The 56651-nt window shown below is 66.9% G+C and carries 50 protein-coding genes and 1 pseudogene (1 of these 51 only partly in view); 27 read left to right on the forward strand and 24 right to left on the reverse strand.

All coding sequences use genetic code 11. From position 1 onward, the window contains the following. Positions 1-80 precede the first annotated feature (80 nt). From L0C60_RS00565 to L0C60_RS00600, 8 genes are all read left to right on the forward strand, one after another. Positions 81-266 carry a polyphosphate kinase gene (locus L0C60_RS00565; protein ID WP_234507808.1) on the forward strand — a complete coding sequence of 62 codons (186 nt, stop codon included), beginning with the start codon at positions 81-83 and terminating at the stop codon, positions 264-266. Between the two features lie 8 nt (positions 267-274). Then, a complete protein-coding gene (locus L0C60_RS00570) occupies positions 275-772 on the forward strand; it encodes a SixA phosphatase family protein (RefSeq protein WP_234507810.1) in 498 nt (165 codons plus the stop codon). Between the two features lie 357 nt (positions 773-1129). After that, entirely contained in the window at positions 1130-1534 is a 405-nt protein-coding gene (locus L0C60_RS00575) for a hypothetical protein (protein ID WP_234507812.1), read from the forward strand. Then, complete coding sequence (locus tag L0C60_RS00580) at positions 1504-1926, forward strand: hypothetical protein (protein ID WP_243092382.1); 423 nt, start codon at positions 1504-1506, stop codon at positions 1924-1926. Before L0C60_RS00575 ends, L0C60_RS00580 begins: the two co-directional genes overlap by 31 nt. A 39-nt stretch (positions 1927-1965) precedes the next feature. Then, the gene (locus L0C60_RS00585; RefSeq protein WP_234507815.1) at positions 1966-2520 is read left to right on the forward strand and encodes a hypothetical protein; all 555 of its coding nucleotides are present in this window, start codon (positions 1966-1968) and stop codon (positions 2518-2520) included. 160 nt (positions 2521-2680) lie between these two features. Next, the gene (locus L0C60_RS00590; RefSeq protein ID WP_234507817.1) at positions 2681-3166 is read left to right on the forward strand and encodes a YbjN domain-containing protein; all 486 of its coding nucleotides are present in this window, start codon (positions 2681-2683) and stop codon (positions 3164-3166) included. A 110-nt stretch (positions 3167-3276) separates the two neighbouring features. Then, positions 3277-4809, forward strand: a complete 1533-nt coding sequence (locus tag L0C60_RS00595) for a hypothetical protein (protein WP_243092383.1) — start codon at positions 3277-3279, stop codon at positions 4807-4809. Between the two features lie 5 nt (positions 4810-4814). Then, positions 4815-5660: a hypothetical protein gene (locus tag L0C60_RS00600; protein WP_234507821.1), complete on the forward strand. Its 846-nt coding sequence runs from the start codon at positions 4815-4817 to the stop codon at positions 5658-5660. Between the two features lie 44 nt (positions 5661-5704). Here L0C60_RS00600 and L0C60_RS00605 read toward each other — a convergent pair whose 3' ends face one another. Further along, positions 5705-6052, reverse strand: a complete 348-nt coding sequence (locus tag L0C60_RS00605; protein ID WP_234507823.1) for an ArsR/SmtB family transcription factor — start codon at positions 6050-6052, stop codon at positions 5705-5707. 186 nt (positions 6053-6238) lie between these two features. On the opposite strand from L0C60_RS00605, the gene L0C60_RS00610 reads away from it, so the two are divergent. The 3 genes from L0C60_RS00610 to L0C60_RS00620 all read left to right on the forward strand — a co-directional run bounded on the left by L0C60_RS00610 (position 6239) and on the right by L0C60_RS00620 (position 10350). Next, positions 6239-6721, forward strand: a complete 483-nt coding sequence (locus L0C60_RS00610) for an arsenate reductase (azurin) small subunit (RefSeq protein WP_234507824.1) — start codon at positions 6239-6241, stop codon at positions 6719-6721. A gap of 10 nt (positions 6722-6731) precedes the next feature. Further along, positions 6732-9317 carry an arsenate reductase (azurin) large subunit gene (locus tag L0C60_RS00615; protein ID WP_234507826.1) on the forward strand — a complete coding sequence of 862 codons (2586 nt, stop codon included), beginning with the start codon at positions 6732-6734 and terminating at the stop codon, positions 9315-9317. Between the two features lie 88 nt (positions 9318-9405). Continuing rightward, positions 9406-10350: a YbgA family protein gene (locus L0C60_RS00620; RefSeq protein ID WP_234507828.1), complete on the forward strand. Its 945-nt coding sequence runs from the start codon at positions 9406-9408 to the stop codon at positions 10348-10350. On the opposite strand, the gene L0C60_RS00625 is transcribed toward L0C60_RS00620, so the two are convergent. From L0C60_RS00625 to L0C60_RS00705, 15 genes are all read right to left on the reverse strand, one after another. Beyond that, on the reverse strand, positions 10347-11864 hold the full coding sequence (locus L0C60_RS00625) for a hypothetical protein (RefSeq protein WP_234507830.1): 1518 nt from the start codon (positions 11862-11864) through the stop codon (positions 10347-10349). The two genes, L0C60_RS00620 and L0C60_RS00625, sit on opposite strands and share 4 nt — an antisense overlap. Before the next feature lie 1475 nt (positions 11865-13339). Next, entirely contained in the window at positions 13340-18733 is a 5394-nt protein-coding gene (locus L0C60_RS00630; protein WP_234507832.1) for a hypothetical protein, read from the reverse strand. After that, positions 18730-21408, reverse strand: a complete 2679-nt coding sequence (locus tag L0C60_RS12750; protein WP_267962790.1) for a hypothetical protein — start codon at positions 21406-21408, stop codon at positions 18730-18732. The genes L0C60_RS00630 and L0C60_RS12750 overlap by 4 nt, the downstream gene beginning before the upstream one ends. 123 nt (positions 21409-21531) lie before the next feature. Beyond that, positions 21532-24153: a hypothetical protein gene (locus L0C60_RS00650; RefSeq protein ID WP_423247972.1), complete on the reverse strand. Its 2622-nt coding sequence runs from the start codon at positions 24151-24153 to the stop codon at positions 21532-21534. Between the two features lie 13 nt (positions 24154-24166). Then, entirely contained in the window at positions 24167-24655 is a 489-nt protein-coding gene (locus L0C60_RS00655; RefSeq protein WP_234507834.1) for a hypothetical protein, read from the reverse strand. A gap of 88 nt (positions 24656-24743) precedes the next feature. Further along, entirely contained in the window at positions 24744-25742 is a 999-nt protein-coding gene (gene fni / locus L0C60_RS00660; RefSeq protein WP_234507836.1) for a type 2 isopentenyl-diphosphate Delta-isomerase, read from the reverse strand. Beyond that, positions 25739-27307: a phytoene desaturase family protein gene (gene crtI, locus L0C60_RS00665; protein ID WP_234507838.1), complete on the reverse strand. Its 1569-nt coding sequence runs from the start codon at positions 27305-27307 to the stop codon at positions 25739-25741. Before crtI ends, fni begins: the two co-directional genes overlap by 4 nt. Before the next feature lie 43 nt (positions 27308-27350). Further along, a complete protein-coding gene (locus tag L0C60_RS00670; protein WP_234507840.1) occupies positions 27351-27581 on the reverse strand; it encodes a type II toxin-antitoxin system PemK/MazF family toxin in 231 nt (76 codons plus the stop codon). A gap of 87 nt (positions 27582-27668) precedes the next feature. Continuing rightward, a complete protein-coding gene (locus L0C60_RS00675; RefSeq protein WP_234507842.1) occupies positions 27669-27899 on the reverse strand; it encodes an AbrB/MazE/SpoVT family DNA-binding domain-containing protein in 231 nt (76 codons plus the stop codon). Positions 27900-27989: 90 nt separating this feature from the next. Next, positions 27990-29021 (reverse strand): glycosyltransferase family 2 protein, encoded by a 1032-nt coding sequence (locus L0C60_RS00680; protein WP_234507844.1) that lies wholly within the window; start codon positions 29019-29021, stop codon positions 27990-27992. Then, positions 29018-29677, reverse strand: a complete 660-nt coding sequence (locus L0C60_RS00685) for a lysophospholipid acyltransferase family protein (RefSeq protein ID WP_234507846.1) — start codon at positions 29675-29677, stop codon at positions 29018-29020. Before L0C60_RS00685 ends, L0C60_RS00680 begins: the two co-directional genes overlap by 4 nt. Further along, complete coding sequence (locus L0C60_RS00690) at positions 29677-30375, reverse strand: lycopene cyclase domain-containing protein (protein WP_234507848.1); 699 nt, start codon at positions 30373-30375, stop codon at positions 29677-29679. Before L0C60_RS00690 ends, L0C60_RS00685 begins: the two co-directional genes overlap by 1 nt. Next, the gene (locus L0C60_RS00695) at positions 30372-31535 is read right to left on the reverse strand and encodes a cytochrome P450 (protein WP_234507850.1); all 1164 of its coding nucleotides are present in this window, start codon (positions 31533-31535) and stop codon (positions 30372-30374) included. Before L0C60_RS00695 ends, L0C60_RS00690 begins: the two co-directional genes overlap by 4 nt. Positions 31536-31578: 43 nt before the next feature. Next, positions 31579-32835, reverse strand: a complete 1257-nt coding sequence (gene phr, locus L0C60_RS00700; protein WP_234507851.1) for a deoxyribodipyrimidine photo-lyase — start codon at positions 32833-32835, stop codon at positions 31579-31581. Beyond that, positions 32835-33665, reverse strand: coding sequence for a phytoene/squalene synthase family protein (locus tag L0C60_RS00705; protein ID WP_234507854.1), 831 nt, complete (start codon positions 33663-33665; stop codon positions 32835-32837). Before L0C60_RS00705 ends, phr begins: the two co-directional genes overlap by 1 nt. Positions 33666-34871: 1206 nt before the next feature. On the opposite strand from L0C60_RS00705, the gene carH reads away from it, so the two are divergent. From carH to L0C60_RS00720, 3 genes are read left to right on the forward strand one after another with little or no spacing between them, the layout of a single operon-like run. Continuing rightward, positions 34872-35711 carry an HTH-type transcriptional repressor CarH gene (gene carH / locus L0C60_RS00710; RefSeq protein WP_234507855.1) on the forward strand — a complete coding sequence of 280 codons (840 nt, stop codon included), beginning with the start codon at positions 34872-34874 and terminating at the stop codon, positions 35709-35711. Next, positions 35708-36295, forward strand: a complete 588-nt coding sequence (gene ldrP, locus L0C60_RS00715) for a transcriptional regulator LdrP (RefSeq protein WP_234507857.1) — start codon at positions 35708-35710, stop codon at positions 36293-36295. Before carH ends, ldrP begins: the two co-directional genes overlap by 4 nt. Before the next feature lies 1 nt (position 36296). Then, positions 36297-37181, forward strand: a complete 885-nt coding sequence (locus tag L0C60_RS00720; RefSeq protein ID WP_234507861.1) for a complex I NDUFA9 subunit family protein — start codon at positions 36297-36299, stop codon at positions 37179-37181. A gap of 15 nt (positions 37182-37196) precedes the next feature. On the opposite strand, the gene L0C60_RS00725 is transcribed toward L0C60_RS00720, so the two are convergent. From L0C60_RS00725 to L0C60_RS00760, 8 genes are all read right to left on the reverse strand, one after another. Next, a complete protein-coding gene (locus tag L0C60_RS00725; protein WP_243092384.1) occupies positions 37197-37889 on the reverse strand; it encodes an MIP/aquaporin family protein in 693 nt (230 codons plus the stop codon). A 56-nt stretch (positions 37890-37945) separates the two neighbouring features. Beyond that, positions 37946-38875, reverse strand: a complete 930-nt coding sequence (locus L0C60_RS00730; RefSeq protein WP_234507865.1) for an ABC transporter ATP-binding protein — start codon at positions 38873-38875, stop codon at positions 37946-37948. Continuing rightward, entirely contained in the window at positions 38869-40326 is a 1458-nt protein-coding gene (locus L0C60_RS00735; RefSeq protein WP_234507868.1) for an ABC transporter permease family protein, read from the reverse strand. The genes L0C60_RS00730 and L0C60_RS00735 overlap by 7 nt, the downstream gene beginning before the upstream one ends. Further along, entirely contained in the window at positions 40323-41285 is a 963-nt protein-coding gene (locus L0C60_RS00740) for an extracellular solute-binding protein (RefSeq protein ID WP_234507870.1), read from the reverse strand. The genes L0C60_RS00735 and L0C60_RS00740 overlap by 4 nt, the downstream gene beginning before the upstream one ends. A gap of 2 nt (positions 41286-41287) precedes the next feature. After that, on the reverse strand, positions 41288-42232 hold the full coding sequence (locus tag L0C60_RS00745; protein ID WP_234507872.1) for an ABC transporter substrate-binding protein: 945 nt from the start codon (positions 42230-42232) through the stop codon (positions 41288-41290). A gap of 76 nt (positions 42233-42308) precedes the next feature. Continuing rightward, the gene (locus tag L0C60_RS00750) at positions 42309-43589 is read right to left on the reverse strand and encodes an ABC transporter substrate-binding protein (protein ID WP_243092385.1); all 1281 of its coding nucleotides are present in this window, start codon (positions 43587-43589) and stop codon (positions 42309-42311) included. 12 nt (positions 43590-43601) lie between these two features. Then, the gene (locus L0C60_RS00755) at positions 43602-44444 is read right to left on the reverse strand and encodes a carbohydrate ABC transporter permease (protein WP_341474654.1); all 843 of its coding nucleotides are present in this window, start codon (positions 44442-44444) and stop codon (positions 43602-43604) included. Between the two features lie 4 nt (positions 44445-44448). Then, positions 44449-45255, reverse strand: a complete 807-nt coding sequence (locus tag L0C60_RS00760) for a carbohydrate ABC transporter permease (RefSeq protein WP_234507878.1) — start codon at positions 45253-45255, stop codon at positions 44449-44451. Positions 45256-45425: 170 nt separating this feature from the next. On the opposite strand from L0C60_RS00760, the gene L0C60_RS00765 reads away from it, so the two are divergent. The 13 genes and pseudogenes from L0C60_RS00765 to L0C60_RS00825 form a co-directional block, all read left to right on the forward strand. Further along, positions 45426-46931 (forward strand): alkaline phosphatase, encoded by a 1506-nt coding sequence (locus L0C60_RS00765; RefSeq protein ID WP_234507879.1) that lies wholly within the window; start codon positions 45426-45428, stop codon positions 46929-46931. Between the two features lie 106 nt (positions 46932-47037). Further along, positions 47038-48216, forward strand: coding sequence for a hypothetical protein (locus L0C60_RS00770; protein ID WP_234507881.1), 1179 nt, complete (start codon positions 47038-47040; stop codon positions 48214-48216). Further along, positions 48213-48644: a hypothetical protein gene (locus tag L0C60_RS00775; protein WP_234507883.1), complete on the forward strand. Its 432-nt coding sequence runs from the start codon at positions 48213-48215 to the stop codon at positions 48642-48644. The genes L0C60_RS00770 and L0C60_RS00775 overlap by 4 nt, the downstream gene beginning before the upstream one ends. Next, positions 48622-49476 carry a metal ABC transporter substrate-binding protein gene (locus L0C60_RS00780; RefSeq protein ID WP_243092386.1) on the forward strand — a complete coding sequence of 285 codons (855 nt, stop codon included), beginning with the start codon at positions 48622-48624 and terminating at the stop codon, positions 49474-49476. The genes L0C60_RS00775 and L0C60_RS00780 overlap by 23 nt, the downstream gene beginning before the upstream one ends. A gap of 40 nt (positions 49477-49516) precedes the next feature. Next, complete coding sequence (locus L0C60_RS00785; RefSeq protein WP_243092387.1) at positions 49517-50668, forward strand: YncE family protein; 1152 nt, start codon at positions 49517-49519, stop codon at positions 50666-50668. A gap of 201 nt (positions 50669-50869) precedes the next feature. Continuing rightward, the gene (locus L0C60_RS00790) at positions 50870-51058 is read left to right on the forward strand and encodes a ferritin-like domain-containing protein (protein ID WP_234507976.1); all 189 of its coding nucleotides are present in this window, start codon (positions 50870-50872) and stop codon (positions 51056-51058) included. A 268-nt stretch (positions 51059-51326) separates the two neighbouring features. Then, the gene (locus tag L0C60_RS00795) at positions 51327-51647 is read left to right on the forward strand and encodes an antibiotic biosynthesis monooxygenase family protein (protein WP_234507889.1); all 321 of its coding nucleotides are present in this window, start codon (positions 51327-51329) and stop codon (positions 51645-51647) included. Then, entirely contained in the window at positions 51640-52257 is a 618-nt protein-coding gene (locus L0C60_RS00800; RefSeq protein WP_234507891.1) for a DUF3386 family protein, read from the forward strand. The genes L0C60_RS00795 and L0C60_RS00800 overlap by 8 nt, the downstream gene beginning before the upstream one ends. Beyond that, positions 52254-53162: a heme/hemin ABC transporter substrate-binding protein gene (locus L0C60_RS00805; protein WP_234507893.1), complete on the forward strand. Its 909-nt coding sequence runs from the start codon at positions 52254-52256 to the stop codon at positions 53160-53162. The genes L0C60_RS00800 and L0C60_RS00805 overlap by 4 nt, the downstream gene beginning before the upstream one ends. Positions 53163-53265: 103 nt before the next feature. Further along, positions 53266-54297, forward strand: coding sequence for a FecCD family ABC transporter permease (locus tag L0C60_RS00810; protein ID WP_234507895.1), 1032 nt, complete (start codon positions 53266-53268; stop codon positions 54295-54297). 55 nt (positions 54298-54352) lie between these two features. Continuing rightward, positions 54353-55072 (forward strand): annotated as a pseudogene (locus L0C60_RS00815) (ABC transporter ATP-binding protein); the annotation flags it as partial. Between the two features lie 403 nt (positions 55073-55475). Then, a complete protein-coding gene (locus tag L0C60_RS00820; protein WP_234507902.1) occupies positions 55476-56291 on the forward strand; it encodes an ABC transporter substrate-binding protein in 816 nt (271 codons plus the stop codon). Positions 56292-56375: 84 nt separating this feature from the next. Then, positions 56376-56651 carry the 5' end (the start) of an imelysin family protein gene (locus L0C60_RS00825; RefSeq protein WP_234507903.1) on the forward strand. The gene runs 693 nt beyond the window's last position, so 276 of the gene's 969 nt are visible here — the first part of the coding sequence; the start codon lies at positions 56376-56378; its stop codon lies beyond the right edge, outside the window.

Below are 56651 nucleotides of genomic sequence, written 5' to 3' on the forward strand. Positions count from 1 at the left end.
TTGTAAACCGGCCCAGATTCTGAGGGTATCGTCTCTCCATCGGCTTTCCTCGGAAAGCCCTAACCAGAGCGCAAAAGCGCTTGGTTAGGGTAGTTTACAACCGATTTGAGCTCCTTTTCCCCGTATTGGACAAGGAGGCGAAACGCAAGGTGCTCAAGGTCCTGAAGCGGCAGATAAGGGACGACCGCAACGGCTTCCTCCTCCTTCCTGAGGGGGAGCGCATCCTTTGGGGAGGCCGCCACGATGCCCAGCGCCCGCTCGGGTAGATTGGGGCATGGAGCTTTTCCTGGTCCGCCACGCCCTGGCCTTGCCGCCTGAAGGGGAAGGGGAAAAGGCGGACGACGAGCGGCCCCTAGCCCCCAAAGGCGTGCGGCGCTTTCGCAAGGTGGTCCGGGGCTTGAAGGCGCTTGGGGTTTCCCTGAACCTGATCCTCACGAGCCCCAAGCGGCGGGCCTTGGAAACCGCAAGCCTCCTCGCCGAAGGCCTTGGCGGAGAGGTCCGCCTCACGCCGCACCTCCTGGGCCCTCCTGGCCGGGCGCTTCTGGACGAGTTGCCCCAGGAGGGGAGGGTGGCTTTGGTGGGGCACGAGCCCTTCCTCTCGGCCCTGTTGGCCCTGCTCCTCTTCGGGGACCTCATGGGGGCTTCCGTGGAGGAGATGGTTTACGAGCGCTTGGCCTTTAAGAAGGGTGGGGTGGCTTGGCTAAAGGGGGAGGCCAGGCCCGGCGGGCTAGTCCTCCGGGCGTTTTTGCCGCCCAAGGTCTTCCGGGTGTAGGGGGGCGGGGCGGTCAAATCCCGCTACTGGGTGGCCTCGAGCCTGCCCTCGGCCGTTCCAACCCCCTTTCTAGGAAGTAAGGGTTAGGAAGGTCTATCTAGAGAGCAGCCCCCTTCCCGTGGAGCCCTCGAGGCGAAAGAGGCACAGGGCCCAGGGCGTTTAAGGGATATGTAAGCCGCCCTGGGCAGGATAGCGCTTGAGGACCCCTAGGGGTCAGGGAAAGGGGAGGGGCCACTTGGCTTGGGGGGATTGTCCGTTCTAGACCTTTGCCGCGCCTTCCCTCTTCCCCCTCTCTAGGGGTCCGGAACGGGAAGTGCTTTTTGACGTGCGTGCTAGACCCAAACGGAGGAGGCCCTGATGGAAACCCTGCGGTACCATCCCTGGCAGGTGCGGGCGGCCCTCCTCCGGCTCCTCCTCGGGGGCGGGGCCGCCCTTTGGGTGCTTTGGCTCGTTTGGCTCTTGGTACGGGAAGGGGAGGCTTGGGCCTGGGCCCTTGGGGTGGGGGTTCTCGTCTTCGCGCCCCTTTACGTCTACCGGACAGGGGTGGCTCCCCTGCTTCGGGCGGGCCTCGAGGTGGTCCTGGAGCCCGAGGGGATCCGGTACTGGGGGCGGTACTACGGTACTACCCCAAGGGGGCCTTCCGGGGCCTTGTGGGCCCTTTTGGCCCCACCAAGCCCTGGGGCCCCCTCCATCCCTTCCGGCTGGACTTCGGGGAGAAGCTTCCTCTTCCCTTGGACCTCCCGGGTTGGGACCGGCTCCTAAAGCACCTGGGCCAGGACTGGACCGAGCACCCGGGGCTTGCCCTTTACCTGAGCGAGGCCCGGGGGATGGGCTGGCTCAACGGCCTCCTCCACCCCCCGGAGGAGGTCCTGCCGGTGTGGGAGCAAGCCCGGGCGCAGTACCGGCGGGAAATGGGGTGGCTCTGGGGGGTAACTGCCATCTTCCTCCTGGGGGTGGCGCTGGTGGCGTGGGACGCCAACTCTCCCTTGGGCTACCTGGGTCTCTTCTGCCTCGCCCTTTCCCTTTTGGCTTGGCTTTTCCTTTGGCACAGGCTCTTCGGCCTGGGCGGCCATCGGGGATGGGCGGTCCGGTCCAACCCTCTGGCGGAGGCCCGGAGGGGGGAGGGGGGCGTTTGGCGTTTAAGGATTGTGTAAGGGCAGGCAGCTAGGGTGAGGGGTGAAAGGAGGTATCCGATGTGGAGGAAAGCGGTTTGGCTTTTGGCTATGGCCCTTGGGGCCTGCAGCTTCCCCTTCAACTACACCCTCAACCTGTTGGAACAGGGATTGCCGGGAGACTTTTTGGAGGGCACGTTTCAGGTGCGGGCTGGGGGCATTGACCCGAACCCCAAAACCATCGGGCCCCATCCCGTTTCGTATACCCCGGATAGCCGGGTTAGCCTTTCGGGGGCGAGCCTCGAGTACCGGGTCTGCTTCACCTCGGAGACACCTGGGGCAACCTTCAGCGGCTCGCTGACCTACGCCGCTTACCTCGGAGGAAACGAGGCAGGCTTCTTCAGACAGGAGAACTTGGTCGCCCAGGGTACCAAGGACGTGGCGGGGCTCACCAGCGGAGGGGTGTGCGTGGAGGGCCAGGCCAACCTGAGTCCCGAGCAGGTTCAGGCGGTGGCGAGCAGGCGCTTCTACGTGGGTGCCCAGATTAGCGGGGACGCCGCCAGCAGCCAAGAGGCTACCATCCGCTACCGGGCCGAGGTCTTCCGCTTGCACCTCTCCGGTACTGTACGCCCCTAGGTGGGCAGATGAGGCCCTTTGACGATGTAAAGGCTTTGCTGAAACCGGCCTTGGCGCAGTCGCTTCAGCTCCTTGAGTGGGTCTGGCCTACCCAAACCTTGCGTCCTATACGAAGCGGCAAAACCCCTGTACGCGCTATCCCACTATTGGAGGTGCGCTGATGCGGTGGGCCCTGGCCGGAATGGCCCTCCTGGCCCCTGTCCTGGGCCAGGAGGTGCGCACGGAAATCACCCCCCAGGGCATGGAGGGGCTTCTCGGGTCTTTGGGCTGGAAGTACCAGCAGGTCTTCAACTGGGGAGTTTCCGTGGAGTACGAGGTGGAGGTGGAGGGGCAGAAGTTCCGCCTTTTCCTGGCGGACTGCCAGGGGAGGGAGCCCCGTTGCCAAAGCCTTCTCCTCAAGGTCCGGCCCGATTTGGCCGAGGGTCCTTCCTTGAACCACATCGCCAAGGTCCTGGCGTGGAACCGGGAGTACCGCTTCAGCCGGGCCTACCTGGACGAGGGGTTTTACCCCGTGCTGGAGGCGGACCTGCTGCTGGAAGGAGGTGTGACGGACAGGGCCATCGTGGCGTTCCTGCTCATGTTCCTGGAAAGCTGGCAGGAGTTTTACGCCTACATGGGTGGCGGTCTGAGTGGGGAGGAGAGATGAGGTGGCCCGCTTGCCCCTATACCCGCCTAGCGGCGCCCTTCCTTTGGTGGAAGGGCTTGCAGGGTTTGAGGTTCCTTGGGCTGCTTCTGTTTGTAGGCCTGTGGGGAGGCTTGGCGCGGGGTCAGGGAGGCGAAACCTTCCGGGATGCTCTGCATGGGTTTTCCCTTTTCCTGCCTACGGGCTACAGCGTGAGCGTGCGGGACTATGGCCTAGTGGTGGGGGACCTCGAGGCCTTCCTCCTCGTCCGGGGAATGCCCCTAAAGGCCCCCCGGGAGGCGGTGGCCCCCCTTTTGCAGGAGGCGCAGGCCATGGCGAAGGGCAAGCCCCGCCTTTTCTTCAAGGGCGTGCCAGGGGGGCTTCTCCTTTTGGCGCAGGGCCTGGCCTACCCCTACCGCCTGGCCCCCAACCTACCCCTTGAGGCCTTCCGGGACCCTTTTTTCGGCGGCCTCACCTACGAGGCGGCCCACCTCCTCTTGCCCGGCGACCGGCAGGTCCTAGCGGTTAGCGTTTACCTTCCCGCGGGCGCAAGCCCTGGGGTGCGAAGCCGCGCTTACCAGGTTCTACGCTCCTTGGAGTTTCTCCCTCCGGATGCCCGCATGGCCTACGGGGTGCAGAAGGTTTACGACCCCCTTTTGGGCATGGAGGCCTTCTCGGTGAAGGTCCCCAAGGGCTATACCTTTCAGGGAGCGCTGGTGCCCACGGGCGAGGGGCCTTCCCTCCGCCAGCTGGCCTACACCCTCCAGGGTCCTGGGGTTCTGCATCGGAAGGACGTGCTCTTCCTGGTGGCGTCCGGCGTGCAGACGGGCATGGGGGGCAACGCTTCCACCATTTTGGGCTGGAATGGGCAGAAGGGTCTCCTTTCTGGCTTCCTCTGCCCCACGAGGCCCGAGGAGGTGGCGCAACTCTTGGTGCAGCTCTGGGGGCAGGAACGAGGCCAGGCTTGGCAGGTGGTGAAGCTAGAGCCTTCCCCCTCACCCAGTGGCCGCATCGCCCGCCGCCTCGAGGAGCTTAGGGCGGCGGAGGAGGCGCAGATGGACAGCTATCTCATGCAGATGCCGCGCGGGGGCCAGTGGGTCCGAGCCAGGTGGGACCACATCCTGGAGGCGCGGTCAGGGGGGCTTTCCCGCGAGGCCTACTTCCGGGGCGATGTCCTGGCGAGCCAGCAGGCGGACTGGGGGGCGGCGAGCGGGTTGTGCCAGGTGCGGCTGGAGGTCATCCTGCGGGAGGGAACCCCTTCCGCCCTGGCCCAGAACCTTCCCGCGTTCCATGGCTTTCTCCTGGGGATCCGGGCCCATCCGGAGTGGCCCTGGCTCGAGGCCCTGAGGGCCCGCCAGGCGAGCGATGAGGAAACCCGGAGGGTTTTGGCCATGGTGCGCCAGGGGGAAGAGTTCAACGCCTGGATGCGGCGTAGCTGGACCAACCTCCTTTCGGACCAAACCTACGTGCGGGATCCGAGCACCGGGGAGGTGTTCAAGGTCTACAAGGAGTCCTTCCGCACGGGGACCTTCTGGCGGGAACCGGTCTTCGGCGGCCTGGTGGGGGCGGTGGACCGGGGAAGCCGGCTGGAGGAGCTTCTCCGCCAGGAGGGTTGGCGGCAGCTAGAGGAAAGCCTTTCCGGCCTTCCCGGCACCTGGAGGCGCTAAGGGGGATGGTGCTCGCCTACCACCCCTGGCAAATCCGGGCGGCCCTTCTTCGCCTCTTGGGCGGCATCCTGGGCTTGGCCCTCCTCCTTTGGGCGGGGCTTGCGGGCGGGGGCTTCCTCGCCCTCCTCGCCCTCCTGGGGGCGGGAGTGGGCGCCTTTTACCTCCTCCGCACCGGGTGGGAGCCCCTAAGGCGGAGGCGCCTCCGGGTGGAGCTTCTGCCGGATGGGGTGCGGGTGGGCGGGGCCTTCTACCCCAAGGGGGAGTTTTTGGGCCTCGAGGACCCCTTGGGCTCCTGGACCTGGCTGGAGGAGCGGCCCCAGGCTCTCCAGCGCTTTAGGCTCCACCTGGCCCCTCCCTGGCAGAAGGGGCCCCTCTTCCGCCTGCGCTTCCGCACCGGGGCCCTCCCCTTGCCCCTGGACCTTCCCGGGTGGGACCGGCTCCTTAGACACCTGGGCCTTTCCTGGCGGGAACACCCGGGGCTATCCCGCTACCTCGCCACGGCCAGCGGCCCCGCCTGGCTCAACGGCCTCCTCTACCCTCCGGAGGAGGCCCTCGAGGGGTGGCAAGAGGCCCGGAGGCGCTACCAAAGGGCCTGGGCCTGGATCTGGGCGGGCGTGGGGCTGATGGCGGTGGGGTTTGGCGTGGGCCTCTGGGCCCTAGCCCCGGTTTGGGCTAGGGTGGAGGGGTCCGGGGAGGTGGCCCTCCCGATACCGGCCCTTGGGGTTGGGGCCCTTCTGGTCCTTTTGGGCCTTTTCGTGGGCGGCTGGGCCTTTTTTGCCGCCTTCAACGTGGGCCGGGGCCGGCCAGGCTGGGCGGTAGCCTACAACCCCCTCTGGGGGAAGCACCCCTAGGCGTTTTTGCGCAGGGCAGGCTGGGTGGAAGGGGAGGGAGTCCCCTACACCGCCCGCTCCAGCGTCCGTTCCGCCTGGCGCGCCAGGGCCAGGAGTTCCTGGGCGAGGCCCTCGAGGGCCCCCGGCCGCAGGCGGAAATAGGTCCAGCGGCCCACCCGTATCCCCTCCACCAGGCCCGCTTCCCGCAGGATCTTCAGGTGGTGGCTCACCGTGGGCCCAGAAAGGCCCGTCCTCTCCTTCAGGTGGCAGAAGCAAACGCCAAAGGCAGTGCCGCACCGGGGGTCGCGGGCGGTGTGCTCGTCCGGAAGCTCGGCGAGCAGCCGTACCATGGCCACCCGCGCCGGGTGGGCTAGGGCCAATAGGCGGCTTTCCAAGAGATCCTTCTTGCGCATACTGTTCATAGTTTAGCAAGGTCCTGTGCCTCCCATAAGCATGGGGGCAACCAAAGTGCCGGTAGCCCCCAGACGGGCATAAGGCATACCCCTGGTGGGTATTTCGGAATGGGGCCGTCCTATTGACAAATGTCCCATCCGTTTGATATCGTTCAATCGCAAAAAGCAAGGGAGGAGGTAAGCCATATGACGCAAACATTAACCCGTAGGCGGTTTGTGCAGCTCTCGGCGGCAGCCACCGCCCTTTTCGCCGCCGGGGGCAAGGCCCAGCTCTGGTACGCCCCAAGCCTCACCTACCCGGCGGTGAAGGTGGCCAACGTCGCCCAGGTGCGGACGGGGGAGCCCATCACCTTCAACTACCCGGACGCCTCGGCCCCCGCCATCCTGGTGAAGCTGGGCCGGCCGGCCTTGGGCGGGGTAGGGAAGGACCGGGACATCGTGGCCTTCTCCGCCCTTTGCACCCACATGGGCTGCCCCGTGCAGTACGAGAAGGGGCGCTTTATCTGCCGGTGCCACTACTCCATGTTTGACCCCGCCAAGGCGGGCCAGACCTACCAGGGCCTGGCCAGCTCCTGGCTCCCGCAGATCCCCTTGCGCATTGACGGCAAGGGGGACATCTACGCCGTGGCGGTGCAAGGCCTCATCTGGGGCCGGGTGAAGAATGTCTAGGAGGTGAAGGATGGCGCTTATCCCTCGCAAGGACCAGCTCCCCATTCCCCCGAAAAACGCCAAGGTCTACAACCAGGTCTGCCAGTACTGCAATGTGGGGTGCGGCTACAAGGTGTACGTCTGGCCCGTGGGCGAGCAGGGCGGCCCTAAGCCCAACCAGAACGCCTTTGGCCTGGACTTCACGAGCCCCCAGCCGCCCCTCGCCGGGCAGAGCTACACCGAAACCATGCACGCCATCACCGTGGGCAAGGACGGCCGCCAGTACCACGTGGTCATCGTCCCCGCCAAGGACAGCCCCATCAACCGGGGCGACTACTCCATCCGGGGCGGTACCAACGCCCTCACGGTGTGGAGCCTGGACCGGGGCACCCAAGACCGCCTCACCTATCCTCTCCTCCGGGTGGGGGACCAGTTCCAGGCCATCACCTGGCAGGACGCCCTCACCCTCATGGCCGGGGTCATCAAGGGCATTCGCGATCGGGACGGCAACGACGACAACATCGCCGTGAAGTGCTACGACCACGGGGGCTCAGGCCAGGGCTTTGAGGACAACTACGCCGCCGGCAAGCTCTTCTTCTCCGCCCTGTCCGTGAAGCACATCGCCATCCACAACCGCCCGGCCTACAACTCCGAGGTCTGGGGTAGCCGGGAGCGGGGCGTGCACGAGCTCAACTACACCTACGAGGACGCCCGCCTGGCCGACACCATCGTCCTCTGGGGGGCCAACTCCTACGAAACCGCCACAGTCTTCTACGTGGAGCACATGCTCCCCAACCTGCAAGGGGCCACGGTGGCGGAGAAACAGGCGGCTTTTGAGCGGGGGGAGCCCGCCGAGCCCGGGTACATGATCGTCATTGACCCCAGGAAGACGAGCTCCTACACCCTGGCGGCCCAGGTGGCTCCCGACCGGGTCATGCTCCTCCAGCCCAACCTGGGCACGGATTACATCCTGGCCAACGCCATCGCCCGCGTGGTCTGGGAACGGGGCTATTACGATATGGCTTACCTCCAGGCCCGCACGGACATGGCCCTCTTTGAGGAGTACAAGCAAAAAAGCCTCAAGCTCGGGGTACCCTACGCCGAGTTCATGCGGGAGGTGGAGCGCATCACGGGTGTGCCCCGTGCCCAGATTGAGAAGGCCGCCGACTGGATTGCCAAGCCCAAGGCGGGCCGGTTCAAGCGCCGCACCCTCACCATCTACGAGAAGGGCATCATCTGGAACATGAAGAACTACGACCAGGTGGCGGCCATCGTGCAGCTCGCCGTCCTCACCCACAACATCGGCCGCCCCGGCACCGGGTGCGGCCGTCAGGGCGGGCACCAGGAGGGGTACGTGCGTCCTCCCGCCCCCACGCCCGGCTCCATCTACCGCGGCGGGCCCCCGGTGAACGTGGACAAGTTCCTCACCGACGGTAAAGGCAAGTTCTACTGGGTGATCGCCAACGACCCCTACCTCTCCACGCCCAACAACCAGGTCTTCCGCAAGCGGATCCACGAGCGCACGGAGAAGCTCACCAAGGCCCTGGGCGAGGGCGGGGAGCCCGGGACCATCCAGGAAAGGGTGCAGAAGATCCTGGATATCCTCTACAAGGATCCCGACGCCCTCTTCCTGGTGGTCCAGGACATCTACATGACGGAAACCGCCCGGGACGCCCACCTCATCCTGCCCGCCGCCGGCTGGGGCGAGGCCAACGAAACCTCCATCAACTGCAATAGCCGCCTCCTCCGCCTCTACGAGAAGTTCATGGACCCGCCCGGGGAGGCCAAGCCCGACTGGGAGATCTTCAAGTGGGTGGGCCTGCGCATCGCCGAGCTCTACCGGGCGGAGGGTAAGCACCAGGAGGCTGCCAAGTTTGAGTTCGGCAAGAACTGGCGGACGGACGAGGACGTCTTCCTGGCGGGGGCCGAGGAGTTTGCCGACAACCGCGTGAGCGAGGAGGACGAGGCCAAGCTGGAGGCGGAGAACTACAAGGGCGTCACCTACAAGCTCCTGAAGGAGCTGGGCCAAAAGGGCATCCAGACCCCCGTGCGCCGCGACCCCAAGACCGGGAAGCTCGTGGGCACGGTGCGCCGCTACACCTACAAGTTCGGCACCGAAGACGGCAAGTTCAAGTGGTACGGCACGGACGACTGGGAGGGCTACCCGCAGGAGGTGGCCAAGTACCTGGAAGGGGAGAAGGCGCAGAAGTACCCCTTCTGGGTCACCACCGGCCGGGCCCAGACCATCTGGCAGACCGCCTACCACGATCGGCACCTGCCGGAGAAGGCCATGGCCCTGCCCCTCCCCTACGTGGAGGTGAACCCCGAGGACGCCAAGCGCCTAGGCCTCCAGTCCGGGGACCTGGTGGAGGTCTACAACGAGGAGGGGAACGGGACCTTCGTTGTGTACGTCACGGATGCCGTGAAGCCGGGGATGCTCTTCCTCGTCATGTACCACTGGCGGGGCACCTCCAACTCCCTAGTTTCCGGCTACACCGATCCCAAGACCACTATCCCCTGGTACAAGGGCACCCGGGCCGCCATCCGCAAGGTGGCGGGGGCCATCCCCTCGGTGCAGCAGACGGCGAGCTTCCTGCAGCAGAACAAGTTTGACTAGCCTGCGGGAAACCCCTGCCCCCCAAAAGGGGGCAGGGTTTGTTTTCCCCCCTACAGGGAAGGGGCTTGGGGCGGGCTAGGATGGGTCTGTGGAAGGTTCTTGGCCCAAGCCCCGCCTGGTGGTGAGCGCCTGCCTGGGCTTCGCCGCCGTGCGCTACTCCGGGGAGCTCATCCCCGACAAGGTGGTGGCGGCCCTGAGGGAGCATGTGGACTTCGTTCCCGTCTGCCCGGAGGTGGAGATCGGCCTCGGGGTGCCGAGGCCCACGGTGCGCCTGGTGCGGGGGGAGGGGGGCTCGAGGATGGTCCAGCCCCGGACGGGGGAGGACCTCACGGAGAGGATGCGGGCCTTCAGCGAGCGCTTCCTTGGGGGCTTGGGTCCGGTGGAGGGGTTTATTCTGAAAAACCGCTCCCCCACCTGCGCCCTGAAGGACGCTAAGGTCTATGCCCGGGCGGAGGAGGGCGGGGTGGTGGGCCGGGGCCCGGGCCTCTTTGCTGAGGCGGTGGAGAAGGCCTTCCCCCTCCTGCCCAAGGAGGACGAGGGGCGGCTTTCCAGCGCCCGCATCCGCGCCCACTTCTTCACCCGCATCTTCGCCCTGGCGAGGCTCCGCCGGATGGCGGACCTGGCGGGCCTCATGGCCTTCCACGCCCGCTACAAGCTGCTCCTCCTCGCCTACCACCAAGGCGGGGCGCGCCGTCTCGGGCGGCTCCTTGCCGAGGCCAAGGGGAGGCCCTTTTCCGAGGTGCTCCGGGCCTACGAGGAGGGCTTCCTCCTCGCCACGCGGCTTCCCTTCCGCTTGGGCCCCATGGCGGACGCCCTCCTCCACGCCTTTGGCTACTTCAAGAAGGCCTTGACCCCCAAGGAAAAGGCGCACTTCCTCGGGCTCCTTTCCGGCTTCCGGGAGGAGCGGGTGCCCCTCGAGGCCCCCCTCGCCCTCCTCCGCTCCTGGGCCCTGCGCCAAGACGAGCGCTACCTCCTGGACCAGGCCCTCTTTGCGCCCTACCCCGAGGCCCTCATGAGCCTGGCGAGCTCCTAGCGGATCCTCGCCCGGTAGCAGACCTCCCCCCCTTCCCCCGGGCCCACGTTCCCCACCTGGACGCGCACCAACCCCCCTTGGACCTCCCCCGCATCGTCCCCGCTCTGGGCGGTGAGGTGGAGGGTGCTTGCCCCGTGGGCCCAGCGGATGGCCCGGTTGCTGTAGTCCGGCACGTTGGGAAGCGCATCGGTGAAGAAGGGCACGGGGTCCGTGAGGGTAAAGCCCGTGACGGGTGCCGTCCCCAGGTTCTGGTAGGCGATGCAGTACTCCAGAACGTCCCCAGGCCTACCCTGGGCCGTGTTCCCGAAGGAGCCGTTTTGGGTCACGTTCCGCACCCGCTTGGTAAGCCGCACCTCGCCCCCCGTCACCTGCAGGGTGTCCGTGACCCCGTCGGGCTCCGCCACGGCCGGGTTGTTGCTCCAGGCGAGGGCGGAGCGCAGGAGGAGGATGTCCACCGCCCCGGCGGGCTCCCCGGCGGGGACGAGGGCCCGGACCTCGAGGGCGCACGCCTTCAGGCTCCCGTCCGCCTCCCGGGGCCAGGAAGGCCCCACGCCGAAGGTGTAGGGCAGGGCTTGCCAGTCCTCCCCGGGGCCGAAGACCCCGTCGCAGTTGGCGTCCAGGCGCACCTGGTAGGCGTAGCGGGGGGCGTTGGCGGCGCTCAGGGTCACCGTACCCAGGGTGCCCGGGGTGTAGGTGTGGGCGAAGGTGTGGGTGCCGGGGGAGGTGGTCTGGCCTGACCCGTCCGGGTAGAAGCGGCTATCCCGCACCACCCCGAAGTTGCGGCTGAGGGTGGTGCCGGCGAGGCTTGCGGCGCTTCCCAGGACCGCAACCGCCCCGGAGGAGGCGGCGCCCGTGGCGTCCTGCCAGCCCGTTACCTTCTGCGCCGTGCTCCCGTCGTTCCAGCCCGTGGCGGGGCGCAAGGGGTGGGAAAGGGTGACGTTGCCCCAGGCGGCGGGAATGTAGAGCCGATAGTAGCCGTTTCCGTCCGTGAGCGTGGTGCGGGTGTTGCTCCCATCCGTGGCCCGCACCTCCACGTTCCCCACACCCCTTTCGCCCCCGTTTTGGAGGGCGTCGTTGGCGCTCCCGCCCGAAAGGCCATTGTCCAGGAAGACCCGGCCCTCCACCACGAAGCCGCGGAAGAGGCCGAAGAGGAGGCCTTGCGTGTCGCCGCTCACGTTCACGGCCAGGCTCCCCGTGGCGGGGTTGATGAAGAGCCAGCCCGCCGGAGGCGTGGGGGTGGTGTCGGCGGCGTTGCTGTTCGTGTCCAGCACCAGGGTGTAGCTCCCTGGGGCTATTCCCTGGAAGGTGAAGGCCCCGCTTCCCGGGTTCACCTGGGCGGAGGCCACCAGGTTCGTCCCCGAGAAGAGCTTGACGTAGACCGTGGCGCCGTCCGTCCAGTCCTCCCCTGGGCCCTTGAGGCCGTTGGGCTCCCGGTCGTGATAAACGGTCCCAGACACCGAGAAGCAACTCCTGTAGGAGGGCCAAGGGGCAAAGGCGCTTTCCGATACGGTCATATTTACCCCTGATGCGCCGGGTTCACCTTGGTGATTGGCCGAAAACGGAGAACATCCAGTGCAGGGGCGGTAGGCACCTCCGGCCCCGCCACTCACGTCAACGCTAGCCCCGGAGGAGAAGTTCCTAAGGACGATACCTCCGCCGCCTCCTCCCCCTGCTCCGTGGGGGTCTGGTGCGGAGGATGAGCCGTAAACGGCATCGCCACCCCGGCCCCCGCGTGCCGAAAGGGATAGGGTGCTCTGAGGAGTTTCGCCCAGCAAGGTCACAATGGTTCCCCCGGCCCCTCCTCCGCCGGAGGCGTCCTGGTAAGCGTTTCCTCCAGGTGCGCCGTCAGCCTGTATCAGGCCTGGGCCGCTGACCTTTCCGCTGGCGAAGAAGACGATGCCCCCACCCCGTCCCCCATACGGATTGGCGTTGTTGTTGGCGTCTCCTGCTCCCCCGCCCCCTCCCATTACCAGACGCTCAGGGTAGAAGTTCCAGACCCCTCCGCCAAAGCCACCCATGTCTCGCGCGCCACCGGTATCTCCGACCCAGGTGTAGCCTCCGCTGCCTCCACGGCCACCGTTGCCTCCCCCGCCGCCACCGGAGTTGTGCCCTATTCCAGACCCCCCTGCGTTGCCCGGGGCACCCCTCCCGTGGTCGCCACCAGGGTATCCCTGGCTGGTATTAGTGATGGCTTGGCTTCCGTCCCATAGTCTCCTAGGGGTTCCAACGACGCCCTCGCCTTTATGGGCTCCATAAGCCCCGTCATCGGAAGCTCTAGTGTAGAGGGTGGACCCGTTTACCGTCCCTCTAGCCAGGTTGTGCCCTCCTCTAAACCCCGCTCCCGTGGCATCTAAGTGTGGCCCGGCCCCGCTAAAGGTTGTGGTGCCCCACACATCCAGGGCTATAATCCCGCCCACGGTTCCATTCCAGGGAAAGGCTTTCACGGTGCCGGATATAGTGAGGTTGCGGTACCGAGGTACACGCACAATCTGGTAGGCAAACCGTCCACTACCCTGGCCGTTGGTGCAACCGGGATTAGTGACCTCTTGGTTTCTGTACGTGTATCGCAACGGGGAGTTCAGGGTGAGGGTTCCTCCAGAAACCGAAACCACGGTTCGAAACTCGTACTGCCCGGCCTGAGGTGTGCCCATAAGGCCCCCCGCATAGTCCTCCGTGCGGGTACCTCCCGTGCCCCCGTTACCCTGCCCGTCCCCGTAGCGGTTGTTGTTTTCGCAGTTGATAGTGGCTCCCTGCATCTGGATGATGAGGATGAGGTCTCCAGGCTGGATGGGAGGGGCGCCCGTGGGCTCTGGTGAACCAGAGAGCTGGATCGTGGTCGTCCCTGCGGGTAGGTAGGACGGAACCGCACTTCCGCCATAGTAGCTGTTGAGAATCTGGGTGCCTGCGACGATGCCGTCCTGAAGAGGGCACATCTGGGAAAAACCTAAGGATAAGATTAGCCAGGCTAGTTTGGAAGAGTAGGCCTTTTTCATCGGCTACCTCCAAAGAAGTCTAGGCGCAGGTAGAAACCTTCGGGCTGGAAGAGGGTTTCCCCGAAGCCGTAGCCCAGGTTGAACCAGAGCCCGTCCAGCACCCTGAGGCTTCCCTCCACGTTGTAGGCCAGGCGGTCCTGGCCCGTGCCGGGTTGGAAGAGGTAGTAGAGGGCACCCCCTAGGCCAAACCGCTCCGTGAGATAGAGGTTGCCGCCCAGGCCCAGTTGGTAGGTGTTGGCCAAGGGGTCTTGGGGCTTCACCCGGTAGGCGAAGCCCGGGCGGAGCTGGAAGCCGGGGCGGTGGTAGGCGAGGAGGGCCTCTCCCTCCAGGACAGGCTCCGCCTCCCAGGTGAGGCGGTGGTAGGTGAGGAGGTTCACCTGGGAGGCGAAGAGGGCGTAGGCCACGGTGAAGCGGGCCCTTGGCTCGGGCAGGACCTGGTAGGCGAGGTCGGCGGACAGGGTGTTCTCCTCGTCCAGGCTTCCCGCCGCTCCCCCTTTGAGGACAAGCTTGGTTTCCTGGCCCAGGGAGGTTTCCGCCCCTAGGGTGGCCACGAAGTCCGCCACCTTGTAGCGGGCGGCGAGGCCGAAAGCGGTGAGGGTTTCCCCGGTCTGGAAGCGGCGCTCAAGCCCCGCCGAGAGGTTCAGGCTCAGGCGGTCCGTGAGGGGGAAGGGGGCCTCGAGGCCGAAGCGGGCCCGGTTCCCCTCGCCGCTTGCCGTGGGGAGCTCGTAGGCGAGGGCTAGGTTGGCGTCCCCCAGGCGCTGGCGGAGGCCCAGGGTGCCGGAAACCCCCTCGCCCCAGGTGTAGGCCAGGCCCCCTTCCAGGCGGAGGTTCGGGTCCAGGGGCCAGGCGGCGTCCAGCCGGGTGACGGCCTTAGCGGCGCTGAAGGGCTGGGCGTGGGTGAGGAGGGCCCGGGCCTCTCCCTCCTCGTACCCCGCCCGGCCCAGGAGGGCCCAGGCCCCCTCGTCCCACATGTAGCCGAGGCCAGCGCCTAGGGTGAAGGGGCGGGGCCGGTACTCCAAGAGGAGGGCGGTCTGGGCCGGGGTGGCGTGCTCCAGGGCCACGCCCAAGGGGCCTCCCTCGTATGCCAGGCGGGCCCCTCCTTGGAGGGCGGAAACACCCTGGGCGAGGTCCTCCGCCCGCAAGTCCCCCCGCAGGCGGATGGCCCCAAACCGGGCGTCCGCCCCGAAGGAGAGGCCGAAGCGGCCCTCCTGGTAGGTGGCCCTGAGGCTCAGGCGCTGACTCCCGGCCTCGTAGGTTGCCTCGGCCCCGTAACGCCAAGCCCCCAAGTAGGCGGCGGATAGGCCGAAGCGGAGGCCTTGGGCCTCGTAGACCCCGGACACGCCGTAGCCCAGGAGGTCCCTGGGGGCCTCCTCGGGGGCGTAGGCCGCCAGGAGGTAAACGGGGCTCAGGTCCGGGGTGGTGGGGAAGAGGGGCCGGGAAAGCTGGAGGTTCCCCAGGTCGTCCACCACGTAGTCCTTGCCGGGCACCAGGCGGGTTTCCCTGGACCCTTCCACCAGGGTGAGGGTGAGGGTGCCAGGCTTGGGCCTACGGGAGAGGCGGTAGAAGGAGGTGCCGTCGGGCCGGATGACCTCCTCCACCGTGTCCCGGGGGAGGAGGGCGAGGAAGGCTTCCAGGCGCCCTTCGCCCCGGGTGCTAAGGCGGAGGGCGGTGGCCTCGGGAAGGCCTGCTCCCAAGGGGGCCCTCTCGTAGCTCAGGGAGAACTCCGGCTGGTCGTAGCGGAAGGCCACGGGGTCATCGGAGGTGAGGGGGCGCTTCGCCTCCGTGGCGGCCCCGGTGAGGGGGAAGCGGTCCGTGGAGAGCTTGGTCCCGAGGCCTCCGGCGGTGTCCAGGGCAATCTGCCCCTGCCCGCCCAGGACGGGGCCCTCCGCGTAGGCCCGGGCGAGGCCAAAGAGGCGTAGGTTTTCCAGGGAAAGCCGGGAGAGGCTCGGCCCCAGGGCCACCCCCACGCTCCCCTGGCCGAGCCAGAGGGCCTCCTTGCGCTCCCCGGCGAAGAGGCGGGCCTCACCCTCTAGCTGGTTGAAGCGGGCCTTGACCCGGAACTCCTTGGGGGCGGCGAGGGGCTTGAGGAGAAGCTCGGCCCGGCCGTCCTTGAGGAGGATCTGGTAGCCGGAGAGCTCCAGGAAGGCATCGGGGCTTAGGGGCTCCAGGTCGGTTTCCACCGAAACGGGGCCAAAGCCTGTCTGGAGGCCGTTTTCGTCCAGGGCCTCCACCAGGACCTTAAGGGGCGTGCGCCCGTCCGCCTTGGCCTCCAGGAGGGAGAGCCTCAGGCGGGTGGGGTTCCCGGCGCGGAAGACCTCGAGGCGGTCCTGGGCCACCCCTTCCACCTCCAGAACGTTTAAGCCCACCTCCAGGGGCACCCCGTAGTACTCCAGGCGTTGCCAGCCCCGCCCCTCGTCCAGCTCGGCCTTCCCCAGGCGGTCTTGGCCTATGGGCCTCCCGTTCACCTTGAGGGTGAGGGGGCCCAAGGGGGCTTCCAGGACCACCCGGATGGCGTCCCGGTCCCGGAAGACCTCCCCGTCCCTGGGCTCCCGAATGACCCCCTGCCGCTCCCCTTGGAAGGGCTTGGCCTTCCGGTAGTCCTCCAGGGTCACCTTCCCCTGCAGGTACACCTCCCGCCCCCCGGCGAGGAGGGTCAGGCTGGGTTCGGCCAAGGGGGGGAGGGCCCGCTCGTGGCGGAGGCTAAAGCGCACCTCGCCCTCCTTCCGGAAAGGGAGGCGCCAAAGGAGACGGCCTTCCAGGAGGAGGGGGTCCTCGAGGGGTAGAAGCCTATCCCCCTCCGCCAGGCGGGCGCTTCCCGGCACGTAGGTGGCCCCTTCCGGGACGCTGAAGGCGAGGAGGAGGCCCTCGCCTTCCCCTTCCACCCGGAAGGGCAGGCGCACCTCGGAAAGCCTTTCTGGGATGAGGAGGGGCAGGGCCACCACGCTGGCCTCCGCTGGAAAGGCCGCCGGGGTTTCCCCCAGGAAGGCGCTCGCCCGGTTCACGTGGGCCCCGGGGGGAACCTCCTTCGCCTTCAGGGTGAAGGTGCGCGCCTCCCCGGGGGCGAGGGTGAGCTCCACGTCCAGCCCCTCCATGGGAAGCCCCTTGGAGGGGGTGTCCAGGAGCCGGAGGCGCACGGGGTGGTCGGCGGGGTTCTCCACCCGGAGGAGGAAGGTGGCCTCTGTCCCTTCCAGGACCCTGGGGGCCAGGGCTTCCTTGGTGAGCTTGAGGAGGGCGCGGGCTATGGGGCTTTCCGCCTGCAAAGCGCCTCCTTCGTACCGCAAGGTGGCTTGGCAGAGGCCTTCCCGCTCTTCCCCGAAGCGCACCCGGGCCTCGTAGGTGTGGACCCGCTCGGCCCCGGGGGCCAGGGTCCCCTCAAAGCGGGCGTTGGCGGGCTCCAGGATGTCCGGGCAGGCGTCCTCCAGGACGTAGCGCAAGGGGGCTTCCCCTTGGTTTTTCACCACCAGGCGGTGGGTTACCACCTCGCCCGGCAAGTAGCGCCGATGCGGGGTTTCCCGGGCGAGGGCGGGTTTGGGGAGGCGGACCTCCACCCCCGCTTCCGCCCGGGCCAAGACCTCGCCTTGGTGTAGGAGTTCCGCCCGGTTTACCAAAAGGCCTTCCCCCACCACGCGGAAGGCCACCTCGTAGCTCTTCCCTTGGCGGGGTTCCAGGTAGACCTCCTGGTCCAGGCCGGGCCCCTCGAGGCCCACCCCTCCCAGGTCCCTGAGCCGGACCTGCCCCGCCTCGTCCCCCTCGTTCACCACGGTGAGGCGGAAGCGGGCCTCCTCGCCCTTGGCCACCCTTGGGGTCAGGGCCTCCTTCTTGAGGGTGAAGGTGGCGGGGCGGAAGAAGGCGACCTCGGCCCCCTTTTCCAGGCCAAAGGGAAGAAGCCTCCCCCGCACCTGGTAGCCTCCCAGGGGCCCCTTGACCTCCACGGCGAGCTCCAGGGGGCGGTCCTTGCTCAAGGGGGCGGTGAGGCGGGTGGGCCCCAGGGGCTCCAGTTCGGGGGGGAGGTCCAGGGCGAGCTCTGCCGGGAGGAGGCCTGGGTAGGGGGTGGTGGCGCGGAGGACGAGGCGGGCCGCTTCCCCTTCGGGGCGGCGCTGGGTTTCGGGGGTGAGGGCGAGGCTCACCTCGGGCCGCACCCGGAAGACCACCTCCCGCTCCTCGCCGGGGAGGAGGCGGACCTCCTTGGGGCCCTCCACGGCGGCACCTTCCGCCTCGAGGGCCAGGGGGTAGGTGCCGGGGGTGAGGGAGAAGAAGGCTTCCCCGCTCACCCTGCGGCGCTCTTTGCCGAGGAGGAGGGTTCCCTCTCCCGGGCGCTCGCCCCCAGGCAGGTCCAGGAGGAGGCGCACCTTAAGCTTCGCCTCGGGCGGGGCCACCACGAAGACGGCCTCGCCCCCGGGGCAGCCGAAGCGGACCCTTCCACCCTCCACCACCACCGCCCCCTGGGCCCTAACCTCCAGGAGGCGGTAGCCTTGGGGTAGGTCCAGGAAGGCCAGGCCGTCCTCCGTGAGGGTGGGCTTCAGGTCCAGGGGGTTCCCGGCGTTGTCCACCACCGCCACCCGCCGGGGCCCGGGGGGAACCGCCCGGAAGCGGTCCTGGGCCACCTCCAAGCAGGCCTTCACCTGGAAGGCCAGGGTGTTGGAGTACTGCTTGGCGGTGGGGGGTTGGGCGAAGAGGAAGCGGGTGAGGCCAGGGAGGCGCACGGCGTACTCCGCCCAGGCCCTATCCCCCGAAACGGGGCGCTCCTCCAGGCGGCCATCGGGGAGCGCCACCTGGGCCAAGAGCTCTTCCGGCCCGTCTTCGTCGTAAAAGCGCACGGGGAGGGGGAGGAGGGAAGGGGAGGCCTCGAGGGCGAAAAGCTCCACGAACCGGCCCCGTTCCCCGGGGCGTTGCCGTAGGGTGAGGCCAGCCCCTTGGCCCCGCGCGTCCACCGCCAGGGTCATGGGGTCCAGTTGCACGGCGAACCCCTCCGCCTTCAGGAGGAAGGCGTTCTTGCCAAGCCCCTCAAAGCGGGCCACCAGGCGGTAGGGGGTTTCCTTCTCTAGCTTCCCTTCAAAGAAGAGGACCTCCCGATGGGGCTCCACCCCGACTTCCAACCGCCTCAGGAGGGTTTCGCCCCGGTAGAGCTCGTAGACTGCCTTGAGTTCGCCCTGCCCGCCATCGTAGCGCTCGTCCCCAAGCTCCTCCTGGCCCCTTAGGGCGCTCCGGTAGTCCTGGGGGTCAAAGCCCGGGGAATAGAGGACGATCCGCCCCTCCTCCCCTTGGGGGAGGAGCCAGGCCTCGAGGCGGTCCATCTCCCAGGAAAGGCCGGTGCCCACCAGGGTGGCCTTGAGCGCCACCTGGGCCATGGCCAGGGAAAAGGTGAGGAATAGGGCCAGTAGACGCCTCATGGGTACCTCCAACGCACCTCGGGGTCGGTGAGGAAGGCCTGGCCCACCTCGTAGACCAGGGTTTCCTCCCCAGCGAACTCGGGGTAGTGGAAGGCCTTCTCCCCGCCCTCGGGCAAGGGATCGGTGAGGGTGAAATCGGGGAGGGTTTCGCCGCTTCGCAACTTGAGCTCCACAAGCACCTTTTCTCCCATGCGGAGAAGCCTCTTCTCCACCACGAGGGGCCCCATGCGGAGGACCGTGCTCCTTTCCACCCGCACCCACCCTTTCGGGGGCACCAGGGGGAAGTCCGCCACCGTGGCCCCCTGCACCAGAACCCGCTTCCGGTACCCTTCGCCTAGGTCTTCCGGAAGCGGACGGGGCGGGAAGGGGGCGGAGGCGGGGTCCAGCATTACCTGATGGAGGCCGGAAAGGTCGCGGAAGGCGTAGCGGCCCTGGCTATCCGTGAGGGCCTGGACCCCGTTGGCAAGGAGCACCCGGGCCCCGGGGAGGGGGATGTCCCCGCGGCCATAGACGCCGTCCCCGTCCAGGTCCAGGAAGACCCGGCCCAGGAGCACCCCCCCGAGGGCGAAGGGCCCGGGGTCCACCTGGGCCAGGGCCTGGGCTTGGCCGCTCGCCACCACCGCCCCTTGGCCGCTCAGGCCCAGGGCCTCGGCGGTGTTGATGAGCTCCTTGGGGGCCTGGGGCAGGAGGCGGAGGGCGTAGGTGAGGCAGAGCTTGCCCTTGGCGGGAAGGCTAAGCCCCTCCCACACCAGCTTCCCCTCCACCACCTGGGGCTCCAGGGGCGTGCTCCCCTCGCAGAGCCGGGCGGTGCCGGGCTCGTACCGGGTGCCGGGGGGTGGGGTGTCGGTGAGGCGCACGGCGAGGGGGGCGGAGGAGGGGTTTTCCAGGGTGAGGCGGTAGGTGAGGAGGTCTCCAATGCGCGCCACCCTGGGGCTCACCTCCTTCCGCAGGAGGAGGTTCGCGCCGAAAACGGGGTGCCGCACGGGGTTGGAGGCCACGGGGTTCGGGGCCTCCCGCGCCCGGAGGGTGAAGGCGTTTTCCAAGAGGGCGTCGTCCGGGGTGTCCGCCTTGACCCGGGCCCGGAGGGTGAGGACCGTTTCCCCAAGGGGCAAGGGGTCCAAGGTCCAGACCACCTTGTGGCCTTGGGGGTTGTACACTCCGCCGTGGGAAGCGCTCAGGAACTCCAGGTGCGGGCTTAGGGCGTCCTCCACCACCGCTTGGGCAAGGGGCCCGAAGGCGTTCCGCACCCTGAGGGTGTAGACCACCTCCTGGCCCGGGCGGAGGGTGGTGCCGGCGGGGGGGTCTGCCTCCTTGAGGAGGACGAGGGCCTCCTCCCCCACCGCCTCGAGGTCATCCCAGGTGGCGTTTTCCGCCCCCGTGGCCAGGGAGCGGGCCACCACCTTGGCGGCGAAGGCTGCTGCCCCTTGCGCCCGGTAGCAGACCTTGAGGTCCCGCCGCTCCCCGGGGCCCAGGGCCAGGGGGTTCGGGAGGGGGGTGCCCGCTGGGTCTTCCAGCCAGACGTCCACCCCTAAAGGCACCCCCTCCACCCGCAGGGCGTAGCTATCCCCCACGGTGCCGGCGTTCTCCAGGGTGTGGAGGAAGCAGAGGGGTTGCCCCGCCAAGGCCCTGCCCGCCTGGCGGTCGTCCTGGGAGTCTTCTCCCCCGGGGAGGGCCCTGGGGTTCCCTCCGGGGCCCAGGTGGTGGGCGTAGAAGGGGAGTACCCTCAAGACCGCCCGTCCCTCCGCAGGCCCCCCGGGTCCCGTGGCCACGGCCCGGTTCTCCACGAGGCCCGGAGGCGTGGCGGGGGGCACCCGGAGGCGGAAGGTGAGCGTGGCCTCCTCCCCGGGGAGGAGGCGGGGGAGGAGGAGGCGCACCCCTCGGACGGCGGGGGGTTCCTGGGAGGTCCAGGCCTGGCCGTCAAAGTACTCCACCTGGCCCTTGGGGGCCTGGGCGGAGCCGGGGACGAAGGGGAGGGGGAGGGGGAGGTCCGCCACCGCCACCCCCTGGGCTTCCGACTCCCCCAGGTTGCGCACCCGGAGCACCACCGGGACCTCCTCCCCAGGACGGGCGGTTTGCGGCATGGCCTTCTCCAAGGAGAGGGCGGGGCCTTGGCGGGCCTCGAGGCGGGCCCAGTTCTCCCTGTCCTCCGCCCCATCGGAGCAGCGGGCGATGGGGCTAAGGAGAAGGCTTCCTGTGGCCGCCAGGGGGGCTTTTACCCGGACCACCAGCCTAAGGCTTTCCCCCATGTCCAGGGTAGCCTCCGTGATGGGATGGCCGTCGGGAAGAGCGTCCCCGTTTGGGTCGGGAAAGAGGGCCACCTCTTCGGGGTCAAAGTCCCGGGGGCCTAAGGCATACCCCAGGCCAAAGGTGAAGCGGTCGTTCCCCCCGTTGGTGAGGACATAGGGCAGGTAGGCGTACCCCCCTGGGCTGATGGAGGCTACCTGCCCAGGGCTTTCCTGGGTGCCGTCGGGGGAGAGCTGGGGAAGGCAGAGGGGGCGCACCACCGTTTCCGCCACGTTGGAGAGGTGGCGCTCCTCCCCCACCCAGGCCACCGCCTGGTTGCGGATCACGGTGCCGGCAGGGGTCAGGGCGAAGGCCAGGGAGAGGAGCCAGAGGAGCCCCACCCAGAGCCCTGGGGCAATCCTTCTCCTGGCCTTCACGTCTCGCCGCATCATCCCTAAGCCTCCCCTCTCCCTGTGAAAATCGCGTCAAAAATCCCTTCTCAAAAGGCTTTCTCCTTTTGTCGGCGCCCCATAAGGGGGCCCCGCCCCGGGAAACCCCGGGGCGGGGGGATGGGCCTACTGCACCTTCACCACCAGGGTGATGGTGATTTGGGCCCCTGGGGGCATGACGTCGGCGTCGGTGATGTCGCCGTCCCCGTTCGTGTCCACCCCCACGTAGACGGTACCGCCGGTGGGCACGCTGGTGGGTGCCGTCTGGCTCCAGGTGGTGCCGTCCGTGGAGTAGAGCACGGCGCCGCTAAAGCCGGAGATGGTCGCCGAGACGCTCTGGAAGGTGGTGTAGGCGGGGATGGGGTCGGAGATGATCACCTTTTTGAGGTTCCCGGTGCCGATGTTCTCGGCCCTGATGGTGTAGGTGAGGGTCTCGCCCGGGACGGCGTCCGCCTTGTCCACGGACTTGTTGAGCCTGAGCTCCCCGCCCACGATGGTGGTGGTTTCGGTGGCGGTGTCCGTGGCCTCGTAGGCGTTGTCGGGCGTGCCGGTGGTGACGTCGCAGTTGGCCCTGACCGTCTTCACGTCCACCCGGCCCACGGGCTCGCCCGCCGGCACCGTGACGCGCACGTAAATGGTCGCCGTGCCGTCGTTCGGCCCCACGTACACGTCTGCCAGGCCGCCGTACCAGGTGGTGCCGTCGGTGGAGTACTGGTAGGTCCAGCCGTAGGCGCCGCCGCTACCGGAGATGTCGCAGTAGGCGGGGGCGTTGGAGTTGTTGAGGAGGGTGTGGGTGTAGACGATGGTGCCTGGGCTCGTGACGGTGCCGGAGCGGTCGGGGTCCAGGCTGACCTGGGCTACCAGGTTGACGTTCACCTGGCTGGCGACGGTATCCGACACTCCCGACAGGGTGGTGCTCGTGGCGGTGAAGGACACGGAGTTGGCGCCAGGCGCAGTCCCGGCGGGCACCGTTACGGCGGCCACCACGCACTGCTTAGCTCCAGGGTTCAGCAGGTTGGTGTTCGTGATGGGCGCCCCATCGGGCGTGCCGTTGCAGTCCGGGTCGGGGTAGAAGACCACGCTCCACCCCTGGGGAACTGCGGCTGTGAGGTTGTAAACGTCGGGGTTAGCCCCTGCGTTGTACACCTCCAGGGGGAAGTACACGGTCTGCTCGGGGTCGGCGGTTTGGGCGGCGGGGTTGTCGTTGTTGGCGTTGTTATCCCCGCTGTACCCCTTGGCAGCCAAGTCCACGGCGTAGCCAGGGAGGATATCGGTCACCCGATCCGTGGTGATGTCGGATTTGCTGGGGTCGTTGACGCTTGTGGCCTTGAGCTCCACCTTATAGGTGGTGGTGGCGCCGTCGGCCGGGTTTTCGTAGTACCCAGCGGGAAGCTGGCACTTAACCACCACGTTGAGGTCGGCGTTGGGCGCCAAGGGCCCCACGGGTCCAGAGATAGGAGTAGTGCCGTCTGCGGCGTAGAGTTGGCACGCGGTGCCCGTGGGGAAAGTGGAGTTTTGAAGCGTCAGCGCGAAGCTATCTGGAGCGTTGCCGTTGTTTCGCACCACGTTGGTGAAGGTCACCGTTTGCCCAGCGTAGGCGCTCGGCACCACCTGGGTTTCGTTGCCCAAGGTGACGTTGCCAGGGTACCCTACCAAGGGCTGGTACTGGGCCGCTACGGTGTTGGTGGTGGTGTTGGTGGTCACGCTCCGGTCCTGGGTTCCATCGTTGAACCGGACGGTGGCGCTGTTGGCGTAGCTGGCACCCGCCGGAGCGTTGGACGGCACCTGGGCGGCGAAGCTGAAGCTGTACTGGGCCCCTTGCGGGAAGAAGGCGCCGGTGTCCTCAAGGAGCATGCCGATTTTCTTGGTGCCATCTCCCGTGATGGGGAGGAGGGAGTTGGTGAGCGTGACCCAAGCGGTGCCGTTGTAGTAGACGTAGCGCACTGTGCCCGCCCCAGCGGTGCCTGTGGGCATGGCGCTCACAGTGAGGCCATTGGGGATGGTGTCCTCCACCAGGATGCCCGTCCTGGCCTGGCCGTCCACCGTGACGCTCACGCCGTATGCGGCGCTACCGCCGGTGTTGGCGCCGGAGATGGTGTAGGTGATGGTGGCGCCGGGGGCCACGTTGCCGGAGGGCGAGGCGCTCTTGAAGGCGGTGAGGGCGGCGGCGGTGGTGGCTGAGGCCCGGGCCCAGTTGTCCGCGTCCGTGACGTTGGTGTTCCCCTGGGACTGCCCGGTCAGGTTGAGGTTGCCGTACTGCCCGTTTTGGGCTGTGGTGGGAATGGTGGCTGCCACGATCACGCAGGCCTGGGCGCCCATGGCCAGGGTGACGCTCGTCACCTGGACTTCGCCCGCATCCACGTTGCCGTTGCAGTTGGCGTCCAGGTAGATGCGGACGTTTTGCAGGTCAAAGTTGTCCTGCGTCCCCTGGACCGTGATCAGGCTGATGGTGTCGGTGCCGTTGCCGTTGTTGGTGACCGTGTACTGGAAGAGCACCTGGCCTCCGGGCAGGTTGGAGCGGGTTTGGCCCGGAGTTCCTTCGTTAGCCCCGTTTGGGGTAATGGTGAAGGCGTAAACCTGCTGGACGATGGTGGTGACCAGGTTGGACGTGGTGGTCCTGGGCTGGCCCGCCGAGTCCACATAGCTGGCCGAGGCCTGGTTGGTGATGGCCGTCCCGGCGGGGGTCATGGCCAAGGCAAGGCCCAGGGCCATGAGCAGGGTAGCCACAAGATAGCGTCCTCTTATCATCGTTAAACCTCCTTCACTTGACCGCGGTGCGCATGGACACCTGAACCTTTGCGCCTTTGGGTAGCTCGGGTAGGAGCCACCGCACGTGCGTGTACTCTTCTGGCCTCACTTCCACCTCCTTTTCCACCTCCTTGCCGTTTTCCACCACCCGGACCCGCTTCTTCAGGGGTGGGAAGCCGAAGGTCTTGCCCCCGTCAAAGCTGAACTCCGGGCGGATGGTGGACCCGTTCAGGGCGAGGGGCCTGGCGCTCCCGTCCAGGTAGTAGGTCTCCTTGGGGACAGGGATGACCAGGGCCACCTGGCGCAAAGGGCCTTGGGAGCGGTTCTCCGCCGCCAAGCGCCACTCCAGGACGTCCCCGGGTTTGACGGCCACGGGGTTTTCCTCGTAGACCTCCTTGCCTTCCACTACCCGTACCATGTAGGGCCGCAGGTCCAGGCTGAGGGCCTGAGCGAGGGCTATCAGGAGGGCCAGGAAACCGAGCCAGATCCAGGGTCGCCGCATATACCACCCCCGTACGGCAGGGTAGGGGGTCCATGTGAAAGACTTGTGAAAGGGGGGAAGAAACCTCCCCGCCCTTTTGGGGATGCTCCTAGAGGGTAGCTATCCGACCCTTGGCTTCCCCAGGCCGCCTCGCCCCGATGGCGAAGAGGGCCATGCGCATCTCGCCCAGGTAGTCCCCAATCCAGCGCGCCACCGCCTCCTTGCCCTCGAGGGCAGGCCTCAGGAGGGGCCTAGCGACCGCCACCAGGTCCGCCCCCAAAGCCAAGGCCTTCACGGCGTCCGTCCCGGTGTAGACCCCGCCCGAGGCGATGAGGGGAATATCCGGCAGGACCTCCCGGACCTCCAGGATGGCCTGGGCCGTGGGGATGCCGATCTCGCAGAGCTCGGGGTGGCGCACCTCGCCGAAGCGCACCCACTCCTCCACCCGGGCCCAGCTCGTCCCCCCGGCCCCCGCCACGTCCACCGCCGCCAGGGGGAGGCCCCTTAGGGCCAGGGCCGCCTCCCGGGAAAGGCCGTGCCCCACCTCCTTGATGAGGACGGGGAAGGGAAGGGGGAGGAGGCCGGCTAGGCGGTCCAGGAGGCCGCTAAAGTCCGTGTCCCCCCTCTGCACCGCCTCTTGGAGGGGGTTGACGTGGAGGGCCAGGGCGTCCGCCTCGAGGAGCTCCACGAGGCGGATGAGGTCGTCCCGCCCGTAGCGGCGGAGTTGCGCCAGGCCCAGGTTGGCGATGAGGAGGACCTTGGGGGCTACCCGGCGCACGCGGAAGCTGGGCAGGGCCTCGGGCCTTTCCAGGAGGATGCGCCCCGAGCCCAGCATCATGCCCACCCCCAGGGCCTCCGCCGCCTCCGCCAGGGCCAGGTTGATCCTCTCCCCGTTTTCCTCCCCCCCGGTCATGGCCCCGATGAGGAAGGGAGCCTGCAAGACCTTGCCCAGGAAGGGGGTGGTGAGGTCCACCTCGGAGAGGGCGAGCCCCGCCAGGGCCTGGTAGCGGAGGCGGAAGCGCTCTAGGCCCGTGGTGGTCTTTTGGAAGGCCACGTCCCCCTCCAGGCAGGCCTGGAGGTGCTTCCGCTTCCTCTCCAGGGTGCTCACACCCGGGCCTCCAGGAGGCCTTTAGGGGCCCTTTCCAGCCCCAGGTCGTGGGCGATGAGCCTTGCCGTCATCTTGGCGGACATGAGGACGCTGGGCAGGCCGGCCCCGGGCTGGTAGCTCTGGCCCACCAAGTAGAGCCCCCTCACGTCCTCCGAGCGGTTATGGGGCCTAAAGCTCGCCGTCTGCCAGAGCACGGGCTCGGGGCCGAAGGCGTTCCCCAGGTGGCTATTCAGGGTCCACTGGAAGTAGTCTGGGGTGACGAAGTGGGTGTAGACCAGCCGGTCCATGAGCCCGGGGAGGAAGCCCTCCTCGTCCAGGTAGCGCAGGGTCTTTTCCAAGTAGCTCGGGCCCAGTTCCCGCCAGTCCAGGCCGCTCCCGTTGTGGGGGACGGGCACCAGGGTGTAGGCGGCGTGGTGGCCTGGGGGGGCCAGGGAGGGGTCGGTGAGGGTGGGGAGGTGGAGGTAGTGGGCGAAGTCCTCGGGGAGCACCTTGCGGAGAAAGATGTCCTTGAGAAGGCCCTCGTAGCGCTCGCTGAGGAGGACGTTGTGGTGCCTGAGCTTTTCCCCTTCGTCCCCCCTCGCCCGGAAGCCGAAGTAGGCCACGAAGAGGCTCATGGAGAGCCGGGTGCGCTTTAGCCGCCAGTCCCCGTGGAGGCGCCGATCCTCGGGGGCTAAGAGTTCGCCGTAGGTGTGCACGTAGTCGGCGTTGGACACCACGAGGTCGGCGTCTATCCTTTCGCCGCCCTCGAGGACCACCCCCACCGCCCGCCCCTTCCGGGTGAGGATGCGGCGCACGGGGGCTTGGTAGCGGACCCTACCCCCGAGCTCCTCCAGCTTCCGCACCATCCCTCGCACCAGGGCCCCTGTCCCCCCCAGGGCGAAGTGCACCCCCCAGGTGCGCTCCACGAAGTGGATCATGGCGTAGATGGCGGGCACCGAGAGGGGGTTTCCCCCGATGAGGAGGCTCTCAAAGGAGAAGACCCGCCGCATCTTGGGGTTTCGGAAGTACTTCTTGACGAAGGAGAAGAGGGGACGCACGGCGTCCAACCGGAGGAGGTCCGGGGCCACCCGGAGGAGGTCCAGGAGGCTTCCAAAGTGGGTGAAGCCGAGCTCCAGGAAGCCCCTCTGGAAGATGGCCTTGGCGTCCCGCTCAAAGCGGAGGTAGCCCTCGAGGTCCTCGGGGGCCAGGCGCCGGATCTCCGAGAGGAGGTGCTCCCGGTCGTCCTTGTAGTCAAAGTGGGTCCCGTCGGGGAAGTGGATGCGGTAAAAAGGGTCCAGGGGGGCGAGCTTCACGTAGCGCTCCGTGGCCTTAAGGCCCTCCTCCTCGGGGAAATCGGGGTAGAGGCGGGGGTTGCCGGGGCCCGTGGCGAAGAGGTCCTCCAGGAAAGGGGGCACGGTGATCACCGTGGGCCCCATGTCAAAGGTGAAGCCCTCCGCCCGGTGCACCCGGGCCCGGCCTCCAGGACCGTCCAGCTTTTCCAGGACGAGCACCTCTAGACCCATGGCGGCGAGGCGGATGGCGCAGGCCAGACCCCCCACCCCGCTACCGATAACCACGGCGCGCATGGGAGGAGCTTACCCCATGGGAAGGGGAGGATTGCGGGGCGGGCTACAGGCCAAGGAGACGGCGTAGGCGTAGCTCCACCTGGAGGGCATCCTCCGGGGCCAGCTTGCCTAGAGCGCCCCGCACCAGGCCGTGGTCCAGGGTGAAGAGCTTAAAGCGGACCACCGAGGGAACCGGCAAGCCCGCCGCTTCTAGGTCTTGGATGGGCCAGTCTAGGGGCCATGGGGCGTGGCGCTTGCTGGTGATCATCGCCATGACCGAGGCGTTTGGAACCATCCAGGTTGGGACAGCACCAAAGCCGGCCGATGTTTGGCCCTTCTCTGATCGGTAAACGGGAAGGGGACCCGGACCACCGTGTAGCGTTCAAAGGTCACGATAGGCTTCCTCGTCCTCGGGGCTAGCCCACTCGCTAAGGGTGGCCTCCAGGGACCTGAGGTAAGCCAGGTCCGAAGGAGAAAGCTTGCGTAGACGAAGAGAGCCGTCCGCTTCCAGCTCCATAAGGAGCAGATCCCCTGGTTTTAGGCCCAAGGCCTGCCGCAGGGTTTTGGGTATCGTGGCCTGGCCCTTGGAGGAGATCCGCGCGATGACTGCCATGGCTCCATGGTAGCAGGAAGCGGTATTTCTGGGCGGTGAACCCCTCACGCCGCCCGATGGGGTTGCCTTGCCGCCCTTTATCCCCTCCTCCTAGGGCAAGACCCGCCCCTTCCACCGCTTCCCCGGCAGGAGAGCCCGGAGGTAGGCGGGGAGGAGGAGGAGGGGGGCCAGGGGGGCGAGGAGGGCGGCGAGGAGGGGGCCCTTGGTGGCCGCCTGGACCAGGGTCCTTTCCAGAAGCCCTAAAAGGCCAAGCTCAATGCGCCCAAAGGCCCAGGGAAGGGTGTAAAGGGCCAGGTGGTAGAACCAGGACCCGAGGAGGATGGCGGGGTTTTTCAGGTGGATTTCCAGGAAGTTCTTGCCAAACCCCGCCACCACCTCCCCGTAGCCCCGGTACATCCGGGCGGAGAAGAGCTCCACCCCCAGGAAGAGCCCGTAGCGCCTCGCCCTCCGGGCCAGGGCCACGTCCTCCAGGACCTCGGCCCGCACCCCTTCATGCCCCCCAAGGGCGAAGTAGGCCTCCCGGCGGAAGGCCAGGACCTGGCCGTTCGCCACCCGCAGGGCCTCGAGCCCGGGGTGGGGCAGGAAGGAGAAGAGCCCCCCCATGACGAAGGGTACCGTGGCGAGGACTAGGGGGTTTTGCCCGGCCTCCTGCCGGGGCAGGGCCGAGACCGCCTCCCGCCCCTCGAGGGCGGCGAGGAGCCCCCCCAGGGCTCCTTCCTCCCAGCGCACGTCGGCATCGGTGAAGACCAGGACCTCCCCCCGCGCCGCCTGGGCCAGTTGCCAGCAGGCCCAGTTCTTCCCCGTCCAGCCCGGGGGCGGGGGCTCCCCCTGGAGGAGGCGGAAGCCCAGGCGGTCCCCGGCTAGGGCCAGGGCCACCTCCGCCGTGCCGTCCTCGGAGCCGTCGTCCAAGACCAGGACCTCGAGGGCCCCCTGCCGGAGGAGGGCGGGGAGGGTGCGCCTTAGGTTTTCCGCCTCGTTCCGGGCCGGGACCAGGAGGGAGGCGGTGGGCCTTTTGGGGGTGGGCCTGGGGGAAAGCCTGGGGAAGGCAAGGAGGTTGTAGACGAGGGCAAGCCACCTCAGGAGGAGGAAGAGGAAGACCCCGAAGAAGAAGTCCCCCGTCATCGCCTTAGGGCCTCCACCAGGGGGCGCACCCGCTCCTCCAGGCTCCTTCTCCCCCTCAAGACCTCCCGGAAGCCCTCCGGCACCGCCCGGGGGTGCGTACTGGCCAGGATCCCGTCCAGCTCCGCCAAAAGCCCGCCCAAGGCCCCTGGGAGGTCCCCTTCCGGGGGCAAGGGGCTTCCCACGAGGAGGAAGGCCTCGGGGTGCTCAAACCCCCTCAAGGCCACCCGGGCGGCCACGGGGAGGAGCCGCACCCCCGCCTTCCGGGCAAGCCATGCGGCCCCTGGGCGCAAGGGGCCCAGGGGCCCGGGATAGCGCAGGGCCCCCTCGGGGAAGACCCCCACCCACGCCCCCTGCCCAAGCCGCCTTAGGGCCTCCCGCACCCGGCCCGCCGGAAGGGCCCCCGCCAGGGCCAGAACAGGGAAGGCCTTCAGGTTCTCCTCCGCCACCAGGAGGCTTGTGGGCCTCCCCCCAAGCCTTCCCAGGAGCCAGACCAGGTGCCCGTCAAAGAAGCTGTGGTGGTTCATGGCCAGGACCAGGGGCTCCTCGGGGAGGTGCCCCTTCAGGTACACCCCCCGGAGGCTTCCCTTGAGGCTCAGGAGGAGGAAGCCTTCCACGAAGGCCTTGAGGAGCCGGGCGAAGGGGCGCTCGGGGTCCATCACCGTAGGCGCCTCAGGGCCTCGGGGTGCCAGGCCAGGAGGAGGCCCTGCACCACCGCCAGGTTGGTGGCGAGGAAGAAGACCATCTCCTCCAAGGGGAGGCCGAAGGCCTTGGGCCCCAGGGTGTACTCGGGGGCGATCCACCAGATGCCGGCCCGGATGGCGTAGAGGTCGGCGAGCCAAAGGTAGAGGGTGGGGAGGCCCACCCCAAGGAGGAGGGCCCGCCGCCACCCGAAGAGGAGGTCCCCCCCAAAGGCCCACTGCAGGAGGAAGACGGGGGCGAAGTAGGCCAGGATGAGGCCTAGGTACAGGGCCTTCCCCCCAAGGGCGAGGAGGAGGACGCCGAGGGCCGTAAGGAGGAGAAAGGCCCCGCCCCCTACTACCCGGAAGACCCCCGGCCCCGGGGGTGGGGGAGGCCCGGCCACCCGGAGGAGGAAGGCCCCGGTGAGGAGGGGCTGGAGGACGAAGAAGAGGTACTCCTCGAGGGGCACGTACCCGATCCGAAGGAGGACCCGCCCCTCGGGGTAGCCCCACACCCCCCGCCAGACCAGGTAGTTGTCCCAAGGGGTGGTGTAGAGGAGGGCGATTGCGGGCAGGAGGAGGTAGGCCCATAGCCTGGGCGGCCTGGGCCTCGCCCCAAGGAGGAGAAGGAGGAGGGGGGGCAGGATGAAGACCAGGTGGAACTCCAGGTAGGTCATGCCGCCTCCAGGCGGGCGGGAAGCCCTCCCTCGGGCCAGAGGGTCACCCCGGCGTGGACCCGGGGCTTGGGAAGGGGGCCTAGGCGGAAGCGGCGGAAGAAGACCCCTAGCGTCACCTCCCCCTCCAGGAGGGCGAAGTCCCGCCCCAGGCAGAGCCTTTGCCCAAAGCCAAAGGGGAAGTAGCGGCCGCTTGGGGTGCCTGGGGTTTCCAGGAAGCGGCCAGGCCGGAAGGCTTCCCCCTCGGGGAAGTGGAGGCGGTGGGTCACGTAGGGGGAGAGGACCACCGTGGTCCCCGCCTCCACCCTTTCCCCCAAGAGGTCTAAGGGAGCTTCCGCCTTGCGGGTGAGGACCCAGGCGGGGGGGTAGAGCCTAAGGGCCTCCTGGAAGGCGGAGAGGGCAAAGGCGGGGTCCTCCGCCACCCGGGCCTGGTCCGAGGGGTGTTGCGAGAGGAGGTAGAGGGCCCAGGTGAGGGCGCTGGCCGTGGTCTCGTGCCCGGCGATGAGGAGGGTCTTGGCCTCCGCCAGGGCCCTCTCCCGGGGCAGGCGGGCGAGGGGAGGGTGTTGGATGAGCCCTTCCGCCTCCCGCTCCAGGGCCCGCTTGTGCCGGAGGAAGGCCCCTTCCACCAGGAGGTTAAGCCGGGTAAAGGGGTTTCGCATCCTGGCCACCACCCGCTCCAGGGCCCGCAGGGCGGCCTCCGCCAGGGTTTCCGGCAGGGGCCTATCCCAAAGGGCCCTTCCCAGAAGGCGCAGGGAGAGGGATAGCATCTCCCGGGCCAGGTCCCGCATCTCCCCCGGCCGCCAGCGGGCGAAGAAGGCTTCCGCCTCCTCCTGAAAGAGGGGGGCGTAGGCCCGGACCGCCCTGGGGAGGAAGGGGTCTTTCAGGGTTTTCCGGGCCTCCTTCCAGGAAGGGCCGAAGTCCGCGAGGAGGCCCTGCCCCGTGAGGCGGGCGAGCTCCCGGTACTGGAAGGTGGCCTTGCTCTCCAGGCCCAGGAGGACCGCCTCTACCCCCTCGGGGTCAAAGACCAGGTGGAGGGGCATGCCGGGGAGGGGAAGCCTTAGGCGGGGGTGCCGCTCCCCCCAGGCGAGGAGGGTTTCCAGGGGGTCGTCCCGGAGGCGCCTTAGGTCGGGGAGGGCCTCCTTCAGGTCCAAGGTGGCGGTCATGGTTAGAGAATACCCGGGGAAGGGGGGCCTTCTCCCGCCTGGGCTACCCTTTCGCCAAGGCCTGGGCCAAGGAGAGGTAGCGGCGCCTGGCCGCCACAAGGTCCACCACGGGGTCCTTGGGCTCGTAGGAGGCGTACTCGGGGGCGAAGCGGCGGAGCCAAGCCCCCTCGGGGTCGTGCCGCTTTCCCTGTTCCACCAGGTTGAAGACCCGGAAGTAGGGGGCGGCGTCCACCCCAAGCCCCCCGGCCCACTGCCAGCCCTGGAGGTTTTGGGCCGTGTCCCCGTCCAGGAGGAGGGCCTTGAAGGCGGCCTCCGCCTTCCGCCAGGGGAGGAGGAGGTACTTCACGGCAAACTGGGCCACGCACATCCGGGCCCGATTGGAGAGGAAGCCCGTGGCCCTGAGTTCCCGCATGGCGGCGTCCACCAGGGGGACGCCCGTCCGTCCCTCTAGCCAGGCGGCAAAGAGCGCCTCGTCCTCGTTCCAGGGGAGGGCCTCCCACCGGGAGTCTAGGGCCCTTTCCCGCATCTCGGGGAAGTGGTAGAGGAGGTGGTAGGAGAAGTCCCGCCAAAGGAGCTCGTCCACCCACTTCTCCGCCCCCCTTCCCCCCCGCCTTAGGGCCTCCCAGGCGGCGAGGCGGGGGGAGAGGACCCCCAGGGTGAAGTAGGGGGAGAGCCTCGAGCCTCCTTCCCCGTCCAGCCGGTCCCGCTCCTCGGCGTAGCGGGGAAGCTTTTCCTCCAAGAAGGCCTGGAGCCGGCCAAGGGCCGCCTCTTCCCCGGGCTCGGGAAGGGGCACGTTGGGGGTTTCCCTGGGGAGGTCCCCCTCCTCCGGGGCCTTTGGCAGGGCCTCGGGGGCGGGCAGGGGAAGGCCCACCCCTTGGAAGTGCCGCCGGAAGGGGGTGTAGACCCGGTAACCCCGGGGAAGGTCGGGGGGGATGAGGTGGGGAGCGGGGAGGAGGTGAAGGGGAACGCCTAAGGCCTCCCGCACCCGCTCGTCCCGGTGGCGGCCGTAGGGGGTGTAGCTCTTTAGGGCGTAGACCGCCTGCGCCCGGAGCGCCCTCGCCGCCTCGGGCACCCTCTCCCAAGGGGGGCCTTCCAGGACCCAAAGCGCCCCGCCCCGCCTCCGGTAGGCCTCCCGCAGGGCCCGGACGTTTTCCAGAAACCAGGCCCGGCGCCGAGGGGTGGTCTTGAGGTTGTTGGGGTCCAGGACCACGAGGCCCACCACGGGGCCTTCCTCCAGGGCCTTCAGGAGGGCCGGGTGGTCGTGCAGGCGGAGGTCCGCCCGGTGCCAGACGAGGCGCATCACTCCGCCATGCGGGCCAGGCGGTAGGCCTGGGGGATGAGCCAAAGCCTTTCCCAGGGCTTCAGGTGGGCCCGCCTGGCCAGGTTCTCGTAACCCATGAGCCTGAGTTTATCCAAAATTCCCTGGTACTGCAGGGCGGCGAGGGCGATGGCCGCTTTGCCCACCCGGAGCCGGGGGATGCCCTTTAGGCCCTCCCGGTAGAGGGCGCGGGCCTGGGCCTCGAGGTAGGCCATGAGGGCCCGGTAGCCTGGGGTGGCCCTACCGGCGTGGAGGTCCTCCACCCGCACCCCATACCGGGCGAGAAGGTCTTCGGGCAGGTAGACCCGGTTCCTTGCGAGGTCCTCCCCCACGTCCCGGAGGATGTTGGTGAGCTGCATAGCCTGCCCTAGGGCGATGGCCTCCTCTTCGGCCCTTTCCCCTCCCGCCACCGCCAGGATCATCCGCCCCACGGTGCCCCCCACCTGGTAGCAGTAGCGGAGGAGCTCCGCCTCCGTTTTCAGGCGCACGGGGCCCAGGTCGGTGAGAAAGCCCTCCTTCATATGGCGGAAAGCTTCAAAGGGTATGGGCCAGCGCTCCAGGGCCCAGGCGAGGCCCACCTCCCAGTCCCTCCGGGGCCTCCCCTCGTAGGCCCGCTCCACCCCATCCCACCAGGCGGAAAGGGCCTCCCACCCGCCCCCGGGGCCGTCCACCGCCTCGTCCCCCAGGCGGCAGGCGGCGTAGACGGCCCAGGCCCCCTTCCGCTCCACCGGGGGAAAGAGGAGGCTTCCCAAATAGAAGGTGGAGGAGTGGATGCGGACGAGGCTCGCTAGGCGTTTCCAATCGGGTTCCATACGAAACCTTACCTTAGTTTACAAGAAGGACAGGACGTTTGTCCCTGCCACACTTTAGGGAGTAAGGTTTGGGCGGAACTTGGGGAGAGGGCCAGTCTCCATGCTTGCTCACCCTTGTATTGTTTCTTTGCTACGATGAAAGCCAAGCTCTTGTTTGGCGAGAAGAAAATAGGGCTAAAAGGCGCTAATGGAAATAGCGGGTTCCCTGTCTCCGATCTGCCTCGTGGGTTTTGAAAAACTTATCCCGGTGGATGACCACCGGGAGCTCAACTGGTTGGGTATTTGGCAAAGAGCTAGAAGGGTTGAAGGCTAGTACATGCTTCGTTGGCGTCTGTGCCGCAGTAGCGAACAGGCACGTTCCGAAGTTCCAAAAATCCTCCACTTACCTTAAAGCGAACCATCTGGACTTGTTCCGGGCGATAGCTAAGCTTTGACAAGCCGCCTTCTACGAACATAACGCCTACGCGGGTTGTGGTGTGGGCCGGAACAGTAAGGTCTACCGTAGCGTTATAGTCATATAATGTTTGTCCCAGGACCACTCTTGTCCCCATGTACCTCGCTCCCACATCGCTAATTACGAAAGACTCTCTAGGGTCAACCCGTAGTGTGATATCCGTATCTGTTTCGTTGGCGAGAGCTAGGTGACAAACTAATCCGTCCGACCATCCCTGGTAAAATAAACAATACCCTTCCTTCGCAGCTAGCTGAAGCGATCCAGGGACCACCACTCCACGGAAGCGAGCGTCCCCCACCTGGATCATGGCGAACAGAGCGGAGGGAGTATTCACCCCCCGGAAGGTGAGCTTCAAAGTCGCCTTCCCTTTAGGGGCGAGCTTGAGCGAACTGGCAGAGGCCTGCCCCAGGTAGAGCCACCCGGAAGCGGTCAAAGCTTGGACAGAGTTGGCGTTAATGCTAAGAGTGATCGTCTTGTCCTGCGGGTTCTGCACCTCTACGGTGCAGGTCAGAACATCCCCACTCAAATTACATGCTTGCAGGGTGAGGTTTAGGCCCGCCACGACCGCTTTGTTTGAAGGGGGCTGTTGGGCTACACCCGTAGCTAAGAGTGCGGCAGAGAGCCAAACCAATAGCCTGGCGTTTAGCTTCATTGCCATACCTCCTAACTTAAGAGACTAAGCTTAACCCAGCTTTGTTGTCAAACCTAGACGACAACTTGACAAAGCCTAGACACCCTGCTACCCTAAGGGCATGACCCGAAGCGGGGCGTACACCATCGCCGAGGTGGAGGCCCTCACCGGTCTTTCGGCCCACGTCCTCCGCCAATGGGAGCGCCGCTACGGCTTTCCCCGGCCCGAGCGCACCCCCGGGGGGCACCGCCTCTACCGGGAGGAGGAGGTGGAGGCCCTAAAGCGCGTCCGCCGCCTCCTGGAGGAAGGGGCTACCCCGCAGGCAGCCATCCGCCGGGTCCTTGCGGAGCAGACCAGGCCGGAGTCCCTGGCCGAGGAGATGAAAGGGCTCCTCCTCGCCGCCGAGCTTGCGGGGGCGGAGGCCCTGTTCCGGCGGGCGGTGCGCCTTTTGGGGCCAGAAGGCGCGGCGCGGGAGGTGGTCCTGCCGGTCCTACGGGAGATCGGGGACGCCTGGCACCGGGGGGAGGTGTCCGTGGCCCAGGAACACCTGGCCTCCACCTTCCTCCGGGCCCGGCTCCAGGAGCTTCTGGACCTCACGGGCCACCCCAAGGGCGCCCCCATCCTGGTCACCACGCCCCCCGGGGAGCGGCACGAGATCGGGGCCATGCTGGCCGCCTATCACCTCCGCCGCCAGGGGCTTCCCGCCCTCTACCTGGGGCCCGACACCCCGCTACCCGACCTCAGGGCCCTGGCCCAGGGCCTGGGGGCCCGGGGGGTGGTGCTCTCCGCCCTTCTCGCCGAAAGCCTCAGGGCCCTACCGGATGGGGCCTTGGGGGGCCTGGCCCCCCGGGTGGTCCTGGGGGGCGTCGGGGCCACGGCGGAGGAGGCCAGGCGGCTTGGCGCGCTTTATGTGGAAGACCTGGGGAGACTCCCCCAGGTGTTTTGGGAGGAGGCAGCATGAAGCGGATTGGACGCAAGCAGGTCATCTACCTGGCGGGGGACCCCGCCCACACCCTTTACCGGTTGGAGTCGGGCTTGGTGCGCATCGTGGAGCTCCTACCCGATGGGCGCACCCTGACCCTCAGGCACGTGCTCCCCGGGGACTACTTCGGGGAGGAGGCCTTGGAGGGGAAGCGGCACCGGTACGCTGCCGAGGCCATGACGGAGGCGGTGGTGCAGGGGTTTGACCCTAGGGCTATGGACCACGAGGCCCTCCACCAGGTGGCCCGGAACCTGGCGCGGCAGATGCGGCGGGTCCTGGCCTACGAAACCCACCTGCAGACGGGGGAGCTACGGGCCAGGATTGCCCGCTACCTCCTCTTCCTCGCCGACACCCCCGCCTCCTTCCGGGACGAGGGGGGGCTTTACGTGACCGTCTCCCACGAGGAGATTGCCGACGCCACCGCCTCCACCCGGGAGTCGGTGTCCAAGCTCCTCTCTGACCTGCGCCGGGAGGGGCTCATCGCCACCGCTTACCGCAAGGTCTACCTGTTGGACCTGGAGGCCCTCGAGGCGGAGGCCCAAGGGGTCTTGGAAGCGGCCTAGAATGCGGGTTTTTATTGTCGGCGGCACGGGTTTCGTGGGGCGGCACGTGGTGCGCCGCCTCCTGGAGGGGGGGCACACCCCCATCGTCCTCGCCCGGTCTTCCCGCCATCTCCCCCAAGGGACGGTCTTCGTGGCGGGGGATATCGCCCGGGAGGTGCCGGACCTCCAGGGGGCGGAGGCCGCCATCTACCTGGCGGGCATCATCCGGGAACGGGGCCAGTCCTTTCGGGCGGTGCACGTGGAGGGGGTGAAAAACCTCCTCACCGCCATGCGCGAGGCCGGCGTGGAGCGGCTTCTCCACATGTCCGCCCTGGGGGCCAGGCGGGGCACGGGGAGCCGCTATTACGAGACCAAGGCGGAGGCGGAGGAGCTCGTCCGCCAAAGCGGCCTCAAGTGGACCATCTTCCGCCCAAGCCTCATCTTCGGCCCGGGGGACGAGTTCTTCGGGAAGATCCTCCGGGGCCTCGTGTGCGCCCCCCTGCCCTTCGTGCCCCTCATCGGGGATGGGCGTTTCCCCTTCCGGCCCGTGTACGTGGGGGACGTGGCGGAGGCTTTTGCCCGGGCCCTCGAGGGGGAGGTCTTGGGCACCCTTGACCTGGTGGGGCCCAAGGAGTACACCTTCCGGGAGCTTTTGGAGCTCGTCATGGCCACGGTAGGCCGTAAAAAGCCCTTTCTGCCCATCCCCTTGCCCCTCGTGGACCTCCTGGTGCCCCTCCTTTCCCCCTTGCCCTTCGCCCCCATCACCCGCGACCAGTACCTCATGCTCAAAGGGGGGAACACCGCACCCCTGGCCCAACCGCTAAGGGACCTCCTGCCCACCCTGACGCCCCTGGAGGAGGTCCTGCCCAGCTACTTGGCCTGTTCCCAAAACCCCGCCAGGGCCTAGCGCCGCAGGGATCCGTTACGCCCGGTGGTAGCGGTGGAGCGCCACGGCGAGGAAGGCCCCGAGGACCGGGCCAAGGGCCGGTACCCAGGCGTAAGGGCTCGCCGCCCCCTCCACACCAAGGAGCCAGGCGAGGAGCCTGGGGGAGAGGTCCCGGGCGGGGTTCAGGGCGAAGCCCCCAGGCCCCCCGAGCCCATAGCCCACCGCCGCCACGGTGAGGGCGAGCCAGAGGGGGAGGAGGCGCCCGTCCCGTCCGGCAAAGAGGATCACCGCCATGAGGGCAAAGGTGCCGAGGACCTCGGCCACCATGGGCCCTGACCAGCCGTAGAGGGCCTCGGGGGCGGTGCGGAGGAAGCCCGGCCCCGTGCTAAACACGTTGGGAAGGCCCCGGGCTAAAAGGCCATCCCGGTAGGCCAGGTAGGCTCCCAAAGCCCCCAGGAAGCCTCCCAGAAACTGGGCCAGGAGGTAGGTGGGCACGAGGCGCCAGGGGAAGAGACCCCCCAGGGCCAATCCCAGGGTCACGGCGGGGTTCAGGTGGGCCCCGGAGAGCTCCCGGCTCGCCAAAACGCCCACCAGCACCGCAAGCCCCGAGCCCAGGGCCACGGCGTCGTACCCGTAGGCCCCTGGGGACAGGCGGGGCTCGAGGACGGCGTTGGCGGCGCTCCCCACCGTGAGGAGCACCAGGAGGAAGGTGCCCAGCAACTCGCCCAAGAAAGCCCTCTGCCTCAGGATTTGGCCTTTCATTGGACACCCCCAATCCTCCTTGCCTAGCCCGCCGGGTGGGGAAGGGTCGTGGGGGAAAAGCACAGGAGGGGCTCTATCCTTATCCTAACCCGCTCTCCGGGGCTCCCCTCCCAGCGGACCCAGGCCTCTCCCCCGGGCAGGCGCACCCGGCAGAGGACGTCCCCTCGCAGATCCCGGCGTTCCAGCACCACACCCTCCCACTCCCCACCCGGGCGCACCCACTCGTGGCGGAAGGCGAGGACACCCCCTTCGGTGGCGAGGAGGTTGGCCCGTCCGAAGGCGAGGAAGGCCTCCAAGGAGTTGGGGTGGCGGTACACCTCCTGGGGGCTGCCCACCTGGAGGAGCCGGCCTCTGGCCAACACCCCTACACGGTCGGCCAGGAGCATGGCCTCGTCCGGATCGTGGGTGACGTGGATGGCGGTTATTCCCATCTCCTTGAGGAGGGTTCGGACCTCGAGGCGCAACCCCTCCCTAAGGACCGGGTCCAGGGCGCTGTAGGGCTCGTCCAGCAGGATGACCCGGGGCTTGCGGGCGAGGGCCCGGGCCAGGGCCACCCGTTGCCGTTGCCCTCCGGAGAGCTGGTGGGGCCGTTTATGGGCGTGCTCCAAGAGGCCTACCTGCTCCAGGAGGGTCCGGGCCTCCTTAGGGTCCGGCTTGGGCATCACCAGGAGGAGGTGCTCCAGGGCGGTGAGGTGGGGCCATAGCCCTTGGTCCTGGAACACGTAGGCCAGTTGGCGCCGCTCCGGGGGCAGGTGGGTCACATCCCTTCCCCCGATCCACACGCGGCCCCGGTCCAGCGGGATGAGGCCTGCCACCAGGTTCAGGAGGGTGGACTTGCCGCTCCCCGAGGCCCCTAGGAGTACGAACACCTCCCCCTCCTGCACCTCGAGGTCCACCCCTTCCACGCCCCCGCCCGTGGGGAAGCGCTTGCATACCCCCTCAAGCCTCACCATTTCGGCCTCCCCAAGAGGCCCAGGGCGGATAGGGCAAGGAGGATGAGCCCTAGGCTCGCTGCTTCCCGGTAAAGCCCCCCATTGAGGGCGGAGAGGACGGCCACCCCTACGGTCTCTGTCCCAGGGGCGTAGAGAAGGGAGGAGAGGGTAATCTCGGAGAAGGCCAAGGGAAAGATGAGGAAAGCCCCGGCGAAAGCGGAGGGGAGGAGAAGGGGGTACCCCACCCGAAGCCAGGCCTTTGCTGGGGAGAGCCCGTGTATCCGGCCGGCGAGGACCATCCCCTCCACCTTTACCCCTCCCTCCACGGCCCGGAGGGCCAGACTGGCGAAGTTCCAAAGGTAGGCCAGGAGGAGAAGGCCAGGGGTACCATAGAGGGGCGTAGGGGCTAGGACGAGGATGAGCCCGATACCGAGGAGGGTACCCGGCATCAGATAGGCGAGGTCCAACGCTCCCCGCAGGGGCCGAGTGGCCTTGGGAAACGGGCGAAGGAGGAGGGCGAGGCCTAGGAGTACCCCTGTGGCCACCAGGGCCAAAAGGACGGAGTTGAGGAGCCCCTGGCGGACAAGAGGGAGCTCCCAAGCGCGGGCGAAGGCGGGGTCCCAGCCCCCGGTGTAGGGGTTGAGGAGGGCTTCCCGGAGTAGGCCAAGGAGGCCAAGGCCGAGGGCCAAGAGACTGTAGGAGGCGAAGAGTAGGCGGAAGCTCCCCCGTTTCTGCGCGGGTAGGGCTTGGCGAGCCTCTAGGATAGGTGGGCGGGAAAGGAAGACCGCGGGAAGGGCTAAAAGCCCCAGCCAGAGCCCGAGGGCGGCGGCTTCGCCAATGGGGTCCTGGGCTAAAGGGCTTGTCAGGCGGGCGTAGGCCAGGGTGGGGAGGGTGTAGACCCGCTCGGGCAAGCCTAGGACTGCCGGCACGCCGAAGTTTCCGAGAAGGGCCAGGTAGAGCGCACCCCCCGTCACGAGGAGGGAGGGCAGGAGGGCGGGTAGGAAGGCGTAAAGGCGCCTCCAGCCCGTCACCCCGTGGACCCCGGCCGCTTGCAGCAGGGGTAGGGCTGCTTGGACCTGGGGCTTGAGGAGGAGGTAGGCCAAGGGCGTGTAGTGCAGGGTCCAGGCGAGCAGGATGCCCGGCACCCCATACGCCTTTAGTCCCAGCCCTTGGAGGGTAAAGAGGAGGCCCATCCCGGTGACGAACGGAGGGACCAGGTAGGAGAGGAGAAACACACCCTCCCAGAAGCGGCTCACGCCACCCATTAGGGCCAGGTAGGCCAGGGCGAGGCCCAAACCAAGCGCCAGGAGGGTTCCAGAGGCGGCGAGCCCCAAGCTAAGGATTAGCACGTCTAAGTCCTTTGGGGGAAGGAGATGGGGCAGGCCTCTAGGGAGAAGGGCGATTAAGGGCGAGGCAACGAGGAGGGTGAGGGCGAAGGGGATGGGCGGATAGAGGTGCCGGAGTAGGGTCATCTCCGCAGGCCAAAAAGGGCATTGAAGCGCTCTAGGACCTCCCGGCTAGCCTCCGACCCGCGCACGCTGGCCAGGCGTTGGGGGCTTCCTTTGGGCGGAGGAGAACCGGGAATAACGGGGTAGTAACCCCTTTCGGAGAAGATTTGCTGGCCCCGTTCGGAGAGAAGGAAGCGAAGAAATTTTTCTGCCAGGTCTGGTTTGCGGCTCCACGTGGGTATGCCGACGGGGGTAGGGGCGTAGACCGCTCCATCTTTGGGATATACGAGGGTCAGGGGGGCCCCTTCCGCCAGGAGCTGTCGGACCCCGTAATCGTTGGTGATGGCAAGCCCGTATTCGCCTCGGGCTAGCTTCTGTTGAAGTACCGGATTTGAGGCTTCTATGGCTAAGCCGTTCTCCTTAAGCTTTTGCCAAAAGGAGAATCCATAGCGCTCCGTTAGATACCCTAGCTCTACGAGGGCAGGTCCGGAGAAATTGGGATCGGCCATGACCACAAGGTTCTTGTAGCCCGGCCTTGCTAAGTCTGCCCAGGCGGTAGGGGGTGTGGGGACCCTTTTGGGGTTCACAGCGATGATGTTGTGGAGGAGCCGTACCTCATAATAGTAGCCTCCCTCGTAGACGTATTGGGGGGGTAAAGAGGGAAAGGTCGGGGTGACGCGCCGCAGAAGGCCCTTTTGCCGGAGTTCATGGAAAAGCTCGGTGCCAACGCTCCAGATGAGGTCCGGTTGGGGATTGCCCGCTTCCAGTTCGGCACGGATTTTGGCCGCCACTTCCCCTGCTCCCGAGCGAAATACCCGCACCTCCACTTGGGGATAGATTTGATTAAAACCTTTGACGATGGCCTGAACGTCGGGCAGTTGGGCTCCGGAGACATAGAGGGTTAGGGTTCCGGCATCCTGGCCCCAGGCTAGCGGTGAGGCGAGGAAGGCCAAAGACAAGCGAAAATAGCCTATTATCCTCACTTTTACCTCCTGAGGCCGAAGAGGGTGTTGAACCTCTCTAAGGTTTCCTGGTCGGCAAATTGAGCCCGAATGGTCGCGACCCTTTCCGGGGCACCCTTAGGCTTGGGGGCTTGGGGCATGACCGGGTAGTAGCCCCTTTCGGCGAAGATGGCCTGAGCTTCGGGCGACAGGAGGAAGCGTAGGAAGCGCTCGGCGAGTTGTGGGTTGCGGCTCCAGATGGGGATGGCCAGGGGCGTGGGCACCAGGATGGCCCCATCCCGGGGGTAGATGGCCACCAGGGGAGCTCCCTTGGCCGCCTCTTGCCGTACCCCAAAGTCTGTGGTGATGGCCAGAGCGTACTCTCCCCGGGCAAGCTTTTGCTGGAGAACGGGGTTGGACTGTTCAATGCCCAGACCCTGCTCCCGCAGGTTCTCCCAGAAGCGTTGCCCGAACCGTGAGGTGAGGGTCCCCACCGTGGCTAGGGCAGCCCCTGAGAAATTAGGGTCGGGCATGGCGATAAGGCCCCGGTATGCGGGTTTTAGGAGGTCCCGCCAACTTTGGGGGAGAGTGGTCAGGCGTTGGGTGTTAACAGCGATGACGTTGTAGAGGAGGCGTACCTCGTGGTAGAGCCCACCTCCAGGAGCGTACTGCACCGGGTACCCCGGGACCGAGGGAGGCACCCGGCGCAACAACCTCCGCTCGGCCAGCTCCTTGAGGAACGCCTCGTTGGCAAACCATAGGATGTCCGCTTGAGGGTTGCCCGTCTCTAACTCCGTTCGCACCTTGGCCACCACTTCGCCTGTTCCTGAGCGGAAGATGCGCACCTGGACCCCAGGGTTCCGGGCCCGGAAGGCTTCCACCAGGGCGTTGACGTCCGCCAGGACCTCCGAGGTGTAGAGGGTGAGGGTTTGCGCCCAAGCGCCTCCAAAGAGGAGGGCCGAGAGGGCAAGGAGTATGGTCCCCTTCATGGCCCCTATACCCTATGTTCTCCGTGTCAGGAATTGGTCAGGGGGGCCTGGGCCCCCCCAACCTTTGTCCTAAAGATCAGCGGCAGAAGGGCCTTAAGGCCTCCTCCACCCGCCTTTGGGCCTCCTTCGTGGCCTCCCGCACGTCCTTCCGGCCCAGGACCACCGCCTGTTCCGCCTCCGCGATGATGTCCTTGACCTGCTGGAGGTTGTAGACGGGAAGCTCAGCCCGGGCGTAGGCCAGTTGGTCGCGAGCTGTCTTGGCCTGGGGCCACTCCTGGAGGTACCTCTGCATGATGGGGAGGTTCCAACTGGAACGGCGGGCGGCCACATACCCCGAGTCCAAAGCCCACCGTGCTTGGAGTTCCGGGCTTGTCATGAATTTGATAAATCGGAGGGTGGCTTCCCGCTTCTTGGGATCGGAGCCCTTGAAGAGGTAGAAGTTGGCTCCGCCCGTGGGGGTCCCGTACCGCACCAGTTTGGGAAGGAAAGCGGTGCCGAAGGGGAAGCGGGCGTTGGTTCGGATAAAGCCCAAGGAGCCCGTGGAGTGGTAGATCATAGCCACCTTGCCGGCGGTGAAGTCTCCCGGGGTGGTCCCCCAGGCCACCACCCCCTCGGGGCTTACCCCGTGCTTCCGGGCGAGATCGGCTTTGAACTGCATCCCTTTACGCACCGGTTCCGTGTCCACCAGGACCTTGCACCCCTTTCCTGCGGGGTCGTAAAGCAGACCCCCTGCTTGGATGGTGAGGGCTTCAAGGAGCCACGTGGAACGGTCCTCGGTGGGAATGGCTACTCCGTAGCGTACGATGCGCCCTTGGGCGTCCCGCTTGGTGAGGCGCTTGGCGTACTCCACCAGCTCGTCCCAGGTGGCGGGGGGTTTTTCCGGGTCTAGCCCTGCTTCTCGGAAAGCCTCTTTGTTGTAGTAGAGGATGGGCGTGGAGCGCTGGAAGGGGAGGCTATAGACCTTTCCATCCAGGGTGGAGTTCATCATGAAGGCGGGAAAGAAGTCGTTTACCGCCTGCTTTAGCTCGGGGTCCCTGGCGATGTAGGCGTCCAAGGGCTCTATGGCATCCAACGAGAGGAGGGTGTAGAGTTGTTGCGAAAGCAAGATGGCCGTATCCGGTGGGTTTCCCGCCTTTATGGCCGCCACCACCTTGGCCTGGTTTTCCTCATAGTTGCCCCCGAAAACCGTGTTTACCCTGATGTCCGGGTTCTTGGCCTCAAACTCGCGGACGTAGCCTTCAATAAAGCGGGCCAGAGGGCCCGCCACCCCCACCGGGTAGTAGAAGGTGATGGTGGTGCTCTGCGCTAGGCCAATCCCCAACAGAACCCAAAGGCCGGCTATCTTTCCTGTCCTCATCCCTTCACCTCCCTAGCCTTTTAGCCCACTCCGGGCAAAGGCTTCCACGAAGCTTCGCTGGAAGAGCAGAAAGGCGGTGACCATGGGTAGGGCCACCAGTAAGGCTCCCGCAGCGATCAGGCCCCACTCCATCCCGCTCTCAGCGGAACGGGCGAAGCTGGCAAAGCCCAAAGAGAGCACGCGCTTTTCGGGGCTTTGGATGACCACAAGGGGCCACAGGAACTCGTTCCAGTGATAGACCAGGCTGACCAAGGCAAAGGCAGCGAGCTGGGGGCGAACTAGGGGCAGGAGAACCCGCCAGAGGACCTGCCAGGGCGTGGCCCCATCCACGTAAGCGGCCTCCACGAGTTCCTTGGGTATTTGCAGAAAGCCCTGGCGCAGCAGGAAGGCGCCCGTGGCCGAGGCGACATAGGGTAGGGCCAGGGCGGTTAGGGTATCGGCTAGGCCGAGCCTTTGAACGAGGATGAAGTTGGGCAGGATAAGCGCGGAGGCCGGGAGGAAAAGTTGGAGGAGGATCAGGTAGAAGAGGGTGTTATTCCCCCGTCCCTTTAGATGAGCAAGGGCAAAACCGGCGGTGGTCACGGTCAAGACTTGCACTAGAAGGAGGCCAAGGGTGAAGGCCAGGGTGTTGAGGTAAAGCCGAGGGAAGTCGGCGGAACTCCACGCAAGCTTGAGGTTTTCCAAGGTGAACCTGCCTAGCTCCCCGCGGTTGAGGTCTGCGGTAGGGGTGAAGGCGGCGAGGAGGGTATACCCTGCGATAAGGGCGTAGGGCAAGGCGAAGAGGAGGGCGGGTAGCTGGCGGGCACCCTCCCAAGAAATACGCCGCACGCGGCGGAGGAAGACCTTAGGATGCACAGGGCTAAGCGTCATAGTGTACACCTCGCTCCAAGCGGGGTAGAGCGGTGAGGGCGAGGAGGGTGAGAGCAGTGAGCAGGACAAGGCTCAGGGCCCCCGCTTGGGAAAAGTCAAAGTACTCAAATCCTAGGGTGTAAATGCGGTAAAGAAGATGGTCCGTGGCGCCCATAGGGCCCCCTTTCGTGAGCACGAAGATGTGGTCCACGTTCCTCAGGGCCCCCAGCACGGCCATTACCCCCACGAAAAAGGTGGTGGGGGAGAGCAGGGGCAGGGAAATCCGCAAGAAGGTGGCGACCCGCCCGGCCCCGTCAACCCGGGCGGCCTCGAGGAGCTCCCTGGGAATTGCCTGGAGCCCAGCCAGGTAGTAGAGCATGTACAGGCCCGCATCCTTCAGGATGCCCACCAGGGCCACGCTCAAGAAGGCGCTAAGGGGTTCCCCTAAGGGGTTTTGTAGCCCTAGTGCCTGGAGGAGGTTGCGAAGGGGACCCAAGGGGTTGAGCAGGTAGAGGAAGACAGCGGCAAAGGCCACCGTGGGCAGGATGACGGGGTGAAAGATAAGAAGCCGGGCAAGCAGCCTTAGCCGGCCGTCCCCCTCCACCGCCACGGCGGCCAACAGGCCCAAGGCTACGGACAAGGGTACCGTGAGGAGCGTGTAAAGGGCGGTAACCCTGAGGGCGTTGAGGTTCTCCGGGGCAAGCAGCTTAGGGAGTGCGGGAATGCCCTCCTTAGCCGCCACCGCAAAGGGGAGGTAAGTAAAGGCTGCCAGAAAGATGAGGGTGGGGAGGAGGAGCAAAGCCCAGGGTCCCTTCATGCCTGAGAAGACGTTACCTGCGTCCTGTCAGGACAGGGTCAGCTCGGGTTGGGCCTGGTGGGTACCTTGCGGCCTTCCGGCGGTAGCGGAGGGGAAAACCGGCGTTAGGGCCCGGCCATGACACGCTCCTGAAAAGGCACCTATAGTTTTGGTCCTGGAGGTGATATGCCGTGAAAAGGCGTGACCTTTTAAAAGGCGGCCTCATGGCGGGGGCCCTGGCCCTTATGCCCAGGGGAAGGGCCCAGGGGGCTCCCCAGAACGCTCCTTCCCTAGGGCGGCGGTACCGGAACCTCATCGTCTTCGTCTACGATGGCTTTTCCTGGGAGGACTACGCCGTGGCCCAGGCCTACGCCAGAAGGCGCCAGGGGCGGGTCCTCGCCCTGGAAAGGCTTCTTGCCCGCTACCCTAACGGCTTGGTGAACACCTATAGCCTCACCAGTTACGTCACCGAGTCCAGCGCCGCGGCCAACGCCATGTCCTGCGGGGTGAAGACCGTAAACGGGGGCCTGGCCATCCATGCGGATGGCACGCCCCTCAAGCCCTTCTTCGCCGCCGCCAAGGAGGCGGGGAAGGCGGTGGGCCTGGTCACCACCACCACCGTCACCCACGCCACACCCGCAGGGTTTGTGGTGTCCAACCCCGACCGCAACGCCGAGGAGCGGATTGCCGAGCAGTACTTGGCGTTTGGGGCCGAGGTTTACCTGGGCGGTGGGGACCGGTTCTTCAACCCGGAAAGGCGACAGGACAAAAAGGACCTCTACGCCGCCTTCGCCCAGGCGGGTTACGGGGTGGTGAAGACCCCGGAGGAGCTCGCCCGCACCAACGCCAGCAAGCTTCTTGGGGTCTTTTCCGATAGCCACGTCCCTTACGAGGTGGACCGGCGCTTCCAGGGGGTGCGGGTGCCGAGCCTAAAGGAGATGGTCCAGGCGGCCTTGCCCCGCTTGGCCTCCTATCGCAACGGCTTCGTCCTCCAGGTGGAGGCGGGCCGGATTGACCACGCCAACCATCTGAACGATGCCGCGGCTACCCTCTGGGATGTCCTTGCCGCCGATGAAACGCTAGAGCTTCTCACCGCCTTCGTGGACCGCAACCCCGACACCCTCCTCCTCTTGGTTTCCGACCACGCCACCGGGGTCGGGGCGCTTTACGGGGCGGGGCGGAGCTATTTGGAGAGCTCCACCGGGATTGACCTCCTCGAGGCACAAAAGGCGAGCTTTGAGCACATGCGTCGCCAGCTTGGCAACAACCCCGACGCCGCCCAGGTGAAGGAAGCCTACCGGTCCATGAAGGGCGTGGCCCTCACGGACGAGGAGGCGGAACGGGTGGTGCGGGCCATCCGCGAACGGGTCTACTGGCCGGAGGGCGTGCGCCAAGGGGTGCAGCCGGACAACACCATGGCTTGGGCCATGGTTCAGCGCAACGCAGCTAAGCCTGACCGGCCCAACATCGGCTATAGCTCTGGGCAGCACACGGCAAGCCCCGTGGTTCTCGCCCTCTACGGGCAGGGCCTCCGCTTCTTGAACCTGGGGCTTGTGGACAACACCCACGTTTTCCGCCTCATGGGGGAGGCCCTGGGCATCCGCTACCAGAACCCGGTGATGAGCGAGGAAGAGGCCTTGGAGGCGCTTAAGGCGCGGCCCCAAAGCGTGCGTCACCCTGAGGACGTTTGGGCCTAGGCGAGGGGCTCCTCCTTCCGCCCGCCCCCGCAGGGGGCGGGTCCTTCTCTGGGGCTTGACTTTTTGAGATTGCATTGTCAATATCAGTCACTTGAGGAGGTGCGCCGTGCGCGAGTGGACCAAGATCTTCCTCGGGTTTACCCTCCTTTTCCTCTCCCAGGCCCTGGGCCACGCCGCCGTACCTGAGAGGCCGGAGGCCTTTGAGGCGGAGGCCCGGCTCTTCGTCCTGGACAACCGGCCGGGGTATAGCCGTCTCCTCGCCTTGGACCTGCCCGGGGGCCAGGCGGTGGCGGAGCTCTCCCTGCCTCCCCGGGGCATGAGCCTGGTGGCCACGCCCTCGGGCCGCTACCTTCTGGTGTCCCGGGGTCGGGATACGGACCGGCAGTGGCTCACCGTGGTCTGGACGGGGAAGGAGGAGGGGCGTTGGAGCCGGCCCGTGATCGCCAAGAGCTTCCTTCTGGGACGGGGGTGGAACATCGGCCACGGCTCGGAGGCCTACACCTTGGGGGGCAAGCTCCTCGCCTTCGCCGAGCGGGACGCCCTGGCCTTCCGTTTTGATGAGGAGGCTTTGGACCCGAAGGCGGCCTTCCAGGCGGAGACCCTGAGGCTCCCCAACCCCGACCACTACCACGTGGTGGAGGCCCCGGAAGGTACGTACCTCACCCTCTTGGCCCGGGGGCAGGTGGTCCTCTTTGACCGGGAGCTTCGGGCGGAGCGGGGGCGCTTCGCCTGCCCTGTGGAGCACGGGGAGGCCTTCCACCCCGAGACGGGCCGGAGCTTTTTCGCCTGCGCGAAGGACGTGCTGGTCCTGGAGGGGGGTAGGGAGCTTGCCCGCCTGGCCTACCCCGTGGGCGAGCGGGTTGGGGCTTTCCTGAAGGGGGATGGGGTTTTCTTCGGCTACTCCGACAAGGTTACCCACCTGCAGCGCCTGGACCCTCGAGGCCCCCAGCTAACCCCCATCCCCCTCGGGGGCGCGCTGCTAAGGGCCAAGGCCGACGGGAAGCGGGTTTACGTCCTCCTCACCGACGGGAGGCTCCAGGTGCTGGAGGGGCGGGAAGGGAAGCTTCTTAGGGAGCTCCGCCTTGCCCGGCCTTTCCCGGAGATGGAGGAGGACACCGGGGGCGCCATCTACCCCGACCTGGCCCCCTGGCCCGAGCGGGGCCTCCTCTACGTGAGCCTGCCCCATCTGGGCCTCGTGGCCGAGGTGGACGGGGAGAGGGGCCGGGTGGTCCGGTACCTGCACACGGGGGGTAGCCCCACCCGCCTGGTTCTGGTGCGGCCATGAACCCCATGCCCGTCTTCATGTACCTCCTGGGGGTGGATGCGGCCCAGGGCCTCCTCGAGGCCCTGGGGTACCGGAAGGCTCCCCATCCCAAGGGGGTGGGCTCCAGCCTCTACCTGGGGGAGGAGGCGGTGCTCCACTCCACGGGGCTCTGGTACCGGGGCGTGCTCTACCTCAGGCCCAAGGAGCGGTTCTACCGGGCTTCCCTCCCGCCCTATCCCCCGGAAGTGGCCCCCCAAGCCGAGCCCCTTCCCTTTGGGGAGGGCCTCGCCCACTACCTGCCCTTCATCCAGGCCCACGAGGAGAGGGTGCGGGCCCTCCGGGGGGAGGGACGGGAGCGGCTTTTGCGCCACCTCCCTCCCGTTGCCCGCCGCCACCTGAAGGAGTGGAAGTCCCTTTGGAGGAGCGATGAGGAGGCTGCTCGCCCTTAGCCTCTTCGCCGCCTCCGCCCTGGCCCAGCTCCAGGTGGCGGCCACCACCACCGTCTTGGCGGACCTGGTGCGCCAGGTGGGAGGGAATAGGGTCCGGGTGGAGAGCGTAGTGCCCCCCGGGGCCGATCCCCACGCCTTTGACCTGCGGCCTTCCACCGCCTCCCAACTCTCCCGGGTCCGCCTCCTCTTCGCCAACGGCTTGGGCCTGGAGCCTTACCTGCCAAAGCTCAGGGCCCTTCTACCCCCGGGGGCCAGGGTGGTGGAGCTCGCCCCGGGGATGCCCGACCCCATCTGCGGCCTCCTGGGCCTCCGGGAAAAGGGGGTCCACCTCCACGGGGACTGCGACCCCCACCTGTGGCTGGACCCCACCTACGCCCTGCGCTACGCCGAGCGCATTGCGGCGGCGCTCGCCCGCCTGGACCCGAGGGGGGAAGGGGCGTACCGCAAGAACCTCGAGGCCTTCCGCCAAGCGGTGGAGCGGGAGGACCAGGCCCTTTCCGCCTGCCTCGAGGGGAGGCGGCTCAGGGTGGTGGTGAGCCACCTGTCCCTCTCCTACCTGGCGCGGCGCTACGGCCTGGAGATCGTGGGGGCTCTTAAGGACGCCCACGGCCAGGAGGGAAGCGTCCGGGAACGCCTGGCCCTCTTTAAGGAGGCGGAGGCCAAGGGGGTGGACCTGGTGGTGGCGGAGCCCCAACTGGATCCTGCTCCTTTGCGCCGGCTGGCGGAGGAGCTTGGGGCGAGGCTCGTGGTCCTCTACACCGACGCCTTGGACCGGAGGGTGCCCACGTACCGGGACCTCCTCCGTTGGAACCGGAATGCCTTGTGCCCGTAGCCCTTTACGGGGCCTTTGGCCTCGAGGGAAAGGAGGAACGATGCGAGGGAGAAAGGTTGCGTTTGCCGCGGTTTTGGCCTTAGGTCTTGCCCTGGCCCAAGGGGAACACGCTCACGGCGAAGGGCTTTTCCGCCGCCTGGCGGTGGCGGACGGGAAGGAGCCCCTGGTGCGGGTTATGAGCGAGGATGGGAAGGAGCTTGGCCGCTTCACCGTGCCTTCCCCCGCCCGCCTCTATCCCCTTCCGGGCGGGCAGTACGTCCTGGCGGTCCACCGGGATGCCGGGGCGGTGAGCTTTCTCTTCGGGGGTTTCCGCCTCGAGGACCACGGCGACCATCGGGATGTGAAGGAGGAGAACCCCTACGTGGCCGCCACCCTGCGCACGGGGCCTAAACCCACCCACATCTTCGCCAACGAGGATACCCTGGCGGTCTTCCACGATGGGGACGGCACCTTGGCCCTCTTTGACCTGAGGCGCTTGGGCCTGGACTTCACTCCCGGGCTCATCGCCACCGGTAGGGCGGACCACGGCGCGGTGGCCCTCCTGGGCGAGGCGGTCCTGGTGGGGGGGTTGGAGAGCGGTAGGGTGGAGGTTTACACCCGGGAAGGGAGGCGGGTTCTCCCCCTGCCCCAGACCTGCCCCCGGCTCCACGGGGAGGCCGTGCTAGGGGAGGTGGCCGCCTTCGGGTGTCTGGATGGGGTGCTCCTGGTGGAGCGGCGAGGCCAGGGGTTTATGGGGCGCAAGGTGGCGAACCCTCCCGGAAGCCCCGAAGGGGCCCGGGTGGGTACCCTGGTGGCCCATCCCAGGGCGGGGGTCTTCGTGGGGAACTTCGGCCAGGGCCTCGCCTTCTTGAAGCCCGGGGAGGGGCGGATGGAGGTCCTGCCCTTGCCCGCCCGCCCCTTGCGCTTTGGCTTCGGACCGGAAGGGGAGGCCCTCTACGTCCTCACCGCCGACGGGCAGTTCCACAAGGTGGACCCGGTGGCGCGCCGGGTGGTGGGGAGCCTCGAGGCCACCTCCCCCCTGGACACCGCCCCGGGGCTTGCCCTGGGCCACGGGGTGGCCTACCTGGCCGACCCCGTTCGGGGCGAGGTGGTGCGGGTGGACCTGGAGGAGTGGAAGGTGGCGGCCCGCCTAAAGGTGGGGGGCATGCCTCTGGGCTTGGCCCTCTTTGAGGTGGAGGGGGTGAAGCACTAGCGCCTGTTTCCCTTTCGGCCCCGGCCATGGGCCGGGGCCTTTTGTGCTCCTTGACAAACTACTGAGAAGACATTATCATTAAGTCGCTATGCGCCTGGCCTACGTTTTGGCGAGTCCTCGGGCGGCAAGCCACAAGCTCGGGCAGATGACCTTCAAAGCCTCGGTGTCCGTCCCGTGGAAAGGCCGAACTTCGTCTATCCTGTGGAGTTTCTCCCTAGAAACCAGCTCGCCATTCTGCGCTTACTCAACGCTTTGGAGGACGCTTTTGTGGGGGCATACCTAGGGGCTTTGCCCCTCATCGCCAACAAGGACATCCTGAAGGCGGGGGGGCGATCCTCGGCAACGAGGCCGCTCACCGCGCCACGGTGCGGGCTTCCCGCATCCTTTTAGGGGACCAGGAGCTCCCCGGTCCCCGCTCTCCGGCGGACCGGGCTTTTGAGGTGGCCATTACCCCCGAGGAAGCGCAGAAGGCGGTTTCGGGTTTTGTCCGTAGGTAAGGTCGGATTCTCCAGTCCGCGGGGGCTTTTCCCGCGGGCTGGGCCCTTTTGGAATAGGAGCCTGTTGCGAACGGTTATCGTTCCTAATACTCACAAAATCCGACCGGAATACTTGACATTCTTGGGGGTTTCCCCTAGCCTCCCCTTAGGGAGGTGATGGTGTGTTTGTGGTCATGAACCGCATACCGGTAAAACCCGAGTATGCCGAGCGGTTTGAAGAGGTTTTCCGCACCCGGGCCCGCCTCGTGGACCGGATGCCGGGGTTTGTCCGCAACCTGGTTCTGCGGCCCAAGAGCCCAGGGGACCCCTATATCGTCCTCACCTTTTGGGAGAGCGAGGAGGCCTTTCGGGCTTGGACGGAAAGCCCCGAGTTCAGGGAGGGCCACGCGCGAAGCGGTACCTTGCCCAAGGAAGCTTTTGCGGGTCCGAATAAGCTAGAACTTTTCCAGATAATCTTGGACTCGGAGGTGGAAGGTGGTTGAGAGCCTTCCCGTCTGGGCCCTCCTAAAACGGGCAAGGGAACGAATATACACCTTGCCCGAGACTTTCCCCGGCTTTTCCGCAAGCGTTGCTTTCTACTTCAAGGGCCTCTGGTACTTCGGGCGGGTGAAGGTGGAGGGCTTCCGCCCGGAAGTGGAACTGCCCGAGGGTATGGGCCCCCTTGCGGAGCGGGAACTGGCCTCCTTGTTGGGCCACCGTCGGCCTGTGCCCTTTGAGGAGGGGGAAGGGCGCTACGCCATGCGCTTGGTGGAAGAGGGCCCCTTGGGTACCGCCATCGCCTTGAATGACCCTTTCCGTTCTCGCATCTGGGTGCGCCATGGCCGCATAGAGGTCATTGAGCGCAGCCTGGCGGAGGGTTCCTTCCGCATTCACCTCGAGGCCTGGCAGGAGGTGGGGGAGAAGCTGTTGCCCAAACGCTTCTTTTTGGTCCACCGGGACCCCAAGGGGCGGCTGATCAAGGTGGAACGCTTCCGGGATACCTATGCCTCTTTCCAAGGGTTGTGGCTTCCCGTGGAGCGGGAGGTGGTGGTGGAGGCGACGGATATGGAAACGATAGTCCTGCGCCTAGAGGACGTGGAGGTGTACGCATGAGGGGGCGAAGCGGCGTGGCTTTCATGGCAGTGCTTTCCTTGCTAGCCTGGGCGCAACCCTACCGGGTGGTGGACGCTAGTGGGAAAGCGGTGGAGGTGCGCTCCATTGAGCGCATCGTAAGCCTGGATGGCATTACCACGGAGATCCTCTTTGCCTTGGGTGTAGGGGACAAGGTGGTGGGGCGGGATGACTCCAGTTACTATCCGCCCCAGGTCCTTCGGCTTCCGAGCGTAGGGTACCAGTTCCGTCTCTCTGCCGAGGGCATTCTCTCCTTGAAGCCTACCCTCGTCATTGGCCGGGAGGATGTGCGCCCGCCCCAGGTGGTGGACCAACTCCGGCAAGCTGGGGTGGCGGTTGTCCTGGTGCCTGCCGAACCCAGCGTGGAGGGGGCCAAGCGCAAGATCCGGGTGGTGGCGGAGGCTGTGGGCCAAGCCGCAAGGGGCGATGCTTTGGTGCGGGCTTTGGAGCGGGACCTTTTGGCTTTGCGCGCTTTCCAAGCGCAACACGCTTCCCGAAAGCTACGGGCGCTCTTCCTTTACCTACGGGGACCGGGTACCACCTTCGTGTGCGGCGAGGGCAGTACCCCTGTGGGCGTCATGGAGCTAGCGGGGCTTGAGAACGCCGCCAAGGGCATACGGGAGTGCCAACCCATGACCGCGGAGAGCGTGGTAGCGGCCCGGCCGGATGTCCTTGTGGTCTTCAAAAGGGGCCTGGAGAGCGTGGGGGGCCTCGAGGGCCTTCTCAAACTCCCCGGCGTGGCGCAAACCCCCGCAGGGCAAAACCGCCGCGTGGTGGCCATGGACGACCTTTACTTGGGGAGCTTCGGGCCCCGGGCAGGCCGGGCTGCCCTAGACCTGTTCCGGGCGGCTTACCTGATGGACGGCTTCGTGGAGGTGGGACCGTGAGGTCGTACCTTATCTGGCGGGCCTTCCTGAAGGCAGCCTTGTTCCTCGCGCTGCTCGGCAAACCCCTACCCCCTCGGTTGGACGCTTTCTGGGAGGAGCTGCCGTGACCCGTGGCCTGCCGCTTGGCCGCTTCCGTCGCTACCGGCTGGTACTGCTAGGGTTGGTGCTCCTCCTTGCCCTGGCCCTCTTGCTGGGGGCGGCCCTTGGGGCCTATCCCATTCCGCCCTTCTCCATTCCCGGCATCTTGCTCAAGGGCGAAGGGGTGGAGTACCAAGTCCTTACCGCCCTTCGCTTGCCCCGGGTCTTGGGGTCGGCTCTGGTGGGTGCCCTTCTTGCCCTGTCGGGGGCGGTGCTGCAAGGGCTTTTCCGTAACCCTCTAGTGGATCCGGGCCTCATCGGCGTGTCCTCCGGGGCCGCCTTGGGCGCTGCCATCTTCATCGTCGTGTTGCCCGGGGCGGGCGCCTTGGAGGTATACGCCCTACCCCTCTTTGCCTTCCTTGGGGGGCTTCTCGCCACCCACTTACTTTGGCGCTTAGCCCAAACGCCCTGGGGCGTCCAGGTATCGGTGCTTCTCCTTTCTGGGATTGCGCTAAACGCCCTGGTGGGGGCGGGCATCGGCCTTCTCACCTTTGTGGCCAGCGAGCAGGAGCTTCGTAGCCTCACCTTTTGGACCCTGGGGGGCTTTTCTGCCATTACCTGGCACCTCCTTCTGGCGGGGCTTCCCTTTGGCCTTCTCGCCTTCCTTCTCCTCCTGCACTTGGCCCGTCCTCTGAATGCTTTGGTTCTGGGGGAGCGGGAGGCGTTTCACCTTGGGGTGGACCTCGAGGCCCTCAAACGGCGGGCAGTGGCCGGGGCAGCTTTGGGGGTGGGGGTGGCCGTGGCCTTGGCCGGGGGCGTGGGGTTCTTGGGGCTCGTGGCGCCTCATCTTTTCCGCCTCCTGGCGGGGCCCGACCACCGCTACCTGCTCCCGGGGGCGGCCCTGTTGGGAGCGGTCTTGGCGGTAACCGCCGATCTCCTGGCCCGGACCTTGGCTGCCCCGGCGGAGATCCCCGTGGGCGTGGTCACGGCCTGTCTAGGAGGTCCCTTTTTCCTCTATCTGGTCCTGCGGTACAAGCGGGAGGTGTTCCGTGCTTGAGGCGAGAAACCTGGGTTACCGAGTGGGCGAAAGGTGGCTTATCAAGGGCGTGGACCTTGCCGTGCGCCCAGGAGAATTCCTGGCCGTCTTGGGGCCTAATGGGAGCGGCAAGAGCACCCTCCTCCGCCTCCTTGCCGGTGAGCTTCGGCCCACCCAAGGAGAGGTGTGGCTTAGGGAGCGTCCCTTGGCCGCCCATACTCCGCAGGCCCTGGCCCGGGTGCGGTCCGTGCTTTCGCAGCACCGGGAAATAAACTTCCCCTACACCGCTTATGAGGTGGCTTTCCTGGGGCGGCTTCCCCACCTTGAGGGAAGGCGGGAGCGGGAGGAAGACCATGCCAAGGTCAGGAGTGCGTTGGTGCGGGCCCAAGCGGGAGACCTGGCCGAAAGGCTTTACCCAAGCCTCTCCGGGGGTGAGGCCATGCGCGTGGAAGCGGCGCGGCTTTTGGCCCAGGAAGGGGATCTCTTCCTCTTGGACGAGCCCACCAACCACCTAGACCCGCGGTATGCCTTAGAACTCCTCTGCCTCTTTCGCGCCTTGGCCTACGAAGGGAAGGGGGTGGTGGCGGTCCTCCACGACCTAAACTTGGCGGGGCTTTTCGCCGACCGCATCCTCCTTTTGAAGGGGGGAAGGTCTGTGGCGTATGGAGCTCCTCAGGCCGTCTTGCACCCCGAGCTTTTGGAAGAGGTCTACGAGGTTCCCTTCCGCGCCTTAGGGCACCCGGGGGCTTTTTCCTTTCTCCTGCCCGTGCCCAAGGAGGTGGTCCGTGGAGCCTGAGCACGCCCAGGTGGTGGCCCGGATTTCCGAAAGCCGCTATCTTGCCCGATGCTCGTGCAACGGCGGCACCTACCACCTGCATTGGGATGCGGGTACCTTTCGCCTTACCCCGGAAGGCCTCCTTTTCCTGGCGCAGGTTCTAGAAGACCTCCTGTCCCGGGGCGGCGATGGGGTGGTGTGGTTGGGTGCAGTGGGTCTACGGTTCCGGGAGGGAGAAGGGCAGGAACTCCTCCGCCTTCTGCGGCGGGGGCTTGTGTGGCAAAAGGCAAGTCCTGTTGGGTATTTTCGCCATCTGAACTAGAATATGCGGAAGATAGCACGTTTGGCTTCGGTTTACCTGGCTTCCCTAGCTTTGGCGCAGGGCGGTTGCCCAGGTGGGGGGGTACCCCATGACCTGGGCGAGGTGTGCTTGGCCAAGACCCCGGAGCGGGTGGCGGTCTTGGATTGGCGCCCCCTCGAGGACCTCCTCCTCCTGGGGGTCCGGCCCGTGGCGGGAGCGGACCTGGCGGACTTTCCCAGGTGGGTGCGGATGGATCTTCCCCAGGGGATCCAGGATCTCGGGGGACGCATGAACCCGAGCCTTGAGCGCCTAGCGGCGCTTAAGCCAGACCTCATTCTGGGCTACACGGGTTTCCAGGCCAAGCTTTACCCCGAGCTTGCCCGCATTGCGCCCACGGCCCTTTACGACTACTTACCCTCAAGCGGGCAACTCGCCGCCATGCGCCGGCACTTCCTCCTGCACGCTCGCCTGGTGGGGAAGGAGCGCGAAGGGGAAAGGCGGTTGGCGGATTTGGACCGCTTCCTAAGCCAAACCGCCGACGCCCTGCGACAGGCGGGACTAGCGGGGAGGCCCTTCCTCTTGGTGCAGGCGTGGGCCCGGGAGAAGGTCTACAACGTCTTCACCCGCGACACCCTGGCTTCCGAGCTCCTAGAGGCCGTGGGCCTGGCCAACGCTTGGAGGGGAAAAGCGGAGGCCTATGGTCTTTCTCGGGTAGGTGCGGAAGGCCTCGTGCGCTTGGTACAGGACAACCCTGGGGTGCTCGTTTTCCTCATCGCCCAACCGGAAAACAACCCTCTGGCGGACCCAGCGGTGGGTCCCTTGCTCCGATTGGCAAAGGCTCGTGTGGTGGCCTTAGACCCCAGCACCTGGACGTATGGCGGGCCCCATTCTGCCCGCGTTTTGGTGGAAGGAGTACGGCGTTCTCTCTTGGGGAGGTAAACCGTGTGGCGTTCTCTCTGGATAGCCCTAGGTTTTTTGGGTCTTGCGTGGGCGCAAGGGTTTAGGGAGGGGTTAGCGGCCACGGTGTCGCCCTTGGTGGAGGGCCTTGCGGCGCAGAGTGGGCTTTTGGCGCAGGCAGCGCGGGCGTTTGCGGGAAACCCCACCCCAGACGGGCTCCATCGTCTACAGCTCCTTTGGCACGCCGCCCGGGATTACTGGGAAGAGTTGGAGGCTTTCGCCTTCGGTCCGGTAGGGGACTATGACCCGTACCTGGATACCTGGCCCATAAGCCCTGAAGAGCTCGCGCGCTCCCTAGGGACTTCCGTGGAAAACCTTCCCCCTGAGGTGCGGGGTTTTCAT

It is taken from the genome of Thermus hydrothermalis (genome assembly GCF_022760925.1).
Lineage (GTDB): Bacteria > Deinococcota > Deinococci > Deinococcales > Thermaceae > Thermus > Thermus hydrothermalis.

What these genes read in the sequence shown, in the direction of transcription:
- L0C60_RS00570 (WP_234507810.1), top strand. Translation starts at nt 275, where the DNA reads ATGGAGCTTTTCCTGGTCCGCCACGCCCTGGCCTTGCCGCCTGAAGGG.
- L0C60_RS00575 (WP_234507812.1), top strand. Translation starts at nt 1,130, where the DNA reads ATGGAAACCCTGCGGTACCATCCCTGGCAGGTGCGGGCGGCCCTCCTC.
- L0C60_RS00585 (WP_234507815.1), top strand. Translation starts at nt 1,966, where the DNA reads ATGTGGAGGAAAGCGGTTTGGCTTTTGGCTATGGCCCTTGGGGCCTGC.
- L0C60_RS00590 (WP_234507817.1), top strand. Translation starts at nt 2,681, where the DNA reads ATGCGGTGGGCCCTGGCCGGAATGGCCCTCCTGGCCCCTGTCCTGGGC.
- L0C60_RS00600 (WP_234507821.1), top strand. Translation starts at nt 4,815, where the DNA reads ATGGTGCTCGCCTACCACCCCTGGCAAATCCGGGCGGCCCTTCTTCGC.
- L0C60_RS00605 (WP_234507823.1), bottom strand. Translation starts at nt 6,052, where the DNA reads ATGCGCAAGAAGGATCTCTTGGAAAGCCGCCTATTGGCCCTAGCCCAC.
- L0C60_RS00610 (WP_234507824.1), top strand. Translation starts at nt 6,239, where the DNA reads ATGACGCAAACATTAACCCGTAGGCGGTTTGTGCAGCTCTCGGCGGCA.
- L0C60_RS00615 (WP_234507826.1), top strand. Translation starts at nt 6,732, where the DNA reads ATGGCGCTTATCCCTCGCAAGGACCAGCTCCCCATTCCCCCGAAAAAC.
- L0C60_RS00625 (WP_234507830.1), bottom strand. Translation starts at nt 11,864, where the DNA reads ATGACCGTATCGGAAAGCGCCTTTGCCCCTTGGCCCTCCTACAGGAGT.
- L0C60_RS00630 (WP_234507832.1), bottom strand. Translation starts at nt 18,733, where the DNA reads ATGAGGCGTCTACTGGCCCTATTCCTCACCTTTTCCCTGGCCATGGCC.
- L0C60_RS12750 (WP_267962790.1), bottom strand. Translation starts at nt 21,408, where the DNA reads ATGATGCGGCGAGACGTGAAGGCCAGGAGAAGGATTGCCCCAGGGCTC.
- L0C60_RS00650 (WP_423247972.1), bottom strand. Translation starts at nt 24,153, where the DNA reads ATGATAAGAGGACGCTATCTTGTGGCTACCCTGCTCATGGCCCTGGGC.
- L0C60_RS00655 (WP_234507834.1), bottom strand. Translation starts at nt 24,655, where the DNA reads ATGCGGCGACCCTGGATCTGGCTCGGTTTCCTGGCCCTCCTGATAGCC.
- crtI (WP_234507838.1), bottom strand. Translation starts at nt 27,307, where the DNA reads ATGCGCGCCGTGGTTATCGGTAGCGGGGTGGGGGGTCTGGCCTGCGCC.
- L0C60_RS00670 (WP_234507840.1), bottom strand. Translation starts at nt 27,581, where the DNA reads ATGGTTCCAAACGCCTCGGTCATGGCGATGATCACCAGCAAGCGCCAC.
- L0C60_RS00675 (WP_234507842.1), bottom strand. Translation starts at nt 27,899, where the DNA reads ATGGCAGTCATCGCGCGGATCTCCTCCAAGGGCCAGGCCACGATACCC.
- L0C60_RS00680 (WP_234507844.1), bottom strand. Translation starts at nt 29,021, where the DNA reads ATGACGGGGGACTTCTTCTTCGGGGTCTTCCTCTTCCTCCTCCTGAGG.
- L0C60_RS00685 (WP_234507846.1), bottom strand. Translation starts at nt 29,677, where the DNA reads ATGGACCCCGAGCGCCCCTTCGCCCGGCTCCTCAAGGCCTTCGTGGAA.
- L0C60_RS00690 (WP_234507848.1), bottom strand. Translation starts at nt 30,375, where the DNA reads ATGACCTACCTGGAGTTCCACCTGGTCTTCATCCTGCCCCCCCTCCTC.
- L0C60_RS00695 (WP_234507850.1), bottom strand. Translation starts at nt 31,535, where the DNA reads ATGACCGCCACCTTGGACCTGAAGGAGGCCCTCCCCGACCTAAGGCGC.
- phr (WP_234507851.1), bottom strand. Translation starts at nt 32,835, where the DNA reads ATGCGCCTCGTCTGGCACCGGGCGGACCTCCGCCTGCACGACCACCCG.
- L0C60_RS00705 (WP_234507854.1), bottom strand. Translation starts at nt 33,665, where the DNA reads ATGGAACCCGATTGGAAACGCCTAGCGAGCCTCGTCCGCATCCACTCC.
- carH (WP_234507855.1), top strand. Translation starts at nt 34,872, where the DNA reads ATGACCCGAAGCGGGGCGTACACCATCGCCGAGGTGGAGGCCCTCACC.
- ldrP (WP_234507857.1), top strand. Translation starts at nt 35,708, where the DNA reads ATGAAGCGGATTGGACGCAAGCAGGTCATCTACCTGGCGGGGGACCCC.
- L0C60_RS00720 (WP_234507861.1), top strand. Translation starts at nt 36,297, where the DNA reads ATGCGGGTTTTTATTGTCGGCGGCACGGGTTTCGTGGGGCGGCACGTG.
- L0C60_RS00730 (WP_234507865.1), bottom strand. Translation starts at nt 38,875, where the DNA reads ATGGTGAGGCTTGAGGGGGTATGCAAGCGCTTCCCCACGGGCGGGGGC.
- L0C60_RS00735 (WP_234507868.1), bottom strand. Translation starts at nt 40,326, where the DNA reads ATGACCCTACTCCGGCACCTCTATCCGCCCATCCCCTTCGCCCTCACC.
- L0C60_RS00745 (WP_234507872.1), bottom strand. Translation starts at nt 42,232, where the DNA reads ATGAAGGGGACCATACTCCTTGCCCTCTCGGCCCTCCTCTTTGGAGGC.
- L0C60_RS00750 (WP_243092385.1), bottom strand. Translation starts at nt 43,589, where the DNA reads ATGAGGACAGGAAAGATAGCCGGCCTTTGGGTTCTGTTGGGGATTGGC.
- L0C60_RS00760 (WP_234507878.1), bottom strand. Translation starts at nt 45,255, where the DNA reads ATGAAGGGACCCTGGGCTTTGCTCCTCCTCCCCACCCTCATCTTTCTG.
- L0C60_RS00775 (WP_234507883.1), top strand. Translation starts at nt 48,213, where the DNA reads ATGAACCCCATGCCCGTCTTCATGTACCTCCTGGGGGTGGATGCGGCC.
- L0C60_RS00780 (WP_243092386.1), top strand. Translation starts at nt 48,622, where the DNA reads ATGAGGAGGCTGCTCGCCCTTAGCCTCTTCGCCGCCTCCGCCCTGGCC.
- L0C60_RS00785 (WP_243092387.1), top strand. Translation starts at nt 49,517, where the DNA reads ATGCGAGGGAGAAAGGTTGCGTTTGCCGCGGTTTTGGCCTTAGGTCTT.
- L0C60_RS00805 (WP_234507893.1), top strand. Translation starts at nt 52,254, where the DNA reads ATGAGGGGGCGAAGCGGCGTGGCTTTCATGGCAGTGCTTTCCTTGCTA.